This window comes from Streptomyces sp. SM11, assembly GCF_002910905.1.
Lineage (GTDB): Bacteria > Actinomycetota > Actinomycetes > Streptomycetales > Streptomycetaceae > Streptomyces.
Genome location: NZ_NEUE01000041.1, coordinates 1 through 43,706, shown reverse-complemented (window position 1 = coordinate 43,706; position 43,706 = coordinate 1). Strand labels below are relative to the sequence as shown.

The 43,706-nt window shown below is 70.5% G+C and carries 41 protein-coding genes and 1 pseudogene; 25 read left to right on the top strand and 17 right to left on the bottom strand.

Features of this window, described 5'->3' with window-relative positions:
• The 3 genes from B9S58_RS02625 to B9S58_RS02615 form a co-directional block, all read left to right on the top strand.
• The coding region (locus B9S58_RS02625; protein ID WP_103530527.1) for a hypothetical protein at positions 1-889 on the top strand (889 nt) is incomplete at its 5' end.
• Positions 886-2,031, top strand: a complete 1,146-nt coding sequence (locus B9S58_RS02620) for a hypothetical protein (protein WP_103530526.1) — start codon at positions 886-888, stop codon at positions 2,029-2,031. The genes B9S58_RS02625 and B9S58_RS02620, both read left to right, overlap by 4 nt.
• Before the next feature lie 14 nt (positions 2,032-2,045).
• Positions 2,046-3,443 carry a hypothetical protein gene (locus B9S58_RS02615; RefSeq protein WP_103530525.1) on the top strand — a complete coding sequence of 466 codons (1,398 nt, stop codon included), beginning with the start codon at positions 2,046-2,048 and terminating at the stop codon, positions 3,441-3,443.
• Positions 3,444-3,587: 144 nt separating this feature from the next.
• On the opposite strand, the gene B9S58_RS02610 is transcribed toward B9S58_RS02615, so the two are convergent.
• Entirely contained in the window at positions 3,588-5,072 is a 1,485-nt protein-coding gene (locus B9S58_RS02610; RefSeq protein WP_103530524.1) for an oligopeptide:H+ symporter, read from the bottom strand.
• A 485-nt stretch (positions 5,073-5,557) separates the two neighbouring features.
• Between B9S58_RS02610 and B9S58_RS02605 the strand changes: the two genes are divergently transcribed.
• Both B9S58_RS02605 and B9S58_RS02600 read left to right on the top strand, forming a co-directional pair.
• The gene (locus tag B9S58_RS02605) at positions 5,558-6,235 is read left to right on the top strand and encodes a response regulator transcription factor (RefSeq protein ID WP_103530523.1); all 678 of its coding nucleotides are present in this window, start codon (positions 5,558-5,560) and stop codon (positions 6,233-6,235) included.
• 124 nt (positions 6,236-6,359) lie between these two features.
• On the top strand, positions 6,360-7,625 hold the full coding sequence (locus tag B9S58_RS02600; RefSeq protein WP_103530522.1) for an ATP-binding protein: 1,266 nt from the start codon (positions 6,360-6,362) through the stop codon (positions 7,623-7,625).
• A gap of 56 nt (positions 7,626-7,681) precedes the next feature.
• On the opposite strand, the gene B9S58_RS02595 is transcribed toward B9S58_RS02600, so the two are convergent.
• Complete coding sequence (locus B9S58_RS02595; RefSeq protein WP_103530521.1) at positions 7,682-8,203, bottom strand: GtrA family protein; 522 nt, start codon at positions 8,201-8,203, stop codon at positions 7,682-7,684.
• A 179-nt stretch (positions 8,204-8,382) separates the two neighbouring features.
• Between B9S58_RS02595 and B9S58_RS02590 the strand changes: the two genes are divergently transcribed.
• The 3 genes from B9S58_RS02590 to B9S58_RS02580 are packed head-to-tail and all read left to right on the top strand — an operon-like array spanning position 8,383 to position 11,284.
• Entirely contained in the window at positions 8,383-9,534 is a 1,152-nt protein-coding gene (locus tag B9S58_RS02590) for a 5-(carboxyamino)imidazole ribonucleotide synthase (protein ID WP_103530520.1), read from the top strand.
• Positions 9,531-10,079 carry a 5-(carboxyamino)imidazole ribonucleotide mutase gene (gene purE / locus B9S58_RS02585; protein ID WP_103530519.1) on the top strand — a complete coding sequence of 183 codons (549 nt, stop codon included), beginning with the start codon at positions 9,531-9,533 and terminating at the stop codon, positions 10,077-10,079. Before B9S58_RS02590 ends, purE begins: the two co-directional genes overlap by 4 nt.
• An 11-nt stretch (positions 10,080-10,090) precedes the next feature.
• On the top strand, positions 10,091-11,284 hold the full coding sequence (locus tag B9S58_RS02580; protein WP_103530518.1) for a dipeptidase: 1,194 nt from the start codon (positions 10,091-10,093) through the stop codon (positions 11,282-11,284).
• A gap of 86 nt (positions 11,285-11,370) precedes the next feature.
• Here B9S58_RS02580 and B9S58_RS02575 read toward each other — a convergent pair whose 3' ends face one another.
• On the bottom strand, positions 11,371-12,714 hold the full coding sequence (locus B9S58_RS02575) for a UDP-glucose/GDP-mannose dehydrogenase family protein (protein WP_103530517.1): 1,344 nt from the start codon (positions 12,712-12,714) through the stop codon (positions 11,371-11,373).
• Between the two features lie 207 nt (positions 12,715-12,921).
• Here B9S58_RS02575 and B9S58_RS02570 point away from each other — a divergent pair, with 207 nt between their 5' ends.
• The gene (locus B9S58_RS02570) at positions 12,922-14,079 is read left to right on the top strand and encodes an acyl-CoA dehydrogenase family protein (protein WP_103530516.1); all 1,158 of its coding nucleotides are present in this window, start codon (positions 12,922-12,924) and stop codon (positions 14,077-14,079) included.
• A gap of 197 nt (positions 14,080-14,276) precedes the next feature.
• On the opposite strand, the gene B9S58_RS37410 is transcribed toward B9S58_RS02570, so the two are convergent.
• The gene (locus B9S58_RS37410) at positions 14,277-14,417 is read right to left on the bottom strand and encodes a hypothetical protein (protein WP_181009159.1); all 141 of its coding nucleotides are present in this window, start codon (positions 14,415-14,417) and stop codon (positions 14,277-14,279) included.
• Positions 14,418-14,469: 52 nt separating this feature from the next.
• A complete protein-coding gene (locus B9S58_RS37750; RefSeq protein ID WP_181009158.1) occupies positions 14,470-14,661 on the bottom strand; it encodes a hypothetical protein in 192 nt (63 codons plus the stop codon).
• On the opposite strand from B9S58_RS37750, the pseudogene B9S58_RS02565 reads away from it, so the two are divergent.
• Positions 14,620-15,358 (top strand): annotated as a pseudogene (locus B9S58_RS02565) (XRE family transcriptional regulator). The gene B9S58_RS37750 and the pseudogene B9S58_RS02565 sit on opposite strands and share 42 nt — an antisense overlap.
• A 255-nt stretch (positions 15,359-15,613) precedes the next feature.
• Here the strand turns inward: B9S58_RS02565 and B9S58_RS02560 are convergent.
• Complete coding sequence (locus tag B9S58_RS02560; protein WP_103530515.1) at positions 15,614-16,210, bottom strand: 1,4-alpha-glucan branching protein; 597 nt, start codon at positions 16,208-16,210, stop codon at positions 15,614-15,616.
• A 76-nt stretch (positions 16,211-16,286) separates the two neighbouring features.
• Here B9S58_RS02560 and B9S58_RS02555 point away from each other — a divergent pair, with 76 nt between their 5' ends.
• Together B9S58_RS02555 and B9S58_RS02550 are read left to right on the top strand one after the other, a co-directional pair.
• A complete protein-coding gene (locus B9S58_RS02555) occupies positions 16,287-16,931 on the top strand; it encodes a bifunctional 2-polyprenyl-6-hydroxyphenol methylase/3-demethylubiquinol 3-O-methyltransferase UbiG (RefSeq protein WP_103530529.1) in 645 nt (214 codons plus the stop codon).
• A gap of 38 nt (positions 16,932-16,969) precedes the next feature.
• Positions 16,970-17,494, top strand: a complete 525-nt coding sequence (locus B9S58_RS02550; RefSeq protein ID WP_103530514.1) for an AAA family ATPase — start codon at positions 16,970-16,972, stop codon at positions 17,492-17,494.
• A gap of 37 nt (positions 17,495-17,531) precedes the next feature.
• Here B9S58_RS02550 and B9S58_RS02545 read toward each other — a convergent pair whose 3' ends face one another.
• Positions 17,532-18,104: a dihydrofolate reductase family protein gene (locus B9S58_RS02545; RefSeq protein WP_103530513.1), complete on the bottom strand. Its 573-nt coding sequence runs from the start codon at positions 18,102-18,104 to the stop codon at positions 17,532-17,534.
• A gap of 158 nt (positions 18,105-18,262) precedes the next feature.
• Here B9S58_RS02545 and B9S58_RS02540 point away from each other — a divergent pair, with 158 nt between their 5' ends.
• The 4 genes from B9S58_RS02540 to B9S58_RS02525 are packed head-to-tail and all read left to right on the top strand — an operon-like array spanning position 18,263 to position 20,248.
• The gene (locus B9S58_RS02540; protein ID WP_103530512.1) at positions 18,263-18,733 is read left to right on the top strand and encodes a hypothetical protein; all 471 of its coding nucleotides are present in this window, start codon (positions 18,263-18,265) and stop codon (positions 18,731-18,733) included.
• The gene (locus B9S58_RS02535) at positions 18,730-19,434 is read left to right on the top strand and encodes a class I SAM-dependent methyltransferase (protein WP_103530511.1); all 705 of its coding nucleotides are present in this window, start codon (positions 18,730-18,732) and stop codon (positions 19,432-19,434) included. Before B9S58_RS02540 ends, B9S58_RS02535 begins: the two co-directional genes overlap by 4 nt.
• Positions 19,385-19,642, top strand: a complete 258-nt coding sequence (locus B9S58_RS02530) for a hypothetical protein (RefSeq protein WP_181009157.1) — start codon at positions 19,385-19,387, stop codon at positions 19,640-19,642. The genes B9S58_RS02535 and B9S58_RS02530 overlap by 50 nt, the downstream gene beginning before the upstream one ends.
• A 3-nt stretch (positions 19,643-19,645) precedes the next feature.
• Positions 19,646-20,248 carry a hypothetical protein gene (locus B9S58_RS02525; protein ID WP_103530509.1) on the top strand — a complete coding sequence of 201 codons (603 nt, stop codon included), beginning with the start codon at positions 19,646-19,648 and terminating at the stop codon, positions 20,246-20,248.
• Between the two features lie 244 nt (positions 20,249-20,492).
• Here the strand turns inward: B9S58_RS02525 and B9S58_RS02515 are convergent, their stop codons facing one another.
• Positions 20,493-21,473 carry a hypothetical protein gene (locus tag B9S58_RS02515; protein WP_103530508.1) on the bottom strand — a complete coding sequence of 327 codons (981 nt, stop codon included), beginning with the start codon at positions 21,471-21,473 and terminating at the stop codon, positions 20,493-20,495.
• Positions 21,474-21,853: 380 nt separating this feature from the next.
• Between B9S58_RS02515 and B9S58_RS02510 the strand changes: the two genes are divergently transcribed.
• The 3 genes from B9S58_RS02510 (at position 21,854) to B9S58_RS02500 (ending at position 24,219) form a co-directional block, all read left to right on the top strand.
• Positions 21,854-22,777 carry a helix-turn-helix domain-containing protein gene (locus tag B9S58_RS02510; RefSeq protein WP_374935648.1) on the top strand — a complete coding sequence of 308 codons (924 nt, stop codon included), beginning with the start codon at positions 21,854-21,856 and terminating at the stop codon, positions 22,775-22,777.
• Positions 22,774-22,980, top strand: a complete 207-nt coding sequence (locus B9S58_RS02505; RefSeq protein WP_103530506.1) for a DUF397 domain-containing protein — start codon at positions 22,774-22,776, stop codon at positions 22,978-22,980. Before B9S58_RS02510 ends, B9S58_RS02505 begins: the two co-directional genes overlap by 4 nt.
• Before the next feature lie 192 nt (positions 22,981-23,172).
• Positions 23,173-24,219 carry a DUF5954 family protein gene (locus B9S58_RS02500; protein WP_103530505.1) on the top strand — a complete coding sequence of 349 codons (1,047 nt, stop codon included), beginning with the start codon at positions 23,173-23,175 and terminating at the stop codon, positions 24,217-24,219.
• 69 nt (positions 24,220-24,288) lie between these two features.
• Here the strand turns inward: B9S58_RS02500 and B9S58_RS02495 are convergent, their stop codons facing one another.
• On the bottom strand, positions 24,289-25,617 hold the full coding sequence (locus B9S58_RS02495) for an LCP family protein (RefSeq protein ID WP_103530504.1): 1,329 nt from the start codon (positions 25,615-25,617) through the stop codon (positions 24,289-24,291).
• A 117-nt stretch (positions 25,618-25,734) separates the two neighbouring features.
• Here B9S58_RS02495 and B9S58_RS02490 point away from each other — a divergent pair, with 117 nt between their 5' ends.
• Positions 25,735-26,304 (top strand): acyl-CoA thioesterase, encoded by a 570-nt coding sequence (locus tag B9S58_RS02490; protein WP_181009156.1) that lies wholly within the window; start codon positions 25,735-25,737, stop codon positions 26,302-26,304.
• 116 nt (positions 26,305-26,420) lie between these two features.
• Here the strand turns inward: B9S58_RS02490 and B9S58_RS02485 are convergent, their stop codons facing one another.
• Positions 26,421-27,803, bottom strand: coding sequence for an LCP family protein (locus tag B9S58_RS02485; RefSeq protein ID WP_103530503.1), 1,383 nt, complete (start codon positions 27,801-27,803; stop codon positions 26,421-26,423).
• 382 nt (positions 27,804-28,185) lie between these two features.
• Here B9S58_RS02485 and B9S58_RS02480 point away from each other — a divergent pair, with 382 nt between their 5' ends.
• Entirely contained in the window at positions 28,186-29,214 is a 1,029-nt protein-coding gene (locus B9S58_RS02480; RefSeq protein ID WP_103530502.1) for a glycosyltransferase family 2 protein, read from the top strand.
• A gap of 89 nt (positions 29,215-29,303) precedes the next feature.
• On the opposite strand, the gene B9S58_RS02475 is transcribed toward B9S58_RS02480, so the two are convergent.
• The 4 genes from B9S58_RS02475 to B9S58_RS02460 all read right to left on the bottom strand — a co-directional run bounded on the left by B9S58_RS02475 (position 29,304) and on the right by B9S58_RS02460 (position 35,557).
• Complete coding sequence (locus tag B9S58_RS02475; RefSeq protein WP_103530501.1) at positions 29,304-31,028, bottom strand: LCP family protein; 1,725 nt, start codon at positions 31,026-31,028, stop codon at positions 29,304-29,306.
• Between the two features lie 51 nt (positions 31,029-31,079).
• Positions 31,080-32,609 carry an LCP family protein gene (locus B9S58_RS02470; RefSeq protein ID WP_103530500.1) on the bottom strand — a complete coding sequence of 510 codons (1,530 nt, stop codon included), beginning with the start codon at positions 32,607-32,609 and terminating at the stop codon, positions 31,080-31,082.
• A 479-nt stretch (positions 32,610-33,088) separates the two neighbouring features.
• Positions 33,089-34,627, bottom strand: a complete 1,539-nt coding sequence (locus B9S58_RS02465; protein WP_103530499.1) for an LCP family protein — start codon at positions 34,625-34,627, stop codon at positions 33,089-33,091.
• Between the two features lie 177 nt (positions 34,628-34,804).
• Positions 34,805-35,557, bottom strand: coding sequence for a TIGR03089 family protein (locus tag B9S58_RS02460; RefSeq protein WP_103530498.1), 753 nt, complete (start codon positions 35,555-35,557; stop codon positions 34,805-34,807).
• 137 nt (positions 35,558-35,694) lie between these two features.
• Between B9S58_RS02460 and B9S58_RS02455 the strand changes: the two genes are divergently transcribed.
• The 3 genes from B9S58_RS02455 to B9S58_RS02445 all read left to right on the top strand — a co-directional run bounded on the left by B9S58_RS02455 (position 35,695) and on the right by B9S58_RS02445 (position 39,483).
• Positions 35,695-37,245 carry an N-acetylmuramoyl-L-alanine amidase gene (locus B9S58_RS02455; RefSeq protein WP_103530497.1) on the top strand — a complete coding sequence of 517 codons (1,551 nt, stop codon included), beginning with the start codon at positions 35,695-35,697 and terminating at the stop codon, positions 37,243-37,245.
• A 79-nt stretch (positions 37,246-37,324) separates the two neighbouring features.
• Positions 37,325-38,416, top strand: coding sequence for an NDP-sugar synthase (locus tag B9S58_RS02450; RefSeq protein ID WP_103530496.1), 1,092 nt, complete (start codon positions 37,325-37,327; stop codon positions 38,414-38,416).
• A gap of 74 nt (positions 38,417-38,490) precedes the next feature.
• Positions 38,491-39,483 (top strand): DNA-3-methyladenine glycosylase, encoded by a 993-nt coding sequence (locus tag B9S58_RS02445; protein ID WP_103530495.1) that lies wholly within the window; start codon positions 38,491-38,493, stop codon positions 39,481-39,483.
• Positions 39,484-39,630: 147 nt separating this feature from the next.
• On the opposite strand, the gene B9S58_RS02440 is transcribed toward B9S58_RS02445, so the two are convergent.
• The 3 genes from B9S58_RS02440 to B9S58_RS02430 are packed head-to-tail and all read right to left on the bottom strand — an operon-like array spanning position 39,631 to position 42,432.
• Complete coding sequence (locus tag B9S58_RS02440) at positions 39,631-40,965, bottom strand: coenzyme F420-0:L-glutamate ligase (RefSeq protein WP_103530494.1); 1,335 nt, start codon at positions 40,963-40,965, stop codon at positions 39,631-39,633.
• Positions 40,962-41,918: a 2-phospho-L-lactate transferase gene (gene cofD / locus B9S58_RS02435; RefSeq protein ID WP_103530493.1), complete on the bottom strand. Its 957-nt coding sequence runs from the start codon at positions 41,916-41,918 to the stop codon at positions 40,962-40,964. The genes B9S58_RS02440 and cofD overlap by 4 nt, the downstream gene beginning before the upstream one ends.
• Positions 41,919-41,931: 13 nt before the next feature.
• Positions 41,932-42,432 (bottom strand): cysteine dioxygenase family protein, encoded by a 501-nt coding sequence (locus tag B9S58_RS02430; RefSeq protein ID WP_103530492.1) that lies wholly within the window; start codon positions 42,430-42,432, stop codon positions 41,932-41,934.
• A 696-nt stretch (positions 42,433-43,128) separates the two neighbouring features.
• On the opposite strand from B9S58_RS02430, the gene B9S58_RS02425 reads away from it, so the two are divergent.
• Positions 43,129-43,392, top strand: coding sequence for a WhiB family transcriptional regulator (locus B9S58_RS02425; protein WP_003968728.1), 264 nt, complete (start codon positions 43,129-43,131; stop codon positions 43,390-43,392).
• The last annotated feature ends 314 nt before the right edge of the window (positions 43,393-43,706 follow it).

The window sequence follows — 43,706 nt, the reverse complement described above, 5'->3', positions numbered from 1 at the left end:
TGCCGGCGGCAGCACCGACCGGGACACCAGGCCGTACGTCTATCTGGAGGGCACTCCCGGCACGGTCCTCCAGGACCGCCTCGCGGTGACCAACTCGGGCCGCTCCCCGCTGACCGTACGGCTACGGGGCGACGGCCGGGCCGGGGCCTGGATCCGGTTCGCCGCGGGCACGGTCACCGTCCCGGCCCGGACCCGCGCCGAGGTGCCGCTCGCCCTCACCGTGCCGCCCGGCGCGGTGCCCGGCGACGCTTCCGGGGAGGTCGTGGCCGTCGACGGGGGCGAGGAGGTCCGCGTACCGGTACGGGTCCGGATCGGCGGCCCGACGCTGGCGGCGCTCACCGTCGAGGACGTCGAGATATCCGGCGGGACCATTCGGTACGCCCTGGTCAACCGGGGCAACGCGATGCTGGAGCCCCGGCTGGCGGTGCGCGCCGACGGGCTGTTCGGCACGCTGCTGGACCGCCCGGAACGGCCCCTGCCGCTGGAGCTGGCCCCCGGCCGACGGGTGGAACGGACCGAACCCTGGCCCGACGCCCCGGCCCTGGACACGGTCACCGTACGGCTGAGGGTCACCGCTCCCGGGGGCGCCCGGGACGAGGCCGCGGCCTCGGCGACGTACCTTCCGGTGGCCCCGGCCGCCGGCGGCGGGCTGCTGGTCCTCTGCGGCCTGGCCGTGCTCGGCTGCGGCGCGTACCGGCGGCGACGCACGCGGCGCGGGGCCCCGGAGCTGTCGAAGCCCCAGGAGCCCCAGGAGCCCCAGGAGCTCCAGGGCACGCCGGACACGCCGGACACGCCGGACACGGAAACCGCCGGCGATCGGCAACCGACCACAGAGACGAGGTCCTCGGTGAAGGCGGGACCCCTGGTGAAGGCGGGAGCGGAATCGTGACGCAGCGGCCCGGCCCCGAAGCCTCCCGACGCACCGCGCCGTCGGTCCTTCTGCTCCTGGCCGCCCTCCTGGCGCTCCTGCCCGCCCTGTTCGTCCTCACCGCGCCGGGCGCGCGGGCGGCCGACGGCGACCCCACCGTCACCCTGTCCAAGAAGGAGGCGGGCAAGGGCGGCGAGATCACCGTAAGCGGCAGCGGCTGGCGCGCCGAGGCGCTGCTCATGCTGCTGATCTGCGGGCAGTCCACACCGGAGCGGGGCGTGACGGGCGGCACCAACTCCTGCGCCAACGCCGACGGCCGTGCCGTCACGACCGACAAGAAGGGCGCCTTCAGCAAGAAGCTCCCGGTCACCGAACCGCCGAAGCCGTGCCCCTGTGTGGTGCACGTCGCCACGGTGTCCGGCGAACAGGCCCTGGTCGACGCGGTGTTCACCGTGGCGGGCCATCCCACGGCGGACCTGCCGAAGCAGACCGGCGACGGAAAGCTCGCGGTGCTGGCCACCACACGGCTGGAGGGCGACAGCTCCCTGCTCACCTGGTTCGGCGCCCCGCCCGCCCGCCGACTCGTTTTCACCGTGGGCAATCTCGGGTCCGCCCCCGTCGAGGACCCCGTCTTCGAGATCGGCACCGCGCACGGCGTCTTCGCACCGCAGTGGGAGGAACGCCGGTGGCGCGGCACGGTCGCCCCCGGTGGCAAGGCGCAGATCAAGCTGCCGGTCGAACTGCCGGCGGGCGCGCACGGCGACTACCGGGTCTCCCTGCGGTACGGGCCGAAGGTGCTGGCCGAACAGCCGTGGGGGGTCGGCCGGCCCTGGGGCGTCACGCTCTTCTGGGTCCTGCTCAGCCTGGTCGTCCCGGCGGCCGTCTTCCGTATCGGCATGGCGGTCGTGGACAAGGTCCGGCCGCGTCCCGCCGGCTCGCACCGTACGCGGACGCCGGCCAGGTGGACGAAGCCGGGCAGGCGGCGGCGCAGGGGCGGCGGCAGGGGCGCCGGCAGGGGCGCCGGCCACGACACGAGTACGTACACGACCACCACCGGCACCGGCACGAACACCAGCGTGACCACGGCCGCACTGCCGTGGTTCACCCCGGACTCCGCACCGTCAGAGAACCGACCCCGACCCACGACGAAGGGACAAGCGTGAGCACGCAACGGAGGATGAGCGCGGCCGGAGTCGCGCTGATGCTCGGCGGCGCGGGCATCCTGATGGCCGCGAGTCCGGCTCGGGCCGCCGAGGTCAGTTACGCGACGGAGTGCGTTCCGCCGCCGATCTCGGGACTGCCCGCGGTGCAGGGCACCACGAAGGTGGAGCTGACCGCCCCGGCCGAGGCGCAGGTGGGCGACGAGATCGAGGTCGTCTGGAAGACGGTCGAGGCCGCGTCCAGGAACCCGGACGTGCTGGACCTGGGAGCGGACACGGTCAAGCCGACCGGGACCGTCACCCTGGGCGGTGCGGCGAGCGGCGAACTGAAGCTGGAGGGTCCGCGGCAGAACCCGCCCATTCCCAAGAACAGCCCCATGGTGCTGCCCGACATGAAGGGCACGCTGAAGCTGGAGGCCGCCGGGGAGATCACGCTGACGCCGGGCGCGTACAACATCAACGTGTCCAAGCCGATCTCCACGGACACCGAGTGCGCCCCGGAGGAAGAGGTCCGGCCGGGCGCCACGATCAAGGTCACCGAGGGCGGCGGCTCCACCACGGGCGGCACGGCCTCCGGAGGCACGGACAGCGGGGGCACGACCGGGGGCGACGACACCGGCGGCACCACGACGGGCGGTACCGACACCGGAGGAACCACGTCCGGAGGTGCCGATTCCGGCGGTACGACGTCGGGCGGCACGGACGGCGGCGCGGACGCCGGCGGCACCACGTCCGGCGGGAGCACCGGCGGCGGGGGTGGCGAGACCGACTTCCCCGGCAAGGAGGTGTCCGTCGCCTACGCCTGCAAGACCCCGATCGGGGACAAGAACGCCACCTCGCCCGTCCGGATCAGCGCCAGGAAGAACGGCGGCGAGTACGGCCTGACGGTGGAGTTCGGCACGTCCGTGATGGACAGCCCGATCGACATCCCGGCGGGCCAGGTGAAGCCGTCCATGGACGTCGAGCTCGGCGGGGCGGACAAGGGCACGGTCAAGGTCGAGGGGCCGCTCAACGAGGAGGTCATCAAGACCGGAGCCCCGATCGAGATCCCCGACCTCACCGGCACGTACAAGCCCGGCGCGAGCGGCAGCTCCACGCTCAGCCCCGGCGTCCTGACGGTGACGGCCGCCGGTACGACGACGACCTGCACCCCGCCCGCCGACGTGGCCGTCTCCCTGGAGCTGGACACCTCGGCCCAGCCGGGCGGCGCGTCCGGTGGCAGCGGCGGCGCGGCAGGCTCCGGCGGAACGGCGGCGTCCGGTGGCGGCACGGACTCCGGCGGCGGCCTGGCCGCCACCGGGGCCGAGGACGGCGGTGCGCTGCGGGCGCTCGGCCTGGTCGCCGGTACGGCGATCCTGCTCGGCGGTGCGGTGTTCACGTTCACCCCGTGGCGGAGGCTGCGCGGCACGCGCTGAGCGGGGCCACGAGCAGGCACGCGAGAGGGAGTACGAGCGGGGCTGGCGAGGCACGGAACGAGCACGGCACGACGAAGGGCCGCCGCACCGGAATCCGGTGCGGCGGCCCTTGGCCGTACGTCGTGCTGTGCTGAGGGGCGTCCGTCAGCGGACGTTGCCCATGAGCTGCTTGACCTTGCCGCGGTACATGAAGATCGCGATACCGGCCACCACGGCGAGCGTCGCCTCCATGGCGACCACTCCGGTGCCGTTGAGCTCCACACCGGCCAGCGAGAGCAGGCCCGTGGTGCAGTCGCCGGCGGTGACGGCGAGGAACCAGACACCCATCATCTGGCTCGCGTACTTCGCCGGAGCCATCTTCGTCGTGACGGAGAGGCCGACCGGCGAGAGCGTCAGCTCGGCGACGGTCTGGATGAAGTAGATCGCTACCATCCACATCGCGGCGGCCTTGTAGCCGTCCCCCGCGATGGTCAGCGGCATCAGGAAGACGAAGAACGAGGTGCCGATCAGAACGAGACCGGAGCTGAACTTGACGATCGTGCTCGGTTCCTTGCCGCGCCGGTTCAGCGCCAGCCAGAAGGCGGCGAAGACCGGGGCGAGAGCCATGATCAGGACCGGGTTGACCGACTGGTACCAGGAGACCGGGAAGTCCCAGCCGAAAACGCTGTTCTCGGCCGAGGACTCGGCGAAGATCGCGAGCGTCGAGCCGCCCTGGTCGTAGATCATCCAGAAGATGGCGGCGGCCACGAAGAACCAGATGTAGCCGGACATCTTCGACTGCTCGGTGGCGCTGAGCTCCTTGTCGCGCTTGATGCGCACCAGGACGACCACCGGGATGACGAGACCTGCGAGGGTGATCGGGACCAGCAGCCAGTTCAGCGTGTAGACGCCGGTGACGACCGTGCCGATGTAGAAGACGGCCGCGATGCCGAGCCAGATCATCGACTTGCGCAGCGTGGAGGCGCGCTCGTCCTTGGAGAGCGGCTTCGGGACGACGAGGCTGCGCTCGTTCAGGTGGCGGGTGCCGAACAGGAACTGGATCACGCCGAGGCCCATGCCGAGGGCGGCGAGGGCGAAGCCGAGGTGCCAGTTGACGTTCTCGCCGACGGTGCCGATGATCAGCGGCGCCGCGAAGGCACCCATGTTGATGCCCATGTAGAAGATGGTGAAGCCACCGTCGCGGCGCGGGTCGTCCGGGCCGTCGTAGAGGTGGCCGACCATCGTCGAGATGTTGGACTTCAGCAGCCCGGAGCCTATGGCCACGAGACCGAGGCCGGCGAAGAACGTGCCCTCGGAGGGCAGGGCCAGGGTCAGGTGGCCGAACATGATGATCCCGCCGGCGATGGCGACGGTCTTGCGCGGCCCCCAGACCCGGTCGCCGAACCAGCCGCCGGGCATGGCGAGCAGGTACACCAGCGACAGGTAGACCGAGTAGATCGCGGTCGCGGTGGCGGGCTTCATGTCGAGGCCGCCGGGCGCGATCAGGTAGAGCGGGAGCAGTGCCCGCATGCCGTAGTAGCTGAAGCGCTCCCACATCTCGGTCATGAAGAGAGTGGCCAGGCCGCGGGGGTGGCCGAAGAAGGTCTTCTCGCCGGAACTGGGCGAATCCTTCGTCAGGCTGGACGCCATGGTCGATCCTTGCTGGTCGGGACGCGATGCCTCGTGAGCGGTACGCGCCCGGTGGGGGGCAGCCGGCACCGGCGCGGCGTACCCATCCCCACGCCTGAGGGGACGTGCTCCGCGCGGCCGGGCTCCTGACGGAGATTCGGCGGCGGAGCGGGAAGAACCGCGTCGGGATCCACGCCCGTCACGCGTCCTCGCGCTCCGGGCCCGGCTCACAGGTCATTCACTCAACGGGCCGGCGGGAACCGGCCCCGCACACAAAAGGGACCCTTGGCGCTCATGGCTGCCCAAAGGTCCTTGAGTAGTGCAACAGGCGTTGGGACACCATACGACACGACACTGAGGGATATGAAAGGACTTGAGATATGGATCACAGGCCTCAGTGGAACAACGCTCCCATATTCAAAGGTCTCCGTCCTCTTTGTAGCGCTGACCCGCAGGTAGCGTCGTGGGCCTCACTTCCGGACCCCCGTCCGGACTACCATCAGTCCATGACCCGTGTACTGCTCGCCGAGGACGACGCATCCATCTCGGAGCCACTGGCCCGCGCACTGCGTCGGGAGGGCTACGAGGTCGAGGTCCGCCAGGACGGTCCGACCGCGCTCGACGCCGGACTTCAGGGCGGTATCGACCTGGTCGTTCTCGACCTGGGGCTGCCCGGGATGGACGGCCTCGAAGTCGCCCGCAGACTCCGGGCCGGCGGGCACACCATCCCGATCCTGGTGCTGACCGCCCGCGCCGACGAGGTCGACACGGTGGTCGGCCTGGACGCGGGCGCCGATGACTACGTCACCAAGCCGTTCCGGCTCGCCGAGCTGCTCGCCCGGGTCCGCGCCCTGCTGCGCCGCGGCGCCTCCGAGTCCGTCCCGCAGCCCGCCACCCACGGCGTCAGGATCGACGTCGAGTCGCACCGGGCCTGGATGGGCGAGGAGGAACTCCAGCTCACGGCCAAGGAGTTCGACCTGCTGCGGGTCCTGGTCCGGGACGCCGGCCGGGTCGTCACCCGCGATCAGCTGATGCGCGAGGTCTGGGACACCACCTGGTGGTCCTCCACCAAGACCCTCGACATGCACATCTCCTGGCTGCGCAAGAAGCTCGGCGACGACGCCGCCAATCCGCGCTACATCGCCACCGTCCGGGGCGTCGGCTTCCGGTTCGAGAAGAGCTGACGTACGAAGCTCCCATGCGTCCTGAAGACCGCTCCGGCGACTGCTCCCGAGGCTGCCCCGACCGCCCCGACGTGCGTGCTGATGTGCGTACCGACGCGCATCCCGACGACCTGATGAGGCGGGTATGCGCCGCCGGCTGATCAACTCAACGCTCGCCGTGGTGCTCGTCGTCATCGCCGTCTTCGGCGTCTCGCTGGTGATCGTGGAGACACGCACCATCAGCGCCAGCGCCCAGGAGAGCGTCGAGTCCGAGGCGCTCCGGCTGATCAGCGTGGTCGACAGCCGGCTGCTGGGCGAGGAGCGGATCAACCCCGGGGTGCTGGCCGAGCAGATCGACCCCAGGCGCTACGCACTGGTCGAGATCCCCGGCCGCGAGCCCATCGCCGTCGGCGAACGCCCCGTCGGCAGCGTCCTGCGGGCCACCGAGACCGGGGAGCAGGGCGAGACGGTCACCGTCGAGGAGTCCCGCTCGGCCGTCACCCGCGAGGTCGGGCGCACGCTCCTGATCATCGGTGCGGTGGCGCTGCTGGCGATCGTCTCGGCCGTACTGCTCGCCGTACGCCAGGCCAACCGGCTGGCCTCCCCGCTCACCGACCTCGCCGAGACCGCCGAACGTCTCGGCTCCGGGGACCCGCGCCCCCGCCACAAGCGGTACGGGGTGCCCGAGCTGGACCGGGTCGCCGACGTGCTGGACTCCTCGGCCGAGCGGATCGCCCGGATGCTGACCGCCGAACGCCGGCTGGCCGCGGACGCCTCGCACCAGCTGCGGACGCCGCTGACCGCGCTCTCCATGCGGATCGAGGAGATCTCGGTCACCGACGATCCCGAGACGGTGAAGGAGGAGGCGAACATCGCCCTCGCCCAGGTCGAGCGCCTCACCGACGTCGTCGAGCGGCTCCTGACGAACTCCCGCGACCCGCGCACCGGCTCCGCCGTCGTCTTCGACCTAGACGAGATCGTCAAGCAGCAGCTTGAGGAGTGGCGCCCCGCCTACCGCAGCGCCGGCCGCGCGCTGGTCCGCTCCGGCAAGCACGGGCTGCGGGCCGTCGGCACCCCGGGAGCGGTCGCCCAGGTTCTGGCGGCGCTGATCGAGAACTCCCTCATGCACGGCGGCGGCACCGTCGCCCTGCGCACCCGGGTCACCGGCAACCAGGCGGTCATCGAGGTCACCGACGAGGGCCCCGGCGTCCCCGCCGAACTGGGGGCGCGGATCTTCGAGCGGACCATCAGCGGCCGCAACTCCACCGGCATCGGCCTGGCCGTCGCCCGCGACCTCGCGGAGGCGGACGGCGGGCGGCTGGAGCTGCTCCAGCAGCACCCGGCGGTCTTCGCGCTCTTCCTCAGCAGGGTCCCGGTCGACCGCAAGACTCCTGAGCGCCCGGTGCGCTGAACCGAACACCGACTCCTGAGCGCCCGGTGCGCTGAACCAACGACGGGAGCGGCGGGTCAGTTCCGTACGGGGTCGGGCGCTACCCGCTCTTCCGCCGGCCTGCGCTGCTCCAGAAACCGTTCCGCGCTCAGCACGGCCTCCTTGGCGGGCAGGCTCTTGAAGACCCAGGTCCGGTAGGACCAGAAGCGGAACAGGGTGGCGATGCCGATGCCGACGACCTTGAAGACATTGCTCTGGACCGGACCGTTCCAGCCGAAGCCGTACGTCGCCAGGTACAGCACGCCCGTCTCGATCACTGCGCCCGCCGCGCTGAACAGCAGGAAGAGGGCCAGCTCACGGGTCCGGCCGGTCTTGTCGCGGTCCCGGTAGGTCCAGTAGCGGAAGCCCACGTAGTTGAAGAGGATCGCGACGAACGTCGCCAGCACGCTCGCCCGGACCACCTGGAGGTCCGTCGTGTGCCGCAGCAGGTTGAAGACCGCGATGTTGACCAGCAGGCCGAAAGCACCGACCGCGCCGAACTTGGCGACCTCCCGGGCCAGCAGCTCAAGCCGGGTCCGCAGTGCGCCCCGTTCGCTCATGGTGATCGCTGGCCCCGTCCGTCGGAAGGCGTCTGGTATGACGTGTCGACGTAACCACGTCAACTCCGCCATGCTAACCAGCCCACCCGTGCGCCGCCCCTGAGCCCGCAGGGGCGGCGCACGTACGGCCATGCGTACGGCCGTCCGGAAGCCACCGGCGCGCCCGATACCCTGGAGGAGTGACGTTCCCGGTAGTCGGCATGGTCGGCGGCGGTCAGCTCGCCCGTATGACCCACGAGGCGGGTATCCCCCTCGGCCTGAAATTCAAGCTTCTCAGTGACACTCCCCAGGACTCGGCGGCCCAGGTGGTGAGCGAGGTCGTCATCGGCGACTATCGCGACCTGGACACGCTGCGCGCCTTCGCGCGCGGCTGCGACGTGATCACCTTCGATCACGAGCACGTGCCGACCGAGCATCTGCGGGCCCTGGAGGCGGACGGCATCCCCGTGCGCCCCGGCCCCGATGCCCTGGTGCACGCCCAGGACAAGGGGGTGATGCGTGCCAAGCTCCTGGAGATCGGCGCCCCCTGCCCCCGGAACCGCATCGTGAGCGACCCGGCCGACGCCGCCGCGTTCGCCGAGGAGACCGGGGGCTTCCCCGTCATCCTCAAGACCGTGCGCGGCGGCTACGACGGCAAGGGCGTCTGGGTGGTCCGCTCCGAGGCGGACGCGGCCGATCCGTTCCGCGCCGGCGTTCCGGTCCTCGCGGAGGAGAAGGTCGACTTCGTACGGGAGCTGGCGGCCAACATCGTCCGCTCGCCGCACGGCCAGGCCGTCGCCTACCCGGTCGTCGAGTCCATCCAGGTCGACGGCGTGTGCGACACGGTGATCGCCCCGGCGCCCGGGCTGGACGAGCGGCTGGCCGGCGAGGCCCAGCAGCTCGCGCTCCGCATCGCCGCCGAGCTGGATGTCGTCGGCCACCTCGCGGTGGAGCTGTTCGAGACCCGCAGCGACGACGGGACCCCGGGCATTCTGGTCAACGAGCTGGCGATGCGCCCGCACAACTCGGGCCACTGGACCCAGGACGGCGCGATCACCTCCCAGTTCGCCAACCACGTACGGGCGGTCCTCGACCTTCCCCTCGGCGACCCGCGCCCGCGCGCCCCGTGGACGGTCATGTGCAACGTCCTGGGCGGTGACTACCCGGACATGTACCAGGCGTACCTGCACTGCATGGCCCGCGACCCGCAGCTCAAGATCCACATGTACGGCAAGGACGTGAAGCCCGGCCGCAAGGTCGGACACGTCAACACCTACGGCGACGACCTGACGGACGTGCGGGAGCGCGCCCGGCACGCGGCCGACTACCTGCGAGGAACGATCACCGAATGACTTCTCCCGGCACCGGATCCACCGCCTCCCCTCTCGTAGGCATCGTCATGGGCTCGGACTCCGACTGGCCCGTCATGGAGGCAGCCGCCAAGGCGCTCGACGAGTTCGAGATCCCGCACGAGGTCGACGTCGTCTCCGCCCACCGCATGCCGCACGAGATGATCGCGTACGGCGAGCACGCGGCGGGCCGCGGCCTGAAGGCGATCATCGCCGGCGCCGGCGGCGCGGCCCACCTGCCCGGCATGCTGGCCTCCGTCACGCCGCTGCCGGTCATCGGCGTTCCGGTGCCGCTGAAGTACCTGGACGGCATGGACAGCCTGCTCTCCATTGTCCAGATGCCCGCCGGTGTCCCCGTTGCCACCGTCTCGGTCGGCGGCGCGCGCAACGCGGGCCTGCTCGCCGCACGGATCCTCGCCGCGCACGACAGCGCGCTCCAGGACCGGATGCGGGAGTTCCAGCAGGAGCTGAACGACCAGGCCACCGAGAAGGGCAAACGCCTGCGCGCCAAGGTCCAGGGCGCCGACTCCTTCGGCTTCGGAAAGTAGGGGCGGCACCCATGGACTACCTGGAGCGGGCCCGCGAGCTCCTCGCCGCCCACCCCGTCGTCGACGGCCACAACGACCTCCCCTGGGCCCTGCGCGAACAGGTCGGCTACGACCTCGACGCCCGGGACATCGCCGCCGACCAGCGCGGCCTGCTCCACACCGACCTGAACCGGCTGCGGGCCGGCGGGGTCGGCGGCCAGTTCTGGTCGGTGTACGTCCGCACCGACCTGACCGGCGACGCGGCCGTCAGCGCCACCCTGGAGCAGATCGACATCGTCGCCGAGCTGATCGCCCGCTATCCGGCCCACCTGCGCCGGGCGCTCACCGCCGACGACCTGGAGAAGGCCCGCGCCGAGGGCCGCATCGCCTCCCTGATGGGTGCCGAGGGCGGCCACTCCATCAACAACTCGCTGGGCACCCTGCGCGCCCTGTACGACCTGGGCGTCCGCTACATGACGCTCACCCACAACGACAACATCGACTGGGCCGACAGCGCGACGGACCTGCCGCGCCTGGGCGGGCTCTCCGCCTTCGGCCACGAGGTCGTCCGCGAGATGAACCGCATCGGCATGCTGGTCGACCTCTCGCACGTCGCGGACGGCGTCATGCGCGGCGCGCTCGCCACCAGCACCGCACCGGTGATCTTCTCGCATTCTTCGGCCCGCGCCGTCTGCGACCACCCGCGCAACATCCCCGACGACGTGCTCGCGGCCCTCCCGGCCAACGGCGGCGTCGCGATGGCGACCTTCGTCCCGAAGTTCGTACTGCCCGAGGCCGTCGCCTGGACCCAGGCCGCCGACCGCAACATGCGCGAGCACGGCCTGCACCACCTCGACACCACCCCGGCCGCGATGCGCATCCACGAGGACTTCGAGGCGGCCAACCCGCGCCCCGAGGCCACCGCCTCGACCATCGCGGACCACCTCGACCACATGCGCGCGGTCGCGGGCGTCGACCACATCGGCATCGGCGGCGACTACGACGGCACGGCCTTCACCCCACGCGGCCTGGAGGACGTCTCCGGCTACCCGAACCTCATCGCCGAGCTTCTGCGACGCAACTGGTCGGAGAGCGACCTCGCCAAGCTCACCTGGCAGAACTCCGTACGGGTGCTGCGCGACGCGGAAGCCGTCGCCCGCGACGAGCAGAGCAGGCGCGGCCCGTCACACGCCACGATCACGGAACTGGACGGCCCGCACGGCTGACCCGCGAGCGGGCCTCGGCCCCGCCGCCGCGCCCCGGCCGAACCCGGCAGGCTCCAGAAGATGTCCCCCCTGGAGCCTGCCGGGTTCTAGGCCCTCGGGCGGCCCATGGCCCGGTACGTCCACCCGGCCTCGCGCCACACCGCGCTGTCCAGGGCGTTCCGGCCGTCCAGGATGATCCGGCGGGCGGCCACCTCGCCCAGCTCCGCCGGGTCCAGCTCGCGGAACTCGCGCCACTCCGTCAGGTGCAGCACCACGTCCGCGCCGCGTACCGCCTCCAGCGCCGAGTCGGCGTAGCCGAGGGTCGGGAACAGCCGCCGCGCGTTGTCCGTCCCCTTCGGGTCGAACACGGTCACCTGGCCGCCCTGGAGGTGGATCTGACCGGCGACATTGAGGGCGGGGGAGTCGCGGACGTCGTCGGAGTCGGGCTTGAACGCGGCGCCGAGCACCGCCACCCGCGTGCCGAGGAACGAGTCGCCGCCCACGGCCTCCCGGGCCAGCTCCACCATGTGGCCGCGGCGGCGCATGTTGATGGAGTCGACCTCGCGGAGGAAGGTGAGCGCCTGGTCCGCGCCCAGCTCGCCGGCGCGCGCCATGAAGGCGCGGATGTCCTTGGGCAGGCAGCCGCCGCCGAAGCCGATCCCGGCGCGCAGGAACTTCTTCCCGATGCGCTCGTCGTGCCCGATGGCCTCCGCGAGCTTCACGACGTCCCCGTCGGCGGCCTCGCAGACCTCGGCCATCGCGTTGATGAAGGAGATCTTGGTGGCCAGGAAGGAGTTCGCGGAGGTCTTCACCAGCTCGGCGGTCGGGAAGTCGGTCACCACGAACGGGGAGCCCTCCGCGACCGGCACGGCGTACACCTCGCGCAGCAGCTTCTCGGCCCCCTCGCTCGTGACGCCGACGACGATCCGGTCGGGGTGCAGGGTGTCCTTCACGGCGAAGCCCTCGCGGAGGAACTCCGGGTTCCAGGCCAGCTCGGCGCCCTCGCCCACCGGGGCCAGCTCGGCGAGGCGGGCCGCGAGGCGGGCGGCGGAGCCCACCGGGACGGTCGACTTGCCGACGACCAGGGCGGGCCGGGTCAGGTGCGGGGCCAGCGAGGCGAAGGCGCTGTCGACGTAACTCATGTCGCAGGCGTACTCACCGTGCTTCTGCGGAGTGTTCACACAGACGAAGTGGACGTCACCGAACTCCCCGACCTCCTCCCAGGAGGTGGTGAAGCGCAGCCGCCCGGTGGACCCCTGGATACCCGCGACGTGCCGCTGGAGCATCTCCTCAAGACCCGGCTCGTACATCGGCACGCGTCCGGTAGAGAGCAGTTCGATCTTCTCCGGCACCACATCCAGCCCCAGGACCTCGAAGCCCAGCTCGGCCATGGCCGCGGCATGGGTGGCGCCGAGATAGCCGGTGCCGATCACAGTGATCCTGAGGGCCATGGAGTGCTCCTGGGAGATACGGACGGACGTGCGGACCGAGCATAGTCGGGGACCGGAAGGCCGGAATTCACCGCTCCATCCGCCCGGTGCATCCGCTATGTCCCACCCCTGTCGGCAAGCTCACGTACGTGGCACGTATGCCGTCGGGCGGTCGTCGCACTAAAATTGAGTTACTTAACGGTAGTTAGCATCTGGGGAGTGAGCGTCTTGGCGGGTTCGACCGATTTCGACCTGTACCGTCCGGCCGAGGAGCACGACATGCTCCGCGACACCATCCGCGCGCTCGCCGAGACGAAGATCGCCCCCTTCGCCGCCGCGGTCGACGAGGAGAGCCGCTTCCCGCAGGAGGCGCTGGACGCCCTGGTCGCCTCGGACCTGCACGCCGTCCACGTCCCGGAGGAGTACGGCGGCGCCGGCGCCGACGCGCTCGCCACGGTCATCGTGATCGAGGAGGTGGCCCGCGCCTGCGCCTCCTCCTCCCTGATCCCGGCCGTCAACAAGCTCGGCTCGCTCCCGGTGATCCTCTCCGGCTCCGAGGAGCTGAAGCGGAAGTACCTGGGCCCGCTCGCCAAGGGCGACGCGATGTTCTCGTACGCCCTCTCCGAGCCGGACGCCGGCTCGGACGCGGCGGGCATGAAGACGAAGGCCGTGCGCGACGGCGACTTCTGGGTCCTCAACGGCGTGAAGCGCTGGATCACCAACGCGGGCGTCTCCGAGTACTACACGGTCATGGCGGTCACCGACCCGGCCAAGCGCTCCAAGGGCATCTCCGCGTTCGTCGTCGAGAAGTCCGACGAGGGCGTCTCCTTCGGCGCCCCGGAGAAGAAGCTCGGCATCAAGGGCTCGCCGACCCGCGAGGTCTACCTCGACAACGTCCGCATCCCCGCCGACCGGATGATCGGCGAGGAGGGCACCGGCTTCGCCACGGCGATGAAGACCCTGGACCACACCCGCGTCACGATCGCGGCCCAGGCCATCGGCATCGCCCAGGGCGCGCTGGACTACGCCAAGGGGTACGTCCAGGAGCGCAAGCAGTTCGGCAAGCCGATCGCGGACTTCCAGGGCATCCAGTTCATGCTCGCCGACATGGCGATGAAGCTGGAGGCGGCCCGCCAGCTCACCTACTCGGCCGCCGCCAAGTCCCAGCGCGTCGACGGCGACCTCACGTTCTTCGGCGCGGCGGCCAAGTGCTTCGCCTCCGACGTCGCGATGGAGGTCACCACGGACGCCGTCCAGCTGCTCGGCGGCTACGGCTACACGCGGGACTACCCGGTGGAGCGGATGATGCGCGACGCCAAGATCACCCAGATTTATGAAGGCACGAATCAGGTTCAGCGGATCGTGATGGCGAGGAACCTGCCGTAGCAGGGTTTTCGCAGGTCAGGAACCTTCCGGAGTGCTCCTGAAGCGCTGATCGGCTTCCGGTCCGTTCGGGCCCCTTCCGGGCCCTTCCTGAGCGTCATGCTGAGGAAATCCTGGGCGGACACTGGACTGAGAACGGGTGCTGACCTGCATAGACGAAAGGCCCCCGGTATCGCCGGGGGCCTTTCGTGTGGGCTGGGTCAGGCAGCTTCGGCCCGCTCGGTAGGGTCGTCCGCGCCGGGGGTCAACATGGTTGCGATGGCCGCACGTCCGCGCTGCTCGGCCCCTTCGAAGATGTAGTGGTAGTGCTCGCGGAGCACGTCCGTGCTGCTGTGCCCCATCCAGTCGGCCACATCGTTCTCAGGGACGCCCGCGTAGAGCAACCGGGACCCGTTAGTAGTGCCGCATTGAGTGCGGCTTGCAGTAGGTCACCCTGCCTTTCGTCAGGGCCGCCAACGAGATCTGCCAGTAGAAGTACGAGGCGTACACGTACCCGGTCCGGGTGACATTCGGGAACAGCAGCCTCTCCGGTCCCCACACGCCGTGGTTCTTGATGTGTCTGCGCAGCTCGAAGGCCTGAGCCAAGACGAGTTCGCCCAGGGATTACGTGGCGCGGGGGAAGAACTGGGCGAACCGAACGACGCTTCCAAGCGACTCGTGCAACGCTGGGAGTCCGGGAAGACCAGGACGTGCCGCCCCCTGTACGCGCGAGCGTTGAAACAGTTCACTGGCCGCGCCCCCCGAGTCGCTGGGGTTTGCGATCCCTATGACACGCGTCCACTCAGACGGCGCAGGAGGCCACGACATGGAAGCTGGAGAAGTCGGCACGACCAGTGCCGTCACAAGCCCGGAGCCGGAGACGCAAGGCGAGTACGCGGGGATCTGGCTGTCTCGGTACGAGTTCTACTCGTCCAGCCGTGACGAGACTTTCGACTGCAAGCACCATGTCGTAATCGTCCAGCACGGCAACAGGCTGACAGCCCAGAGCTTGCCTGGAGCGTCGACCAACCCGGACAGTCCTCTGTCTCTGGACCTGTCCGTGGACCGGAACATCATCACAGGCACGTGGACGGAACAGACGGCGGTGGACGGCTACTACCACGGCGCCCGTTACCACGGTGCCGTCCAGCTGCTGATCGAGCCGACAGGCCGCCGCATGGCAGGCAAGTGGGTCGGCTTCGGGAAGGACTTCGACGTGAACAGTGGACCCTGGGAGCTCCGCCTACTCGACCGCTCCACGGGACGGGCCAGTGTCGAAAGGTACTCGTCTTCCCCAGAGTGAGTGGCAGGCTGGTCACGTAGCCAACGCGTGAGAGCACCGCTTCTGGACCGATCCTGGGGGAATCCTGGGCGGTTCCCTCACTTGTGGGGTGTTTTGGCAGGTCAGGCGAATGTATGCCGTAGAGCACCCAGATCTACGAGGGCACGAATCAGGTCCAGCGCATCGTCATGGCGCGCAACCTGCCGTAACGGCCTTCAGCGCACCGCCTCTTGTTACGGCCCCTGGTGACTCACCGGGGGCCGTACGCGTGACCTCCTACTGCGGCGGGACGGCCGCGAACACGCCCCGTGCGGCGGTTCCGTCCGGCCAGGTCCATCCGGCGACGAGACGCCACGGCGGCCCCTGCTCGGCTTCCGTCGGCCGCAGGACGCGGTGGAGCCGAACGTCGGGCCGCCCGTGGTCGTGGCCGGATCCGGTGCCGGTTCCGTGCACGGTGACCGTCGGGTCGGGGGTGTCGCTCAGGCTCTGGTGCTGTGGTGCCGCCTCGCCGCGCAGAAGAGCGCTCAACCGCGCCAGCACCACCGGGTCGTGGGCGCCGTCGTAGATCCACCGGGTGCCGAGAACCCCATGCTCGGAGGTGCCGATCAGCGCCTCGCCGGGGGCGCCCTCCAGCGCCGCATCCCGGTAGCCCAGCGGCACCAGATACGCCACCGGCTCCTGCGCGGCGGGGGCGTCCACGACGACCATGAACTCGATCCCGACCGCCCCTTCCGGATCGTCCAGACGGAACCCGCCGGCCTTGACCAGGTCCGGCGTTTCCGTGCCGCCCACGTACCAGCTCTGCTTCGGCAGCCAGCCGGTGATGAGCTCCAGCTTGGTTGGCGTCATGGTGGTGCGGTGGATGGATGCCATGCGAGCTCCCTGCCCTTGTCCTTGTGACCTCTGGCCGTCACGTTCCCGAGATGGTGGACTTCGTGCCGTGGAGACCATGACGACCCGCGTCCTTCAGGCGATCGACCGATTCCACAGCGCCCACCCGTGGGACCATAACGCTCGCTACCACCGGTGGATCATGCGGCAGCTCCCCAGGTGCTTCGACAGGGCTCTGGACATCGGATCGGGCAGCGGAGATCTGGCCCGGCTCCTGGCCGCGCGTGCCGGAACAGTGCAGGGTCTGGACGCCGACCGCGCCATCGTCGCCCGGGCCCGGGAGCTCACGGGCCCGGGTGTCCCCGTGATGTTCACCGCGGGCGACGCGCTGACGGAGACACCACCCGGTCCCTACGACGTCATCACGTGCGTGGCCGCCATCCACCACTTGCCGTTCGTCGAAGCTCTCACCCACCTTCGCCGGCACCTGGCACCGGGCGGGACCCTGGTCGTCGTGGGGGTTGCCCGCGCGAGGTCTCCCGGCGATCGCCTCCTGGGCGCCGCCGCCATCCCGCTGAACATCGCCATGGCATGGATCAAGAACAAGGGGCGCAGAGCCGCACGGCCGGATTCCATGACCGCCCCCACCCGGCCGGCGACCATGACCTTCGCCGAGATCGTCCGTGACGCCCGCCGCGTACTGCCCGGCGTCCGGCTGCGCCGACGCCTGTTCTGGCGCTACACGCTGGTCTGGCATCGGTGACCTGCCGGGCGCCGTACGCGTACGCCTAGGGTGGAGCGATGATCATCTGGCTGAACGGAACCTTCGGCGCGGGCAAGACCACCACCGCGAAGGAGGTGACCTCGCTCCTCCCGGATTCCCGGCTCTTCGACACCGAGAAGGTCGGCGAGATGCTCTGTCACGTGCTGGGAGCCCCGGAGAGGGACTTCCAGGACTTCCCGCCCTGGCGGGGCCTGGTGGTGGAGACCGCACGGCAGGTACTCGACCACGTGGACGGAACGTTGGTGGTCACGCAGACGGTCCTGGTCGAGGCGTACTGGCAGGAGATCCACGACGGTCTGACGAAGGCCGGTATCCCCGTGCACCACGTCCTCCTGCACACCGACCGGGACACCCTCGTCGGGCGCATCGAGACCGACACCGCACCGGAGAGCGCCGGGGCCCGGCAGTGGCGCCTGGACCACCTGACCGACTACGAGCGGGCCCTGCCCTGGCTCCGCCGGGATGCTCGGGTGGTCGACACCACGGGCGTCGTGCCCGCCGAGGTGGCGGAGACCGTCCTGCGAGGGGTACGCACCGGCTGACCGGCCCCGCAGGTGTGGGGGCGGGGACGCCGACGCGTCAGCGGACGACCTCGAAGACGTTCTTCTGGATGCCGTTCGCGTACGCCTCGTGCTCGACCAGCTTCAGCTTCTGCGCGTCCTTGTCCGTCGCGCTGAACAGACGCTTGCCCGCGCCGAGCAGAAGCGGGAAGACGAGCAGGTGGTAGCGGTCGATCAGGTCCGCGTCCGCGAGGTTCCGGTTCAGCTCGGTGCTGCCGTGGACGATGATCGGGCCGCCCTCGGTCTCCTTCAGGGCGGCGACCTCGTCGAGCGACCGCAGGATCGTGGTCTCGCCCCAGTCGGAGACCAGATCGCCGTCGGTCAGCTTCGTGGAGACGACGTACTTCGGCATCGCCTTGTACCCGGTGAACTCCTCCATGCCCGGCCACACCGGGCTGAACGCCTCGTAGCTGGCCCGTCCCATGAGCAGGGCCGTGGCCTCCTCCTGCTCCCGGCCCTTGAGCTCGTACGCCTCCGGCAGGAACTCCACGTCCTTGAACGTCCACCCCGAGTTCCGGTAGCCGGGCTCGCCGCCCGGGGCCTCCATGACGCCGTCGAGCGAAACGAAGGCGGTGCTGATCAGGGTGCGCATCAGATCTCCTGGCTGTGTCGTGCCGGCCCCGGCCGGTGCCCGGCGTCGCCTCTCACTCTTACGTATGTACAGACCGCGCGCTCCACGAAAACTCATCGATCCCACGCTGCTCACCGCCTCGGACCACGCTCCGGCCACGGCCGGTAGCCTCCCTCCCCATGACCGAAATCGACAGGCTGACCGCCCTCTTCAGCGCCCTGGGGGCGGATGCCGACGCCCGGGACTGGGCCGAGTCCGAGGTGGAGGAGGGGCTGCCGCAGCTCGCCCGCTACCGCCTCCTGCGGACGGTGTGGCAGGACGTCGACGCCTGGGGCACGGCCGCCCCGCAGTGGGTGGCCGCCTACCGCACCGACGGGGCGGCGGCCGACGCCGTCGGCCGGGCCCTCGCGGCCGGGCTCACCCCCGAGGACCTCGGCACGCTGGCCCGCGAGGTCGCCAGGGAGACCGCGTTCGGGGTGCTGTACGCCCTGACGGACCCGGCGGACGGGTCGCTCCCCGCCGAGGTCGAGGAGCAGTTGCCCGGCTGGCGGCTGGCGGAGCTGACCCCGGCGGGCGCACCGACCGGCCGCCATCTCGACGCCCTCCACGAGGACTTCGCCGAACTCGAACCGAAGGGAGGCGTGTCATGACCACCGCGACCACGGTGACCACCCCCTTCGACGAAGCCGAGCGACGCATCTGGTCCGGGCGGGCCGAGGCCTACGCCCGCACCTACGCCCGGCTCTGCGCCCGCCCGGCGGCGGCGCTCCTCGATGCCGCCGAGGCCGGGCCCGGCAGCCGTGTCCTGGACGTGGGCTGCGGAAGCGGGACCGTGAGTGCCGCAGCGCTCGCGCGCGGCGCGTCCGTGTACGCCACCGACACCGAACCGGGCATGGTGGACGCGACCCGCCGGGCTGTGCGGGGCGTCGCGGCGTGCATCGCCCGACTTCCCGAACTGCCTTATGCGGACGACACGTTCGACGCGGCTGTGGGCAACTTCGTGCTCAACCATGTGGGCCGCCCGCGCGTCGCACTGGCCGAGCTGCGGCGGGTCACCCGGCCCGGCGGCCGGGTAGCGGTCACCATCTGGCGGTCGCCCGGAGCCCCCGGCCAGACGTTGATCGGCCGTGCCGCACGGGTCGCCGGCCTCACCCGCCCCGACTGGCTCCCCGCACTCGCCCCCGAGGACGACTTCCCCCGTACGCGGGAAGGGCTCGCGGCCCTGTTCGACGGGGCCGGGCTCCTGGGGGCGGAGTGCTCCGAGGCCGCGTGGGAGCACCGCTGTGACGATGCAGCGAACGGTGGACGCTGGCCTGAACGAGCACCTGAACAAGGAGAACGCCAAGGTTGATGCCGAGACCCGCAACAACATGATCAAGCATTACGACTACGGCCAGAAGCAGATGTACGGCATGTTGCGCCAGATGGCCACGGAACGAGGGCTCTCGAAGGCGGAACTGGACGCGAGCCCCGGCGAGTACGAGGATCATCTCCAGCCGAAGGCCAAGGAGTGGTACTTGAACGGCATGACCGAGGCCGACAAGTTGATGGGGCAGTAGTCGATGGACAAGAAGTGGCTGCCGTTGGCGATCACGCTTGGCGCTGCCGGGGTAGCGGTGGTGACGGCGAGTGTCTGGCCTGACAACGTGGAGAAGCCGCCGCTGCCGCAGAGCCTGTGTCATGGTGCGCTCAGCCGGGAGACGGCGGAGCTGATCGACGACGGCCAGGGTGGAGAGACCAGCACGGACGAGTGGGAGAGCAAGGGCAGGACCACCGACTACGCGGTGTTCAGAGGATGCCGCGTGCTGCGCGCCAACCCGTACGACGACAACGACAACCCTCGCGGGGTCTACAAACTGGTCATCGCGGATACCCGGAGCGGCCCGTACAACAAGAAGGGCTCCATCCCTCTCGGTCCCGGGTTCACCGGCTGGGCGCTCCCCGACCAGGCCGAGGTCACGCTGCCTGCCGGCTGCCCCGTCCGTATGGGCTCGACCGCCCCGTACATCAGGGTGTGGCTCGACGTGCCCTCGCAGGATGAGGAGAACCTGGCCAGGCTGGAGGAGAGGCGGCCTGTCGACGCGGACATCGCGCTGCGCAACAACGTGACCGTGATGCGGGAAGTGGCCACCAGGCTCGTCAAGCGGTACGACTGCGCGGATTGACCGTTGCCCGACCGGCCGGACCCGCAGTGTCGTGAGCTCGTGAGGTCCGACCGGCTCCCTCGTGTCGTGAACGATCCCTTCCTCGGTGATCTCGAATGTGCCAGGAAGCGTGTCGTCCGCACGCGCGACGAACTCCCGCATGACCCGGTAGAGGTGGGCGTCACGCCGTGCGCCGTCCGGGGCGATGGTCATCGTGCCCGCTCCTCGTCGTCGGTGCCCGGGGCAAGGGGCGTCCCCTTTCAAGCTAGGCAGCCTCCCAGTACTGGGCCCTGCAGTCGCGGCAGTGGCCGGGGTGGTGGGAGCGGAAGGCCCGTTCGCAGCCCTCGCAGGTCTGGAACGGGGTGGCGGTCGTAGCCCGGCGGGGCGGTACGAGGTCGTGAGCACCGGGGAGCGGCGGCGGCAGGAGCACGGTGAGGCGGTGCCTGACGATCTTCGCCGGGTACTTGGGCGGCTGCGGGAGCTCGGTCGTCAGGGCATGGCGGATGGCATCGGGGTGCGCGTCGCGCTCCAGCCAGGCGGCCACCCCGGGGATCAGCTCCTCGACGTCCTCCTCGGAGAGCACCAGCTCTTTCGCGTGACGACGCAGGTCGGCGAGGAGCGCGGAGGAGGTCTGCCGCAGCTCCGGGGTGAGTTCGCGGGGCTGGGGGAGCGGTGGGCGCGGCGGCTTGGGCGCGGTGCGCGACGGTAGGCGGACCGGCGGGTGCGATTCTTCCGGTACGGGGGTGGGGGCGGGCGCAGGCTCAGGCACCGTAGCCGTTTCCACGGGCACCGCAGGCATCACCGCTGGCACCGGCACCGGCACCGGCATCGGTGCAGTCGCCACCGGCCTCGGCGGCACCACCGCCCCGCCCCGCAGCAACGCACCCGGCTGGTTGCAGAACACCGTACGGGTCGCCAGCCGGCCTTTCGTCAACCTCACGCGGGTCCGGTGCAGGTAGCCGTGGGCCTCCAGCTCGCGCAGGGCGGCGGCGATCCTCGTCTCGCCCTCGGGGAAGCGGGCCGTGAGCGCCTTGACGCCGACCTTGGATCCGACGGGCAGCGACTGGATGTGTACGCCGATCCCGATCGCGGTGAGCGACAACTCGGCGTGCTGGGCGAGGTGGTTGCCGACGACCGTGAACCGGCTCGTGTGCGGGATCGCTACGTGGATCACGCCGGCGGGCGGGAGAGGACCGGGAATCCCGGTCAGGGCATGGGCGAGGGCGATATCGTGCTGGGTATCCATCGGGAAGGGTCTTCTTCCTTGGTGGTCAGGTCCTCGCTCGGGATTGCCGTCCCGGCGGGGGCCGTCTCATGTCTGGGGTTGTGGTCAGCGTGAGCATATGCCTGCCAACCCGGCCAAAATCCAGCTCAGTTGGCAAAGCTCACCCGTGTGGGTGACCAGTCCCTCCCGCAGCTGACCACTGGGATCGGGTGGGGTGGGGTTGGGTAATTTCCCTGGTTCTTTAAGTATTTGATGTCGCGGTCCACCGGGTCGCGGTCGGCCACGACCCGGTGGACCCTCACCGGACCGTGACGCGCCACGACCCGGTGTGAGCAGCGATTTCGGGTGGATTTCCGGGGATCCGTCTCATGGTGCGTCCCGCCGTCCCTACGCTGCGCACCATGGCTGACGAACACGGCAGGCACAGCCCGACGGCGCATGAAGCGGGTGCGGGAGCAGTAACGGAAGCAGGGGCGGACGAGACCGTGTCCGAGCCGGATCGCGACCTGGACATCGATCCGGCCGACGATTCGAGCGCGGTCATGGCCGCCGTGGGGCGGCAGGTCAAACTCTGGCGGGAGGCGGCCGGGATGCGGGCCGCCGAGCTGGGCGTGGCGATCGGATACGGCGAGGACCTCGTCTACAAGGTCGAGGGCGGACGGCGCATCCCCAAGCCGGAGTTCCTGGACGGGACGGACAGGGCCCTGGGCGCGGGCGGCAAGATCTCCGCGATGAAGCAGGACGTGGCGGAGGCCAGGTACCCGAAGAAGGTGAAGGACCTCGCCAAGCTCGAACGGGAAGCGGTCGAGCTCGGCGCGTACGACAACCACAACGTCAACGGGCTTATCCAGACCGCAGAATATGCCCGTGCGCTCTACGAGATGCGACGGCCGGCGTTCGGACCCGACGAGGTCGAGCGTTACGTCGCGGCACGCATGGCGCGACAGGAGATCTTCCGGCGCAAGCCGTTGACCATGCTCACCTTCGTCCTGGAGGAGGTGACGATCCGGCGACCGCTCGGCGGACGTGCGGTGCTGCGCCGCCAGCTCGAACACCTGCTGGAGATCGGACAGTTGCGGAATGTCGAGATTCAGGTGATGCCGACCGACCGGGAGGACCATGCCGGGATGGGCGGACAGCTCCAGCTTCTCAAGTTCAAGGACGGGTCTGCGGTGGGACAATGGGAGAGTCAGTTGTTCAGCCGCCTGACCTTCGACCCCAAGGAGATCCGGATCCTGGAGCAACGGCTCGGTCTCGTCCGGGCCCAGGGCCTTACTCCACGGGAATCACGGACCTTCATCGAGAAAGTACTGGGAGAGACATGACGCGTAAGACCTCGGGTGGAGACGGCTCCGCCCTGGAGTGGTTCAAGAGCAGCTACAGCAGCAACGACGGCCCCGCCTGCATCGAGGTCGCCGCTGCCCGCAGCACCGTGCACGTCCGTGACTCGAAGGATCTGGCCGGGCCGCAGCTCGGCTTCAACTCCGCCGCCTGGGCGGACTTCGTCCCGTACGCCTCCGGCAGCTGAGGCCCACGCACCACCACCCCCACGCACCACCACCACCACCCCCACCCCGCACGAGCCGAGCGCGCTCAGCGGCCCCGACGGGCGGCGGAGCGCGCTCGTCGGTGTGGTCGCCGGCGGCGTCAGATCCGCACGGCAGGAGCCCTTTGTGGCGGAAACCCTGACACCGGCAGCCTCCTTCGGCACACTGAGTGCATGGACGATCACCCGGGGCAGTCGCCGGACCATCTCACCATCAACGTCACCCACCGCGACGACCCGGTCTTCGAGGTCACCGAGGCGGACGCGTTCGCCTCGGTCCGCAAGTATCCGAACATCGTGGTCCGGGGGCCGCTGTTCGGGCTTGCCGCGCAGCGGCGCGGGGAGCGGCCCCGCTGGCGGCTGCTGGGTGAACTCGACACCGGGTTCCCGCAGATGGCCCGGGACGAGCTGAACTCGCACCTCTGGTTCAAGGCCAAGGACGACACCGAGGACCGGGCCGTGCGGCGGTCGCTGCTGGAGGCCGTGGCCCGGCTGGAGACCGAACCGGTCAACGAGGTGACGGCGGACGGCGTCCGCTACCGCGTCGTGCGGGCCGACGAGTTCACCCGGATCGGCGACGGGCGCCTGGAGCCGCCCCGGGCCACCGACCCGGACGACGACAGCTGGGACCTGGACGCCCCCGACCCCTGCCGCACCAAGGGCTTCGTGGTCGATCACGCGGCCGCCGTCGGGCTGACCGAGGGGATCGACCGGGCCGGGCTGCTCCAGCTCTCCTACACGGCGGACCGCTTCCCCGGGGACGTACGGGCCGACTCGCGGCGGGCGTTGACCACCCACCCGGGGGTCGTGCTCCTCCCGACGACGTTCCGGGTGGTGGAGCGGAAGGAGTTGTCCTGGTCGATGGTGACCGGGCAGTACTCGACCCCGCAGGGCGCCCGGCGTGCCCTCGTCCACCACCTCACCCGGCCCGTGCCCCAACTGCCGGATCTGCCGGACATGCCGGAGCTGCCCGCGTGGATGAAGGTGGACGAGAAGGAGGCCGCCGTCAACGAGCGGGCCGCGAAGAAGTTCATGGCACGCCGCAGGCCCAACGAACTCATCGTGCGGGGGAAGCGGTTCGAGGTCGTCCGGGTCGAGCGCATGATGCGCATCGGGCCCGACGGGCCGGAGAAGCCGCGCCCGTCCGACGTCGACGAGTACGGCCCCTCCCAGATGCATCCCCCCATGGACGAGCACGGGAACATCACCTACGGCACGTAGAGGGCGGCCCCGGGTGACGAAAGGGCGCCGGGCAACAGCCCGGCGCCCTCAACCGCTGTTTCCGCGGGCTCAGTCGCCCTTGACCGTGACCTTCTCGTCGTTGTTGAGCTGCTCCACCAGCTGCTTCACCTTGGCCTTGTCCCAGACCAGGTTGGAGCCGACGCTGCCCGAGATCGGCATGTTCATCGACGTGCCCTCGCCGCCTGTGACGCCCTTCATCGCGAAGAACATGTTGGCCAGTGCCCAGAGCGACATGTCCTTGTCCACGATCAGCGTGTCCAGGCCCGCGCCCAGCGTCGGGTACAGCTTGAACGGGTTGATGATCGTGGACGGGGTCGCCGTCTGGCTCGCCAGTGCCGCGAGGAACTTCTGCTGGTTCTTCGTACGGTCCAGGTCGCTGCCCGCGAACGCGTAGCGGGTACGGACGAAGGCGAGGGACTGCTCGCCGTTCAGCGTCTGCTTGCCGGCCTGGAAGTCGGCGCCGGACTTCTTGTCCTTGAAGGCCTTCGGGATGTCCAGTTCGACCCCGCCGATCGCGTCCACGATCTTCGCGAAGCCGCCGAAGCCGATCTCGACGTAGTGGTCGATGCGCAGACCGGTGTTGAACTCCACGGTACGCACGAGCAGTTCGGGGCCGTCCTCGGCGTAGGCGGCGTTCAGCTTCACCTGCCGGCCGGTGCCCGGGAACATCTTCCCGGATTCGGACCCCTTGAAGGACGGGATCTCGACGTTGGAGTCGCGCGGCAGCGAGATCAGCGTCGGGCCGCTGGAGCCGTCGTGCAGGATCATCATCGAGTCGGTGCGCTTGCCCTCGGCGGAACCGGTGCGCAGCCGCTTCTTCTCCTCGGCCGACATGCCCTCACGGCTGTCGGACCCGACGATCAGGTAGTTCGTGCCGTCGCCGGACTCCGGCCGCTCGATGACCTTCGCGAGGTCGACCTCGCGCTTCAGCTTCGAGTCGGCCCAGAAGTACGTCGAGATCGAGACCGTGAGCAGCACGACCACCAGGGTCAGTGCGCCGAGCTTGATCCGGCGGCGCCAGTCCGGTGCCGGGCGGCCCTGGACGTGGCCCCCGTCACCGCCGCCGCGACGGCCGCCGCCGCCCCGGCCGTCGGATCCGCCGCCGCCCGAGCCGTAGACCTGGCCCGTGTTGTAGCCGCTGTCGTAGCCGGGGTCGGGGCTGTTGCCGTAGCCGCCGTCCTGGTAGCGGTCGTCGTACCCGCCCTGGCTCCGCGGCGGGGTCTGCGGCCTCTGCGGCGGCACCTGCGGCCTCTGCGGCGGGGCCGGGCGGCGCTGGATGTGCGGCATCGCCCGCGCACTCTCGGGCTGAGGGCTGGCGCTGCCGCGCCCGTAGCGCTCGTCGCGGTCGCCGGTCCGTCGATCGGGCCAATCGTTCATCCCGACAGTGTGCCGTTCCGGCCCACAGCTATTACAGGGTGTAAGGGAAATCGCACCAGGGCTGTTGCGAACCTGATGCATTCTGCGGGATCCCTGCCCCCGCATAAGGTGGACTGTATGACAGATCAGGCCACTGGCATAACAGATCGGGCCAACCGCCCGGAGGGTGAGATTCCGGGCAAGCCGACCGCGGCGTCCCGAACCACCCTCAGCCACATCATGACCGGCAACGACACCAACCTCCTCGGCACGGTGCACGGTGGCGTGATCATGAAACTGGTCGACGACGCCGCGGGCGCGGTGGCCGGCCGGCACTCCGGCGGGCCCGCGGTGACCGCTTCCATGGACGAGATGGTCTTCCTGGAGCCCGTCAGGGTCGGTGACCTCGTACACGTACGCGCGCAGGTCAACTGGACCGGCCGTTCCTCGATGGAGGTCGGCGTCCGCGTGATGGCCGAACGCTGGAACGAGTCGACCCCCGCCCAGCAGGTCGGCAGCGCCTATCTGGTCTTCGCCGCCGTCGACGGGGACGGCAAGCCGCGCCGCGTACCGCCGGTGATCCCCGAGACCGAGCGCGACAACCGGCGCTACCAGGAGGCGCAGATCCGGCGCACCCACCGGCTCGCCCGCCGCCGCGCGATCAAGGAACTGCGCGAGAAGCGCGCCGCCGACGGCATGGACGGCTGAGGCGAACCGTACGGTCGTCGGGGGCGGCTGAGGTACCCGTACGGTCGCCGGTTGACGGCTGAGGTACCCGTACGGCCACCGGGTGGCGGCCTGAGGCGACCCGCACGGTCACCGGGTTACGGGCACACCACCTCGTCGCCCCGCACCGTGGAGAACTCGCCCGTCTGCCGGCTCTCCGCCCTCACCCGCTGCACCTTCGTGAAGTCCGAGCCCACGGTCACCTTCATCAGCGGGCCCCGGCCCTCCACCGCCTTGAGCTCGCTCCCGGGCAGGGCGGTGGCCAGGGACTTCGCCGACCGGTCCCAGCGCGGGTCGTACTCCACGAGCGTCCGCTTCAGATCCCGCAGCTCCCCGTTGAGCGGGGCCTCGCTGGTGGTGAACCCGGTGGCCCGCAGCGCCTCGTCCACCGTCCGGCCGAGGCCGTCCTTCGGGGTCCCGTTGTAGACCTGCACCCGGACCTCCTTCGGTGCCACGTCCACGAGCGTGGCCGGCGGCTCCTTCGGGCCGGCCGCGGGCTTCGGCTTCGACGGGGCCAGCGGCTTGTCCTCGCGCAGGGCCCGGAACAGCTCCTTCGCCTTCTTCGCGTCCCACTGCACCGTCGAGCCGATGCCCTTGACCGGGAAGCTGGGATTGCCGATGGGCACGGAGGCGAATTCCGACGAGGCCGGACCGAAGTCCTTCATCGCCTTGCCCAGCGCCAGCATCTGCTCCGTACCGAAGCCTTTGTCGGCCCGGACCGAGCCGAGCGCCGAGGCGGCGACCCGCTGGAACTTCACCGGGTTCAGCAGTACCCCGCTGCCCGTCGCCTGTTTGATCAGCGCCGCCACGAACTTCTGCTGGCGCTCCATCCGGCCCAGGTCGGAGGCCACGTCCACATGGCGCGAGCGTACGTACTGGAGCGCCTGGCCGCCGTCCATCTCATGGGTGCCGGCGGGCAGGTCCAGACCGGTGTACGAGTCCTTCATCGGCCGGGCCGTGCAGATCTTCACCCCGCCGACCGCGTCCACCGTCTTCATGAAGCTGGTGAAGTCGACCTCCAGATAGTGGTCGACCTTGACCCCGGTCATGTTCTCGACGGTCCGCACGGTCAGCGTGGGCCCGCCCTCCGCGTACGCGGCGTTCAGCTTCACCGGGTGGCTCTCGTGGTGCTTGCCCGTGGTGCGGTCGGTGTGGGCGGGCATCTCGGCGTAACTGTCCCGGGGGAGGCTGACCACGCTCGCCCGCCGCCGGTCCGCCGACAGATGGACCAGCATGATCGTGTCGGTGCAGTGGCAGGGCGCGCCGCCGAGCCGGTACTTCTTCCTCTCGGCCTCGGTGATCGTGTCCCGGCCGTCCGTGCCGACGAGCAGCAGATTCGTGCCGTGGCCCCCCTGCGGGCGGTTCTTCATGTCCTTGAACGGATCGACCCGGCCGATTCCGCCCTCCAGGCTGCTCACCACGGCGTGACCGATCCCACCGGCCCCCAGCACCAGCACCGAAAGACCGGTGGCCACCCGCATGCCCCAGCGCGGCCGCTCGTCCTGCCTGCGGGCGAGGGCCGGCCGGGTGCCCCGGGGCGGACGGCGTCGCGGGGGAGTGGTGCGGGGGTGCGGCGGGCGCTGGGGCCGTTGTGGTCGTTGCGGTGTGGGCACGGGGGGAGACACCTCCGGGGTGCAAGGGAGACACCTCTGCGGTGCAAGGGGACCAATGGTGCAAGGGGACCAATCGCACGGTAGGCCCATACGATCTCCGCCCCGGCCCGCGACCCGGCGGCGCGCGCACCGGTGTCCCCCATTCGCGGTAACGTGGCGGCCGAATAACGCCGCCTCCCGGGGCGCCCGCCTCCTGCGGTGCGGCACCCCCGGCACCCCCCGGCGCCCCCGAGGACCACCCGAGGACCACATGTCTGCCGCGCAGTACCCCGCCGTCTCCGTGATCATGCCGGTGCTCAACGAGGAACGCCATCTCAGGAACTCGGTCCGGCACATCCTGGAGCAGGAGTACGCCGGTGAGATGGAGGTCGTGATCGCGCTCGGCCCCTCCGCCGACCGGACGGACGAGATCGCCGCCGAGCTCGTCGCCGAGGACCCCCGCGTCCACACCGTGCCCAACCCCACCGGCCGCACCCCCGCCGCCCTCAACGCGGCGATCAAGGCCTCCCGCCACCCCGTCGTCGTACGGGTCGACGGCCACGGCATGCTCTCGCCGAACTACATCGCCACCGCCGTCCGCCTCCTGGAGGAGACCGGCGCGCAGAACGTCGGCGGCATCATGCACGCCGAGGGCGAGAACGCCTGGGAGGACGCCGTCGCCGCCGCGATGACGTCGAAGATCGGCGTCGGCAACGCGGCCTTCCACACCGGCGGCCAGGCGGGCCCGGCCGAGACCGTCTATCTCGGCGTCTTCCGCCGCGAGGCCCTGGAGCGGGCCGAGGGCTACAACGTCGAGTTCATCCGCGCCCAGGACTGGGAGCTCAACTTCCGCATCCGCGAGGCCGGCGGGCTGATCTGGTTCTCGCCCGAGCTGAAGGTCCAGTACCGCCCGCGCCCCACGGTGAAGGCGCTCGCCAAGCAGTACAAGGACTACGGCCGCTGGCGCCACGTCGTCGCCCGCTACCACCCCGGCTCGATCAACCTCCGCTACCTGGCCCCGCCGGCCGCCGTCGTCGCGATCGCGGCGGGCCTGGTCCTGGGCGCGGCCGTCACCCCGTGGGCGCTGGCCGTCCCGGGCGGCTACGTGGCCGCGATCGTCGCCGGGTCGCTGCCCGCCGGCAAGGGGCTCCCGCTGAAGGCCCGCGCCCGGATCCCGGTGGCGCTGGCGACCATGCACATGTGCTGGGGCTTCGGCTTCCTCACCAGCCCCCGGTCGCTGGCCAAACGGGTCATCGCGAGCCGCCGCCCGGCGATGAACGGGAGCAGCGAGACCGTCTGACCGGCAGGCACGGCGAAGGGCCCCTGGAAACCGCCGGTTTCCAGGGGCCCTTCGCCGCGTACGGTCGGTCCGTCCGTCCGTCTACGGCGTCACCAGGTGTAGTTCGGATTGACCTTCATGCACGCATTCTTGTCGTCGCCGTTGAGGGCCCCCGCCGACTCCGGGGTCTTCTCCGTGCCCTTGGACACCGGGTAGGCCCCGCCCTCGCGCCAGTCCGCGCCCACGGCGAGCGAGATCCCCGAGACGTCGGTGGACTTCTTCACCTGCGACAACGGAACCCCGAGCACCTTGGCGACCGCCTGCGCGTCGCCCTCCAGCTCCGCGCTCGGATACAGGATCGCCGTCCGTGCCGCCCTGGTCACGTTGTTCGGGTCGACGGTGGTCTGGCCGAAGCCCGCCTCCTTCAGCTGCTCCGCCACATCTCCCGCGCGCCCCGAGGCCGGTCCGAGTGCGTCGGTCGCGGTCCCGTTCCGTACGGCGACGGCGATCTCGCCGACCGGCGCCGACGGGTCCTTGGGCTCCTCCGGCTTCTTCCGCTTGGAGGCCTTGCCGTCCAGCGGCACGTCCTCGCGGACCATCCGGAAAAGCTGCTCCGCGTCGCCCGCCTTCGGGTAGACCCGGCCCTTGTTCACACCGGTGCCGTACACGTTCGGCATGGTCGACATCGTGATGCGCTTCGTCGGGACCTTCTTGAACTCCTCGGCCAGGTCGTAGAGCTTCTTGACTGATTTGATGCCCTTGTCGACCGTCAGCGCGTCGGTGGCCGCCTCGGCGAGGTTCATCAACTTCGCCGGGTCGGTGAGCTTGGTGCCCTTGCGCAGTTCGCGGACCATGGAGTTCATGTACTGGTGCTGGGCCTTCGCCCGTCCCAGGTCGGTGTTGCCCTCGAAGCCGTACCGGGTGCGCAGCCACGCGAGGGCCTGCTCGCCCTTGACGTAGGTGGTGCCCTTCTCCAGCTTCAGCCCGGAGCCCTTGCCGCCCCGGTCGCGTGAGTGGATGTTGGCGTCGACGCAGACGGGGACGCCGCCGATCGCGTCGGCCATCGAGACCACACCGGCGAAGTCGATCATCATGAAGTGGTCGATCCGGATGCCGGTCAGCTCGTACCAGGTGGCCACCGTGCACCCGGGACCACCGCGGCCCAGACTCTCGTTGGTCTGTACGTCCACGGTGCTGGCCGGGAAGACCTCGCCGTCCGGGGCCGTGCACTTGGGCATCTTCAGCATGGTGTCGCGCGGCATGCTGATCACGGAGAGGTTGCTGCGGTCCGCCGAAATGTGGAGCAGCATCTGCACATCGGCCAGAGGCTTGGCGCCGAAGGTCTTCTTCGCCCCGCCCAGCTTCTGATTGGCTTCGGTGTCCCGGGCGTCGGAACCGATGAGCAGGATGTTGAGCGGGGTCTGCCCGGCGGCGTTGGCCTTGTGATCGGCCATCTGCTTGTCGCCGAGGGTCAGATCCTCTTTCTTGATGTTGCTGTTGAGGTACTCGTAGTAGAGATAACCGGCGCCGCCGGTGCCGAGTATCAGTACGGCGAGTACGGAGGCGCTCCAGCGCAGTGCACGCCGCTTGGCGCTCTTGGGCGCGCGGCGGCTGCTGCGCCCCTGGGCGCCACCGCCGTTGCCGCGGCGGCCCTTCGCCGCCCGGCGGCTGCCTCTCGGTCGCTCGCCGCCCCCCGGCCGCTCACCGCCTCCCGGTCCCTCACCGCCTCCCGGCCCGTCGCCGTCACCTTCGTACAGGCTCGTGTCGCGGTCGAGCTGACCGGCGTTGCGGACGCGTGATCGCGTCCCCTCCCCGCGCGTGCTGCTCCGTCCCATCGGACCCCCCCCATGCTGTTCAGATTTCCGCTGCGGCGCGGTGACCCGGTGTCACTTGGCGCAAACCGCCTTGTCGGCGCTTGCCTGCTCAACGCCCTCCGGAGCCTTCGCCGGCCCGGTGATGAGCTGGCCCGCGCCCTTGAAGTCCGCCCCCAGCGTGAGCACCATCGCCTCCAGCCCCTCGGCGTCGGCGGTGCCCTGCTTCATGGCCGCGGCGGGCAGCCCCATCATCTCGGCGAGCGCCCGGGCCTGATCGGCCTGGTTGGGCGCGTACTCCAGCGTCGTCTTCTTGATCTTCTCGGGTGCGTTGGCCTTGTTGGTGGACTTGAGCACCCCCTGCTCGTTCTGGAGCCAGGTGACGGTCGCACCCGCCCCACCGGAGATATCACCGCCGTTGAGGACGTCCACGCGTACGTCCTCGGGCGCGGCCTTCGGTCCCTTGAGCAGGGCCGCCTGCTTGCTCTTGGCGGCCTTCTCCTTCTGCTTCACCTCGGTCAGGGAGGTGTCGGATCGCATCATCGCGAAGAGCGGGTCGCCCTGCTGCGGGTGCACGACCACCGTGACGGGCTTCGGCTCGTCCGGGTTGTCTTTGACCGGCATCGTGACGAAGGTGATGTTCTCCGTGTTGACCTTGCTGATCTCCTGGGCGAGCGTCATCAGCTTCTTCGCGTCACCGATGCCCGTGTCGACGGTCAGCGCCTTGGTGGCCGCGTCGGCGAGCTTGAAGAGCTTCTTCGGGTTGGTGAGCGTGTCGCTCGACTTCATCTCCCGGATCATGGAGCCGAGGAACTGCTGCTGCACCTTGATCCGGTCGAGGTCGCTCCGGTTGCCGAAGCTGTCCCGGGTGCGGAGCAGGGCCAGGGCGGTTTCGCCCTGCACCTTCGACTCGCCCTGGGGCAGCTTCAGATGCGACTTCGGGTCGTCGATCGGCTTCGCCATGCAGACATTGACGCCGCCGACCGCCGTCGTGAGCTCCTTGACCGCGTTGAAGTCGACCATCATGAAGTGGTCCGGCTGGATGCCGGTGATCTCCTCGACCGTCCGCATCGTGCACCCGGGGTCGCGGCCCTCCTGGCCGAGACTGGTGTTGAAACGGGCCTTCGCGGCGCCCGGGATCACCTTCGTCGACCCGTCGGGCTGCTTCGTCTCGCAGTCCGGGATGGTCGTCATCAGGTCGCGCGGGATGCTCATCGCCGTCGCGTTGGTGCGGTCCTCGGAGACGTGGAACAGGATGTTGGTGTCGGCGTGGCCGGTGCTGCCCTTGTCGCCGTACCCCTCGTTGCCCTTGCCGGTGCGTTTGTCGGTGCCGATGATCAGGATGTTCATCGGGCCGTCGCTCACGACGCCCTTGCTGCCGACGTTCCCCACGTCGACGGTGTCGATGTTGCCGTTGAACCGCTCGTACAGGATGTACGCGCCGACCGAGCCGGCGACCACGACGAACGCCATGACCCCGCCCGTCCAGAGCAGCGCCTTCTTCTTGCGCGACTTCCTGGGCTTGCGCTTCCGGCGGCCGGGCGCGGGCGGTTCGGCGGCCGCGCGCGCCCCCTGGGCGCTGCGGCGGCTGCGCTGGCCGGGCACCTGGCGCGGCCCGTCCGGGGCGCCCTCGCGCTCCCGCGAACCGGAACCGCGGCGTCCTGAACCCTCGCGGGACGAACCGGTCCGTGATTCACCGCGGCGACCGGTTCCTTCGGCAGCCGTGGCCGTACGCGAAGGACTGCTCGACTCCCCAGCGGAGTGGTCCAGTCGCAATTCGTAATTGCCGGTGTGCGGGTTGAGTACCCACTGGTCGGCGGGGTCGATATCGTCCGCCCGTCCACGACTGTGCGCGTCCACGGTTGCCTGCGTCCTCCGTCGGTGCCACGCGAGGCGCCCTCCCCCGGCAAGGCGCTCGTTCCTTCGCTCCAGCAGTGCACGACCTGACGGCCGGAAGCACCGGATCGCGTCACACTATCCGGCCGATTCCGCGTCGAGCGACGTGCGTGACCTATTCAACGCCCCTTACAACCGGGCATTCTTCCTGTAATGCGTCGATTGTGTTCTCTGTCTTGGTGATTGCTTTACTGCTTGCACAGGTCGTCCGCCGCACTCGACCCCGAATAGGTGGGTGTGGGCGTCGGGCTTTCGGACCCGGCTTCGTCCGGATTCCCGTCCTGCTCCCTCTCCTGGTCCCGCTGCGCTTCCTCCAGTTCGTCGGCCGGGACCACGGCGACGGGCCGGTCCTCACGGAGTTGCTTGAACAGGTCACCGGCGTCCGGTTCGACGAGTTCGTCCCGGTTCACGTTGTTGCGGTACGGCTGCCGCGGCACGGTCAGGAACTGCACCTGCTCGGTCGGCACGTTGCGCATCCCGCGCACCAGGTCGTACAGGTCGCGCAGCGAGTCAAGACCCGGGTCCGTGGTCAGCGACTTGGTCGCCGCGTCCAGCACCGGGTAGAGCCGCGTCGGGTTGAGCAGCACGCCATTGCTCTGCATCTTGTTCACCAGGGCGCCCAGGAACTGCTGCTGGCGTTCCATCCGTTCGGTGTCGCTGCCGTTGCCGAGGGACTTGCGCGCCCGTACGTAGCCGAGGGCCTCCTCGCCGTTCAGTGTCTGCCGGCCGGCCGGGAGCTCCAGGTGCGCGTCCTTGTCGTCGATCGGCTCCTTGAGGCAGACCTCGACCCCGTCCACGGCGTCGACCATGTCCTTGAAGCCGTTGAAGTCGACGACCATGTGGTGATCGATGCGGATGCCGGTCATCCGTTCCACGGTGCGGATCGTGCAGGCGGTGCCGCCGAGCTCGAACGCCGCGTTGAACTGCGTGAACCGCTCCCGTGTCTGTTTGCCGTCCGCGGTGCGGCAGCTGGGGATCTCCACCATCAGGTCGCGGGGGAGGGATACGGCCGTCGCGCTCTTCCGGTCCGCCGCGAGGTGCAGCAGGATCGTGGTGTCGGAGCGCTGGCTGCCGCCGTCGTCCCGGCCGTACTCACGGTTGTCCCCGGCCCGGCTGTCGGACCCGATGAGCAGGATGTTCTGCGCGTCCATGACGACCGGGGTCGGCCGTTCCTTCTCGTACACCTTGAGCTCGGCGGCGGCGCTCGTGTCGGTGGTGATGTTCCCGTCGAGCTTCCTGTAGAGCCACCAGCCCGCCCCCGCGGCGACCAGCACGAGGAACGAGGCGGCGAGCGCGGTCCAGCGCAGCCAGTGGCTCCCGCGCGCGGCGACGATGCCGTCCTTGGGCTGATCGGCCCAGGTCCGCACGCCGTCACCGCTCCCGGCCGCGCCGTCGGGGTCACCGCCGCGGCCGGGAGCGGGGTCACCCTCGGCCCCGCCACCGCCTTCCCCCTTCGCGGAACCCGCCGCGCTTTCGGTGTTCTCCGTACTCTCCGAGCTCTCGGGCGTTCCGGGCCCGGCGGCTTCAGGGGGGCCGTCCTGAGGAGCACCGTCCTGAGGAGCACCGCCCTCCGGGGCCGCGCCTTCCGGGGTTCCGCCCTCGGGGGTCACGCCCTCGGGTCCGGGCCTCTCCTGCGACCTGCCCTGCGACCTGCCCTGCGGCTTGTCCCCGGCCGGGTGGTCCGGGTCGGACTGCGGGCCAGCACTGTCGGTCACGTCTGCGTCCATCCTTCACGTTCGGCGGCGCGAGGGGCCGCCGGTCGCAGGAGTAGACGGCTGAAACTCACGCTTGGTTGTGCACGGCCGGGAGAGTGGTCTGTACCGCCCGATCATCTACCCGCTCCGGAGCCGATTGCCGAGGACTCGGCCCGCTGTGGGCCGGACGGGTGCCCCTCAGGGCGCTTGTCATACCGCGGTGTTGGTGACCCGCTCGCTCTCGGTCCGCTTGGCCAGCCCGTCCGCGTCCAGCTGCCCGAGGTGGCGGCACAGCACCACGGACCCACCGGCCGCCAGCGGCGCGAAGAGCCCGGCGCTCAGCCCGTCCCAGGTGTCGTACGTACGCCCGGTGAGCAGCCGGGACCCCGGTACGAGCCTGAGGGCGCCGGCGTCCTCGCGGGCCTTGGCGACGAGCTGCGCACCCGTCAGCTCCATCCCGCCGACGGCCAGCGCGGGCGCCTCGGGGTCCACCGGGGCGAAGGGGGCGAAGCGGTCGCCCTGGCTCGGCACCTCCACCGCGTAGTCCGCGAACCCCTCGGGCGCCAGCGGGAATCGGCCGCCCAGCGGACGCAGGGCGAGAGCGACCCGCTCACCCCGGCAGGCCCGCGCCCGCTCCAGGGTGTCCGGGCCGGTCACCACGAGGTCGGCGGCGGCCGGATCGCCCTGGACATCGGCGACGACCCCGACGGAAGAGCAGGCGAGCAGCCAGACCGCGGACTGCCAGTGCGCGGGGAGCAGCAGGGCGAGCCGGTCGCCGGGCTCCGCGGCGAGGTCGCCCTGGAGCAGATTGGCGGTCTTGGCCACCCAATTGGCCAAGGTGGCCACCGACAGTTCGACGCGCTCTCCGGTGGCGTCGTCGTAGAAGGTGACCAGGGGGCGGGCCGGGTCCGCGGCAAGGGCGGATCGCAGCAGGTCGGCAGGGGTGCGGTCGCTGGAGTTCATCCGCGCAAGCGTACGCGGGGACGCTGTGCGGGGCGGGCTGAACGGGTGTCACGTACACCGGTTCGGCAGACGACGCGTCACGTCGAGGCCGATGTCCGGGTAGCCGGAGTCATGACTGTATGGCCAGGATCATGCGTATGCGTGCACTATTGGTCACCTCAGTCGGCGTCACCTGCGCGGCGGCCCTCACTCTGCCGCTCGCCGCCCCCGCCCTGTCCGCCCCGGCCCCGCACTCCGCCTCGGCCCGGCCGCTCTCCGTGTCCCCCGAGTCGCCGGGGTCCGGCCCGCCGTCGGTACGGGCCGAAGCCGCTCCCGACGCAGCGGAAGCCCCCGAAGCCGCCCCCGACGCGGAAGCCCCCGAAGCCGCCCCGCCGTCCGTGCGGGCCGACGGGACCCGCGCGGCCGAGCCGGCCGGCTCGACGCAGTCCCTGCCCCTGGAGCCCCTCACCTCACCGTCCGACCGCGCCGTGGGCCCGGCGGCGGCCGGCCAGGGCCTGGCCCAGCGCGACGCCCGCCCGTTCTCCCTGGTGGGCGTGGTCTGGGACGACGCCGAGGCCGAACTGCACGGCACGGTCCAGGTCCGCACCCGGGCGACCGGCGGCACGAGCTGGTCGGACTGGCAGGACGTCGAGACCCACAACGCCGAGCACGCCGCGGACCTCGGCAGCGACGAGCGGACGTCCGGCGCCGTGCGCGGAGCGACGGCCCCGCTCTGGGTCGGCGACTCGGACGGCGTGGAGGTACGCGTACGCCCGGAGGCTGCCGATCCGCAGCACCGGTCCGCCGCCGTACCGCTCCCCGAAGGGCTGCGCCTCGAACTCGTCGCTCCCGGCGAGGACCCCGCACCGGAACCCGCCCGCGACGCTCCCACCGGCCGGGCCGGCCGGTCCGCCGCGACCCCGGCGACGTTCGCCGGCAACCCGGCGCCGCCGACGACGGTCGTGCCGGAGGCGCTCACCGCCGAATCCGCCGCCGCCTCGGCCGTCAACGCGGAGCTCGCCCCGCTCGGCGCGGCCGTCATCCCCGCGCTGACCAAGGCGGAGACGGAGGAGACGGCGATCGTCGCGGCCGGGGCGAAGCCGTACATCGGACCCCGGCCGGGGATCATCACCCGCAAGGGCTGGGGCGCGGACGAGAGGCTCCGCGAGCGCAACTTCGCGTACACCAAGACCGTCAGGGCGGCCTTCGTGCACCACAGCGCGACCGGCAACAACTACACCTGCAAGCAGGCCCCTTCGATGCTCCGCAGCATCTACCGCTACCACACCCAGAGCAGTGGCTGGCGCGACATCGGCTACAACTTCGCCATCGACAAGTGCGGAAACATCTACGAGGGCCGGGCCGGAGGCGTCGCGAGGGCGGTCCTCGGAGCACACACCCTGGGCTTCAACACCAACACCATGGGGGTCGCGGTGCTCGGCACCTACTCCTCCACCAACCCGCCCGCCGCCGCAGTGAACGCCGTCTCCAAGCTCACCGCCTGGAAGCTCGGACTGTTCGGGGCCAACCCCAAGGGCAAGGTCACCCTCGTCTCCGGTGGAAGCGGCAAGTACAAGTACGGCAGGAAGGTCAAAATGAACGTCATCTCGGGCCATCGGGACGGTTTCGCAACCGAATGCCCCGGAGCGCGTCTCTACAAGAAGCTCGGCACGGCCCGGACCACCTCCGCCAAACTGCAGGGCCGCTGACCGGGGCGTATCCGACCGGTCTGCTTAGACTGGCCAGCCACAACCAGGCCAGGCCCCAGCAGGAAGCAGAGACGGTGCTGTGACAGAGGCAAAAGAAGCGATTCTCCTGGTCGGTGGCAAAGGCACCCGGCTGCGCCCGCTCACGGTGCACACCCCGAAGCCGATGGTTCCGGCGGCGGGGGTCCCCTTCCTCACCCACCAGCTGGCGCGGGCCAGGGCGGCCGGGGTGGAGCACATCGTGCTCGCCACGTCCTACCTGGCGGAGGTCTTCGAGCCGTACTTCGGCGACGGTTCCTCGCTCGGCCTGCACATCGAGTACGTCACCGAGCAGGAGCCGCTCGGCACCGGCGGAGCCATCCGCAACGTCGCGCCGAAGCTGTCCTCGGGGCCGGACGAACCGGTCCTGATCTTCAACGGCGACATCCTGACCGGGCTCGACATCCGGGCCCTGGCCACCTCGCACACCGTCTCCGGGGCGGATGTCTCCCTCCACCTGACCCGGGTCGAGGACCCACGCGCCTTCGGCCTCGTGCCGACCGACGCGACGGGCCGGGTCACGGCCTTCCTGGAGAAGCCGCAGACGCCGGAAGAGATCGTCACCGACCAGATCAACGCCGGGGCGTACATCTTCCGACGCTCGGTCATCGACAGCATCCCCACCGGCCGCCCGGTCTCCGTCGAACGCGAGACCTTCCCCGGACTGCTCGCCTCCGGCGCCCACCTCCAGGGCATGGTCGACTCCACGTACTGGCTGGACCTGGGCACCCCGGGGGCCTTCGTCCGCGGCTCCGCCGACCTCGTCCTCGGCCGCGCCCCGTCCCCGGCGGTCCCCGGCCGCTGCGGCGACCGCCTGGTCCTGCCGACCGCCTCCGTGGCCCCGGACGCCAAGCTCACCGGCGGCACGGTGGTCGGCGCCGACGCGGTGATCGGCGCGGGCGCGAGGATAGACGGCTCGACGATCCTGGCGGGCGCGGTCGTCGAGGCGGCCGCGGTCATCACGGACTCGCTGGTCGGAGCAGGCGCCCGGATCGGTGGCCGTACGGTGCTGGCGGGCGCGGTGATCGGCGACGGGGCGCAGGTGGGCGCGGACAACGAACTGCGCGACGGGGTCAGGATCTGGTGCGACGCGGTCCTGCCGGACGCCTCGGTCCGCTTCTCCTCCGACCAGTAGACCGCGAACCCGTACCCTCGACAAGGACCCGCGAGAGGAACCGACCTCCGCACCAAGAACACCGAGGCCCACCCGTGGCAGGACGATTCGCCCCCCGCTCCGCGCGAGCGGCGCCGCCGACGCGGCCGGCTCCTCCGTCCTCCGCGCACGACGGCCCGCCGCTGACCCGGGAATGGACCCCGCCCGGCCCACTGGACCTCCGCCTGGTCCTCGGCCCCCTGCGCCGGGGACCGGCGGACCCCACGTTCCGGATGGCCGCGGACGGCACGTTCTGGCGGGCCACCCGCACGCCCGAGGGCCCCGGCACCCTGCGGGTGGCGGCGCGCGGCGACCGGATCACGGCGACGGCCTGGGGCCCCGGAGCGGACTGGCTGCTGGCGGGGCTCCCCGCACTCCTGGGCGCGGCGGACGACCCGGACGCGTTCGTCCCCCGCCACCGCCTGCTGGCCCTGACCCGGCACCGCCGCCCAGGCCTGCGCCTGCTGCGTACGGGCCTGGTCATGGAATCGCTGATCCCGTCGATCCTGGAGCAGAAGGTCACCACGGACGAGGCGTACCGGGCCTGGCGCCAGCTGGTCCGCCGCTTCGGCACCCCGGCCCCGGGCCCCACCGCGGACCTGGACCTGCACGTCATGCCGGACTCGCGCGGATGGGCGATGATCCCGTCCTGGGAATGGCACAGGGCGAACGTCGACGCCAAGCGGTCGTCGACGATCCTGCGCGCGGTACGCGTGGCCCGCCGCCTGGAGGAGGCGGCGACGATGGACCTCCCCGAGGCCCGGACCCGCCTGCAGCTGATCCCCGGCATCGGCCCCTGGACCTCGGCCGAGACCCTCCAGCGCTCGAACGGCGCTGCGGACGCGGTCACGGTCGGCGACCTGCACCTCCCGGGCATCGTGGGCCACGCCCTGGCGGACAACCGAGACGCGGACGACGAGGAGATGCTGACCCTGCTGACCCCGTACGAGGGCCAGCGCCACCGAGCGACCCGCCTGATCCTGCTCTCGGGCCGCACTCCGGCCCGCCGGGCCCCGAGGATGACCCCGGGCAACATCACGAACCTGTAGCTTGCTCAAGCCCTTCCGGCGCTTGGCTTTCTAAGCCCCTCCGGCGCTTGAGGACAAAAGGGGGACCGGGGCAGCGCCCCGGTTTCGGGAAGGGGCGGGTAGGGGACAAGCCCCGCGCAGCGGCCCCCGCACCCACCCCCGCCCACCTCACCGCACGGTGAGAAACGCCTCCGCATCCCGAGCCGCCCGCTCCCGGGCCACCCCCACCGCATGCCCCACAGCCACCGCCCCCAACGGATCCCAGGACGACGGCAGCGACAGCACCTCCCGCACCACCGGCCGGCAGAACATCGTCGAGGACACCCACGCCGACCCCAGCCGCTCACCGGCCAGCGCCACCAGGAAGTTCTGCACGCCCGCTCCGGCCGCGACCACGAACATCTCGCGCTCCGCCGTGTCGCGGCGCTCGTCCCCGTACGTATGGGAGCCGTCCATCACCAGGCACGGCACCACCAGATACGGCGCGTCGCGCAGCACATCGCCGCGCCGCACCCGCTTGGCGATCGACTCCTCGCTCCTGCCGTCACGCCGCAGGTCCTCGATCCACGCGTCCCGCATCGCGTCGAGCAGCCGCGTCCGTGACTCGGCCGACTCCAGCAGCACGAACCGCCACGGCGTCGTGTGATGAGGCGCAGGGGCGGTGACGGCAGCGGCGACGGCCCGCCGCACGGCCCCCGGATCCACCGGCTCGTCGGTGAACTCGCGCACGGTACGCCGCAGCGTCACCGCTTCCCGCACGGCCTCGGACGTCCCGAGCCGGAACATGTCGTCGGCCGCACCCCGTACGAGCGCACGAGCGCCCGTGCTGTCCGCGTCATCGGAGGAGACCACCTGCGGCAGCCCCCGCACCACGGCGACCGGCAGCCCCTCTGCCTTGCCCTTGACCAGGTCCCCGGCGGCGGCCAGCTCGTCCGCCGTGGCCACGACCGTGGCGCTGAGCGGATTGCCGTACGCGTCCGTCCCGCCGCGCAGATCGTCCAGCACCCGTACTCCGGCCGCACCGATCGCGACGTCGGTCAGCCCGTTGCGCCAGGGCCGCCCGAAGGTGTCCGTGACGACGACGCCGACATCGACACCGAGGGTGTCCCGCAGCCCGTCCCGGATGGCGCGCGCGGAGGCGTCGGGGTCCTCCGGCAGCAGCAGCACGGTCCCGGCCGGCGTGTTCGAGGCGTCGACCCCGGCGGCGGCCATGACCAGACCCTGCCGGTTCTCCACGATCCGCAGCGGCCCGCGCCGGGCCACGACCCGCACGGTCTCGGCATCGATCGCGGCTTCCCGGTCGGCGGCCCGGACGATCCGGCCCTCCGCCTTGGAGACGATCTTCGAGGTGACGAGCAGAACGTCCCCGTCGATCAGGCCCGGCGAGGCCGCGGCGATCAGCTTGGCGAGATCGTCCCCGGCCCGGACCTCGGGAATCCCGCGCAGCGCCCAGACCCGGAACGAGGGAGCACCGTCACCGTCGGCACCGGGAGAACCGCTCACGCCCGGACCTCCTCGGCCAGATCCAGCGCCTGCCGGGCCATCTCCGCGGTCGTGTCCACGTCCGTCATCATCAGCGGCACCGACCGGCAGCGGATCCCCGCCGCCTCGACCTCGCCGACCGCACCGGCGTCCACCGTGTCGACCAGCCACCCGTCCAGCAGCCCCGAACCGTAGTGCTGGGCCACGGCGGCCGCCGTCGACTCGACGCCCACAGCCGCGAGGACCTTGTCCGCCATCCCGCGCACGGGCGCGTCCCCGACGATGGGGGAGAGGCCGACGACCGGCACCCCGGCCTCGGCGATCGCCTCCCGGATCCCGGGCACGGCGAGGATCGTGCCGATGGACACCACCGGGTTCGACGGCGGGAAGACGATGACATCGGCGGAACCGATGGCCTCCAGCACCCCCGGAGCCGGCTTGGCCTGCTCCGCCCCGACCGGCACGATCGCCTGCGCCACGACGGAGGCGCGCAGCTTCACCCAGTACTCCTGGAAGTGGATCGCCTTGCTCTCGCCGTCCATCTCGACGGCGACATGCGTCTCGACCCGGTCGTCGGACATGGGGAGCAGCCGCACACCCGGCTGCCAGCGGGCGCAGAGCGCCTCGGTGACCGCGCTCAGCGGATAACCCGCGCCCAGCATCTGCGTACGGACGATATGGGTCGCGAAGTCACGGTCGCCGAGCCCGAACCACCCGGGGCCCACGCCGTACGCCGCGAGCTCCTCCTTGACCTGGAAGGTCTCGTCGGTCCGCCCCCAGCCCTGCTCCTCGTTGATGCCACCGCCGAGGGTGTACATCACGGTGTCGAGGTCGGGACAGACCTTCAGCCCGAACAGATGGATGTCATCACCCGTGTTGCCGATCACCGTGACGTCCGCGTCGGGCGCGGCCTGCTTGAGGCCGCGCAGAAAGCGGGCACCGCCGATACCACCGGCCAGAACAACAATGCGCATGCACAGCAGTTTGTCAGGCGGGTACGACGTCCATGGCCGTCGGGGCGCTTTGCGCGGCGTGCATCGGCATCTCGGTCAGGCCCGGGTAGTAGATGTGCAGACTGACGGCCGGTTCGAGCGAGTCGTTGACCACTTCGTGGACGTACCCCGGGGCGAAGGCGCGCTGCGCGCCCGCGCCGAGGGGCCGCGTCCCGTGCTCGGTGTGCTCGGTCAACTCGCCTTCCAGGACCGTCAGTACGCCGGCGGAGAGGCCGTGGTCATGGAGCCCGCTGCCCTGCCCGGGCACCCAGCTGAGCAGCCACACCTCGTAGCCGGGGCCCTGGTGCAGGCGGTGGTACCAGCGGGAGGCGGAGTCGTACTGGACGATTCCGGCCCACTGGGCGCGGTCGGCCGCGATGGAGCGTGCGAGGCCGACGAACTCGGAGACGGTGGAGGGGTGCTCGCGGGCGGGCTGCAGGAGGTGCTGGACCTCAAGGATGTCGCCGGCGATCTGAAGGTCGCTGTCGCTGTTCATGGCTGCGGTGGTTCCTCGGCATGGGGGGGGTGCACGTGCGGGGGAGTCGCGGTGGGCGTCAGCAGCTCGGAAGGAGCTGCGGAGAAGTGCGGGAGCTGCGAGAAAGAAAAGGCGCCCGACCGAGAGCCGGGGACGCTGGATCAGAGCTGGAGCGCTACGGCATCAACAGCTGGAACAGCAACAGCGGGCCTGGACAGCGCTGCGGAACCCACGGACGTGGGTGTCGTGCATCGCTGTAGTCGCTGGCATGAAACCAAGGAGACCGGCTCGGTCGTCCGCTGTCAACCCAATGACCGATATGGGGGCAATGTTTCACTCCTTCCGGTTGCCGGATTCGGGGAAAGGTTTATGTGCCCACAGGCAAGGACATGTGGCGCATCATCCGCGCCCCCAAACATGGCTGACGCTCCGTGACCTGACTGTGATCTTGATCGCTTCAGTGATCGAATCGCAACACGAGGGCGCCCTCGTTCGTCTCTCTCGCGAGAGGGTGCGGAGCTGGATGGCCTGTGGCGTATGTCAGGTTTTTGCTGATTTGAACACTTTCTGCATACGCTTGGTTCCGCAGAGTGAATCCCTGGGCCAATAGCAGATCCTCGCTTGACTGGCCCGGAGCTACACACTTGTAATTTCACTCGTGTCGTTCAGCCGCAAACGGCTGCATCACGGGACGCAAGAGACAGACGAGGGGCGCACATGACCGAGCTGTTCCAGCAACTGCTGGTCGAGGACGCGGACGAGGAACTCGGCTGGCAGGAGCGCGCACTGTGCGCCCAGACCGATCCCGAGTCCTTCTTTCCCGAAAAGGGTGGATCCACCCGCGAGGCCAAGAAGGTCTGCCTCGCCTGTGAGGTGCGCTCGGAATGCCTTGAGTACGCCCTCTCCAACGACGAACGCTTCGGCATCTGGGGCGGGCTCTCCGAGCGGGAGCGCCGACGCCTCAAGAAGGCCGCCATCTGAGGTCCGCCCCCCACCGGCCCCGCCACCCGGGAAGCGCCGGCCGCCGACCACCGCACACCTACCCCCGAGCCCGGGCGCATCCAGGTCCTCCTCGACCAGGCCCTGACATTTCCCGGGCCCACTCCGGCCCCAAGCCCGGACCAGGCCTCGGGCGCTTCCCCGACCAGGCCCCGGCCCCAAGTCCGGACCCCCGACCAGGCCTCGGGTGCTTCCCCGACAGGTCCCGGGCGCTTCCCCGATCAAGCCCCGGCTCCAAGCCCCGACCAGGCCCCGGCCGCTTCCCGGACCATCCCGGGCCGTTCCACCCGCGAGCC

Coding starts and splice junctions, on each gene's coding strand:
- B9S58_RS02615 (WP_103530525.1), top strand. CDS start 2,046: ATGAGCGCGGCCGGAGTCGCGCTGATGCTCGGCGGCGCGGGCATCCTG.
- B9S58_RS02610 (WP_103530524.1), bottom strand. CDS start 5,072: ATGGCGTCCAGCCTGACGAAGGATTCGCCCAGTTCCGGCGAGAAGACC.
- B9S58_RS02605 (WP_103530523.1), top strand. CDS start 5,558: ATGACCCGTGTACTGCTCGCCGAGGACGACGCATCCATCTCGGAGCCA.
- B9S58_RS02600 (WP_103530522.1), top strand. CDS start 6,360: ATGCGCCGCCGGCTGATCAACTCAACGCTCGCCGTGGTGCTCGTCGTC.
- B9S58_RS02595 (WP_103530521.1), bottom strand. CDS start 8,203: ATGAGCGAACGGGGCGCACTGCGGACCCGGCTTGAGCTGCTGGCCCGG.
- purE (WP_103530519.1), top strand. CDS start 9,531: ATGACTTCTCCCGGCACCGGATCCACCGCCTCCCCTCTCGTAGGCATC.
- B9S58_RS02580 (WP_103530518.1), top strand. CDS start 10,091: ATGGACTACCTGGAGCGGGCCCGCGAGCTCCTCGCCGCCCACCCCGTC.
- B9S58_RS02575 (WP_103530517.1), bottom strand. CDS start 12,714: ATGGCCCTCAGGATCACTGTGATCGGCACCGGCTATCTCGGCGCCACC.
- B9S58_RS37410 (WP_181009159.1), bottom strand. CDS start 14,417: ATGGGGCACAGCAGCACGGACGTGCTCCGCGAGCACTACCACTACATC.
- B9S58_RS02560 (WP_103530515.1), bottom strand. CDS start 16,210: ATGGCATCCATCCACCGCACCACCATGACGCCAACCAAGCTGGAGCTC.
- B9S58_RS02555 (WP_103530529.1), top strand. CDS start 16,287: ATGACGACCCGCGTCCTTCAGGCGATCGACCGATTCCACAGCGCCCAC.
- B9S58_RS02550 (WP_103530514.1), top strand. CDS start 16,970: ATGATCATCTGGCTGAACGGAACCTTCGGCGCGGGCAAGACCACCACC.
- B9S58_RS02545 (WP_103530513.1), bottom strand. CDS start 18,104: ATGCGCACCCTGATCAGCACCGCCTTCGTTTCGCTCGACGGCGTCATG.
- B9S58_RS02540 (WP_103530512.1), top strand. CDS start 18,263: ATGACCGAAATCGACAGGCTGACCGCCCTCTTCAGCGCCCTGGGGGCG.
- B9S58_RS02535 (WP_103530511.1), top strand. CDS start 18,730: ATGACCACCGCGACCACGGTGACCACCCCCTTCGACGAAGCCGAGCGA.
- B9S58_RS02525 (WP_103530509.1), top strand. CDS start 19,646: ATGGACAAGAAGTGGCTGCCGTTGGCGATCACGCTTGGCGCTGCCGGG.
- B9S58_RS02515 (WP_103530508.1), bottom strand. CDS start 21,473: ATGGATACCCAGCACGATATCGCCCTCGCCCATGCCCTGACCGGGATT.
- B9S58_RS02510 (WP_374935648.1), top strand. CDS start 21,854: ATGGCTGACGAACACGGCAGGCACAGCCCGACGGCGCATGAAGCGGGT.
- B9S58_RS02505 (WP_103530506.1), top strand. CDS start 22,774: ATGACGCGTAAGACCTCGGGTGGAGACGGCTCCGCCCTGGAGTGGTTC.
- B9S58_RS02500 (WP_103530505.1), top strand. CDS start 23,173: ATGGACGATCACCCGGGGCAGTCGCCGGACCATCTCACCATCAACGTC.
- B9S58_RS02495 (WP_103530504.1), bottom strand. CDS start 25,617: ATGAACGATTGGCCCGATCGACGGACCGGCGACCGCGACGAGCGCTAC.
- B9S58_RS02490 (WP_181009156.1), top strand. CDS start 25,735: ATGACAGATCAGGCCACTGGCATAACAGATCGGGCCAACCGCCCGGAG.
- B9S58_RS02485 (WP_103530503.1), bottom strand. CDS start 27,803: ATGCGGGTGGCCACCGGTCTTTCGGTGCTGGTGCTGGGGGCCGGTGGG.
- B9S58_RS02480 (WP_103530502.1), top strand. CDS start 28,186: ATGTCTGCCGCGCAGTACCCCGCCGTCTCCGTGATCATGCCGGTGCTC.
- B9S58_RS02475 (WP_103530501.1), bottom strand. CDS start 31,028: ATGGGACGGAGCAGCACGCGCGGGGAGGGGACGCGATCACGCGTCCGC.
- B9S58_RS02465 (WP_103530499.1), bottom strand. CDS start 34,627: ATGGACGCAGACGTGACCGACAGTGCTGGCCCGCAGTCCGACCCGGAC.
- B9S58_RS02460 (WP_103530498.1), bottom strand. CDS start 35,557: ATGAACTCCAGCGACCGCACCCCTGCCGACCTGCTGCGATCCGCCCTT.
- B9S58_RS02455 (WP_103530497.1), top strand. CDS start 35,695: ATGCGTGCACTATTGGTCACCTCAGTCGGCGTCACCTGCGCGGCGGCC.
- cofD (WP_103530493.1), bottom strand. CDS start 41,918: ATGCGCATTGTTGTTCTGGCCGGTGGTATCGGCGGTGCCCGCTTTCTG.
- B9S58_RS02430 (WP_103530492.1), bottom strand. CDS start 42,432: ATGAACAGCGACAGCGACCTTCAGATCGCCGGCGACATCCTTGAGGTC.
- B9S58_RS02425 (WP_003968728.1), top strand. CDS start 43,129: ATGACCGAGCTGTTCCAGCAACTGCTGGTCGAGGACGCGGACGAGGAA.